The organism is Acidovorax sp. SRB_14 (genome assembly GCF_012932145.1).
GTDB lineage: Bacteria > Pseudomonadota > Gammaproteobacteria > Burkholderiales > Burkholderiaceae_C > Simplicispira.
This window is the reverse complement of sequence record NZ_MWOK01000001.1, coordinates 1-57,419: the sequence shown is the minus strand read 5'-3', so window position 1 is coordinate 57,419 and position 57,419 is coordinate 1. Positions and strand designations below refer to the sequence as shown.

At 67.2% G+C, this 57,419-nt stretch carries 50 protein-coding genes and 1 tRNA gene (1 of these 51 running past the window's edge); 33 read left to right on the top strand and 18 right to left on the bottom strand.

Going from position 1 to position 57,419, the window contains the following annotated elements; genetic code table 11:
- The 8 genes from B2J86_RS00255 to B2J86_RS00220 all read left to right on the top strand — a co-directional run.
- On the top strand, positions 1-1,570 hold the 3' portion of the coding sequence (locus B2J86_RS00255) for a bifunctional 3-(3-hydroxy-phenyl)propionate/3-hydroxycinnamic acid hydroxylase (protein ID WP_173024433.1). 200 nt of this gene lie to the left of the window's left edge; 1,570 of the gene's 1,770 nt are visible here — the last part of the coding sequence; its start codon lies beyond the left edge, outside the window; it ends in the stop codon at positions 1,568-1,570.
- Entirely contained in the window at positions 1,571-2,521 is a 951-nt protein-coding gene (locus B2J86_RS00250; protein WP_169168549.1) for a 3-carboxyethylcatechol 2,3-dioxygenase, read from the top strand.
- Positions 2,522-2,563: 42 nt separating this feature from the next.
- On the top strand, positions 2,564-3,346 hold the full coding sequence (gene mhpD / locus B2J86_RS00245) for a 2-keto-4-pentenoate hydratase (protein WP_173024432.1): 783 nt from the start codon (positions 2,564-2,566) through the stop codon (positions 3,344-3,346).
- A gap of 82 nt (positions 3,347-3,428) precedes the next feature.
- The gene (locus B2J86_RS00240) at positions 3,429-4,403 is read left to right on the top strand and encodes a tripartite tricarboxylate transporter substrate binding protein (protein ID WP_173024431.1); all 975 of its coding nucleotides are present in this window, start codon (positions 3,429-3,431) and stop codon (positions 4,401-4,403) included.
- Positions 4,404-4,419: 16 nt separating this feature from the next.
- Positions 4,420-5,370 carry an acetaldehyde dehydrogenase (acetylating) gene (locus B2J86_RS00235; protein WP_173024430.1) on the top strand — a complete coding sequence of 317 codons (951 nt, stop codon included), beginning with the start codon at positions 4,420-4,422 and terminating at the stop codon, positions 5,368-5,370.
- An 11-nt stretch (positions 5,371-5,381) separates the two neighbouring features.
- Entirely contained in the window at positions 5,382-6,449 is a 1,068-nt protein-coding gene (gene dmpG / locus B2J86_RS00230; RefSeq protein ID WP_169633057.1) for a 4-hydroxy-2-oxovalerate aldolase, read from the top strand.
- A gap of 128 nt (positions 6,450-6,577) precedes the next feature.
- Entirely contained in the window at positions 6,578-7,447 is an 870-nt protein-coding gene (locus B2J86_RS00225) for an alpha/beta fold hydrolase (protein WP_173024429.1), read from the top strand.
- 218 nt (positions 7,448-7,665) lie between these two features.
- Positions 7,666-8,169, top strand: coding sequence for a hypothetical protein (locus tag B2J86_RS00220; protein ID WP_169168543.1), 504 nt, complete (start codon positions 7,666-7,668; stop codon positions 8,167-8,169).
- A 57-nt stretch (positions 8,170-8,226) separates the two neighbouring features.
- Here B2J86_RS00220 and B2J86_RS00215 read toward each other — a convergent pair whose 3' ends face one another.
- Positions 8,227-10,593 (bottom strand): YgiQ family radical SAM protein, encoded by a 2,367-nt coding sequence (locus tag B2J86_RS00215; protein WP_169168542.1) that lies wholly within the window; start codon positions 10,591-10,593, stop codon positions 8,227-8,229.
- Positions 10,594-10,702: 109 nt separating this feature from the next.
- The gene (gene azu, locus B2J86_RS00210; RefSeq protein ID WP_169168541.1) at positions 10,703-11,158 is read right to left on the bottom strand and encodes an azurin; all 456 of its coding nucleotides are present in this window, start codon (positions 11,156-11,158) and stop codon (positions 10,703-10,705) included.
- A 193-nt stretch (positions 11,159-11,351) separates the two neighbouring features.
- On the opposite strand from azu, the gene B2J86_RS00205 reads away from it, so the two are divergent.
- From B2J86_RS00205 to B2J86_RS00190, 4 genes are all read left to right on the top strand, one after another.
- Positions 11,352-11,945 (top strand): YigZ family protein, encoded by a 594-nt coding sequence (locus B2J86_RS00205; protein WP_173024428.1) that lies wholly within the window; start codon positions 11,352-11,354, stop codon positions 11,943-11,945.
- Between the two features lie 85 nt (positions 11,946-12,030).
- Positions 12,031-14,931, top strand: coding sequence for an EAL domain-containing protein (locus tag B2J86_RS00200; RefSeq protein ID WP_173024427.1), 2,901 nt, complete (start codon positions 12,031-12,033; stop codon positions 14,929-14,931).
- Between the two features lie 179 nt (positions 14,932-15,110).
- Positions 15,111-16,538 (top strand): dihydrolipoyl dehydrogenase, encoded by a 1,428-nt coding sequence (locus B2J86_RS00195; protein WP_173024426.1) that lies wholly within the window; start codon positions 15,111-15,113, stop codon positions 16,536-16,538.
- A 95-nt stretch (positions 16,539-16,633) separates the two neighbouring features.
- The gene (locus B2J86_RS00190) at positions 16,634-16,939 is read left to right on the top strand and encodes a helix-turn-helix transcriptional regulator (RefSeq protein ID WP_173024425.1); all 306 of its coding nucleotides are present in this window, start codon (positions 16,634-16,636) and stop codon (positions 16,937-16,939) included.
- A 93-nt stretch (positions 16,940-17,032) separates the two neighbouring features.
- On the opposite strand, the gene B2J86_RS00185 is transcribed toward B2J86_RS00190, so the two are convergent.
- The 4 genes from B2J86_RS00185 to B2J86_RS00170 form a co-directional block, all read right to left on the bottom strand.
- A complete protein-coding gene (locus tag B2J86_RS00185) occupies positions 17,033-17,743 on the bottom strand; it encodes a VIT family protein (protein WP_173024424.1) in 711 nt (236 codons plus the stop codon).
- A 345-nt stretch (positions 17,744-18,088) separates the two neighbouring features.
- Positions 18,089-19,447, bottom strand: a complete 1,359-nt coding sequence (locus B2J86_RS00180) for a sodium:proton antiporter (RefSeq protein WP_173024423.1) — start codon at positions 19,445-19,447, stop codon at positions 18,089-18,091.
- A 153-nt stretch (positions 19,448-19,600) separates the two neighbouring features.
- Positions 19,601-21,001, bottom strand: coding sequence for a sorbosone dehydrogenase family protein (locus tag B2J86_RS00175; RefSeq protein ID WP_371735944.1), 1,401 nt, complete (start codon positions 20,999-21,001; stop codon positions 19,601-19,603).
- Between the two features lie 477 nt (positions 21,002-21,478).
- Entirely contained in the window at positions 21,479-22,324 is an 846-nt protein-coding gene (locus B2J86_RS00170) for a fumarylacetoacetate hydrolase family protein (RefSeq protein ID WP_169168534.1), read from the bottom strand.
- A 301-nt stretch (positions 22,325-22,625) separates the two neighbouring features.
- On the opposite strand from B2J86_RS00170, the gene B2J86_RS00165 reads away from it, so the two are divergent.
- Together B2J86_RS00165 and B2J86_RS00160 are read left to right on the top strand one after the other, a co-directional pair.
- On the top strand, positions 22,626-23,237 hold the full coding sequence (locus tag B2J86_RS00165) for a chromate transporter (protein WP_173024422.1): 612 nt from the start codon (positions 22,626-22,628) through the stop codon (positions 23,235-23,237).
- On the top strand, positions 23,234-23,824 hold the full coding sequence (locus B2J86_RS00160) for a chromate transporter (protein WP_169168532.1): 591 nt from the start codon (positions 23,234-23,236) through the stop codon (positions 23,822-23,824). Before B2J86_RS00165 ends, B2J86_RS00160 begins: the two co-directional genes overlap by 4 nt.
- Before the next feature lie 12 nt (positions 23,825-23,836).
- Here the strand turns inward: B2J86_RS00160 and B2J86_RS00155 are convergent, their stop codons facing one another.
- Complete coding sequence (locus tag B2J86_RS00155; RefSeq protein WP_173024421.1) at positions 23,837-24,220, bottom strand: glutaredoxin domain-containing protein; 384 nt, start codon at positions 24,218-24,220, stop codon at positions 23,837-23,839.
- Positions 24,221-24,369: 149 nt separating this feature from the next.
- Between B2J86_RS00155 and B2J86_RS00150 the strand changes: the two genes are divergently transcribed.
- The gene (locus B2J86_RS00150; protein ID WP_173024420.1) at positions 24,370-25,326 is read left to right on the top strand and encodes an aldo/keto reductase; all 957 of its coding nucleotides are present in this window, start codon (positions 24,370-24,372) and stop codon (positions 25,324-25,326) included.
- Positions 25,327-25,333: 7 nt separating this feature from the next.
- On the opposite strand, the gene rlmB is transcribed toward B2J86_RS00150, so the two are convergent.
- Positions 25,334-26,080 carry a 23S rRNA (guanosine(2251)-2'-O)-methyltransferase RlmB gene (gene rlmB / locus B2J86_RS00145; RefSeq protein WP_169168529.1) on the bottom strand — a complete coding sequence of 249 codons (747 nt, stop codon included), beginning with the start codon at positions 26,078-26,080 and terminating at the stop codon, positions 25,334-25,336.
- 259 nt (positions 26,081-26,339) lie between these two features.
- Here rlmB and sstT point away from each other — a divergent pair, with 259 nt between their 5' ends.
- Entirely contained in the window at positions 26,340-27,560 is a 1,221-nt protein-coding gene (gene sstT, locus B2J86_RS00140) for a serine/threonine transporter SstT (RefSeq protein WP_169168528.1), read from the top strand.
- A 39-nt stretch (positions 27,561-27,599) separates the two neighbouring features.
- Here the strand turns inward: sstT and B2J86_RS00135 are convergent, their stop codons facing one another.
- Positions 27,600-28,292, bottom strand: coding sequence for an ABC transporter ATP-binding protein (locus tag B2J86_RS00135; protein WP_169168527.1), 693 nt, complete (start codon positions 28,290-28,292; stop codon positions 27,600-27,602).
- Between the two features lie 60 nt (positions 28,293-28,352).
- Here B2J86_RS00135 and B2J86_RS00130 point away from each other — a divergent pair, with 60 nt between their 5' ends.
- Entirely contained in the window at positions 28,353-28,985 is a 633-nt protein-coding gene (locus B2J86_RS00130; protein ID WP_169168526.1) for an arylesterase, read from the top strand.
- 8 nt (positions 28,986-28,993) lie between these two features.
- Here B2J86_RS00130 and B2J86_RS00125 read toward each other — a convergent pair whose 3' ends face one another.
- The 3 genes from B2J86_RS00125 to B2J86_RS00115 form a co-directional block, all read right to left on the bottom strand.
- Positions 28,994-29,185, bottom strand: coding sequence for a hypothetical protein (locus tag B2J86_RS00125; RefSeq protein ID WP_169168525.1), 192 nt, complete (start codon positions 29,183-29,185; stop codon positions 28,994-28,996).
- 98 nt (positions 29,186-29,283) lie between these two features.
- Positions 29,284-30,519 (bottom strand): PLP-dependent transferase, encoded by a 1,236-nt coding sequence (locus tag B2J86_RS00120; protein WP_173024419.1) that lies wholly within the window; start codon positions 30,517-30,519, stop codon positions 29,284-29,286.
- Positions 30,520-30,598: 79 nt separating this feature from the next.
- Positions 30,599-31,114, bottom strand: a complete 516-nt coding sequence (locus tag B2J86_RS00115; RefSeq protein ID WP_169168523.1) for a BON domain-containing protein — start codon at positions 31,112-31,114, stop codon at positions 30,599-30,601.
- Positions 31,115-31,231: 117 nt separating this feature from the next.
- Here B2J86_RS00115 and B2J86_RS00110 point away from each other — a divergent pair, with 117 nt between their 5' ends.
- The 4 genes from B2J86_RS00110 to B2J86_RS00095 all read left to right on the top strand — a co-directional run bounded on the left by B2J86_RS00110 (position 31,232) and on the right by B2J86_RS00095 (position 35,406).
- Positions 31,232-32,941, top strand: a complete 1,710-nt coding sequence (locus B2J86_RS00110) for a SulP family inorganic anion transporter (RefSeq protein ID WP_173024418.1) — start codon at positions 31,232-31,234, stop codon at positions 32,939-32,941.
- A gap of 73 nt (positions 32,942-33,014) precedes the next feature.
- Positions 33,015-33,746, top strand: a complete 732-nt coding sequence (locus B2J86_RS00105) for a GGDEF domain-containing protein (protein WP_169168576.1) — start codon at positions 33,015-33,017, stop codon at positions 33,744-33,746.
- 10 nt (positions 33,747-33,756) lie between these two features.
- A complete protein-coding gene (locus B2J86_RS00100; protein WP_169633048.1) occupies positions 33,757-34,602 on the top strand; it encodes a MinD/ParA family protein in 846 nt (281 codons plus the stop codon).
- Positions 34,603-34,653: 51 nt separating this feature from the next.
- Positions 34,654-35,406, top strand: coding sequence for a sulfurtransferase (locus B2J86_RS00095; protein WP_169633047.1), 753 nt, complete (start codon positions 34,654-34,656; stop codon positions 35,404-35,406).
- A gap of 56 nt (positions 35,407-35,462) precedes the next feature.
- Here B2J86_RS00095 and B2J86_RS00090 read toward each other — a convergent pair whose 3' ends face one another.
- The 3 genes from B2J86_RS00090 to B2J86_RS00080 form a co-directional block, all read right to left on the bottom strand.
- Positions 35,463-36,350 carry a pirin family protein gene (locus B2J86_RS00090; RefSeq protein WP_169168520.1) on the bottom strand — a complete coding sequence of 296 codons (888 nt, stop codon included), beginning with the start codon at positions 36,348-36,350 and terminating at the stop codon, positions 35,463-35,465.
- A gap of 92 nt (positions 36,351-36,442) precedes the next feature.
- The gene (locus tag B2J86_RS00085; protein WP_169168519.1) at positions 36,443-36,868 is read right to left on the bottom strand and encodes a DoxX family protein; all 426 of its coding nucleotides are present in this window, start codon (positions 36,866-36,868) and stop codon (positions 36,443-36,445) included.
- A gap of 36 nt (positions 36,869-36,904) precedes the next feature.
- Positions 36,905-37,606, bottom strand: coding sequence for a pirin family protein (locus tag B2J86_RS00080; RefSeq protein WP_169633045.1), 702 nt, complete (start codon positions 37,604-37,606; stop codon positions 36,905-36,907).
- A gap of 105 nt (positions 37,607-37,711) precedes the next feature.
- On the opposite strand from B2J86_RS00080, the gene B2J86_RS00075 reads away from it, so the two are divergent.
- From B2J86_RS00075 to B2J86_RS00055, 5 genes are all read left to right on the top strand, one after another.
- Positions 37,712-38,650, top strand: a complete 939-nt coding sequence (locus B2J86_RS00075; protein ID WP_169168517.1) for a LysR family transcriptional regulator — start codon at positions 37,712-37,714, stop codon at positions 38,648-38,650.
- A 115-nt stretch (positions 38,651-38,765) separates the two neighbouring features.
- On the top strand, positions 38,766-39,860 hold the full coding sequence (locus B2J86_RS00070; RefSeq protein ID WP_173024417.1) for an NAD(P)/FAD-dependent oxidoreductase: 1,095 nt from the start codon (positions 38,766-38,768) through the stop codon (positions 39,858-39,860).
- A complete protein-coding gene (gluQRS, locus tag B2J86_RS00065) occupies positions 39,857-40,831 on the top strand; it encodes a tRNA glutamyl-Q(34) synthetase GluQRS (RefSeq protein ID WP_169633135.1) in 975 nt (324 codons plus the stop codon). Before B2J86_RS00070 ends, gluQRS begins: the two co-directional genes overlap by 4 nt.
- The gene (gene trmB, locus B2J86_RS00060; RefSeq protein WP_371735940.1) at positions 40,828-41,616 is read left to right on the top strand and encodes a tRNA (guanosine(46)-N7)-methyltransferase TrmB; all 789 of its coding nucleotides are present in this window, start codon (positions 40,828-40,830) and stop codon (positions 41,614-41,616) included. Before gluQRS ends, trmB begins: the two co-directional genes overlap by 4 nt.
- A gap of 26 nt (positions 41,617-41,642) precedes the next feature.
- Complete coding sequence (locus B2J86_RS00055) at positions 41,643-42,701, top strand: GGDEF domain-containing protein (protein WP_173024415.1); 1,059 nt, start codon at positions 41,643-41,645, stop codon at positions 42,699-42,701.
- An 87-nt stretch (positions 42,702-42,788) separates the two neighbouring features.
- Here the strand turns inward: B2J86_RS00055 and alaS are convergent, their stop codons facing one another.
- A complete protein-coding gene (alaS, locus tag B2J86_RS00050) occupies positions 42,789-45,416 on the bottom strand; it encodes an alanine--tRNA ligase (RefSeq protein WP_173024414.1) in 2,628 nt (875 codons plus the stop codon).
- 147 nt (positions 45,417-45,563) lie between these two features.
- On the opposite strand from alaS, the gene B2J86_RS00045 reads away from it, so the two are divergent.
- The 6 genes from B2J86_RS00045 to B2J86_RS00020 all read left to right on the top strand — a co-directional run bounded on the left by B2J86_RS00045 (position 45,564) and on the right by B2J86_RS00020 (position 53,609).
- On the top strand, positions 45,564-47,051 hold the full coding sequence (locus B2J86_RS00045) for an NAD-dependent succinate-semialdehyde dehydrogenase (RefSeq protein WP_254067937.1): 1,488 nt from the start codon (positions 45,564-45,566) through the stop codon (positions 47,049-47,051).
- A 193-nt stretch (positions 47,052-47,244) separates the two neighbouring features.
- Positions 47,245-47,318: transfer RNA gene (locus B2J86_RS00040), tRNA-Gly, on the top strand.
- A 181-nt stretch (positions 47,319-47,499) separates the two neighbouring features.
- Positions 47,500-51,006, top strand: a complete 3,507-nt coding sequence (locus B2J86_RS00035) for a response regulator (protein ID WP_216842267.1) — start codon at positions 47,500-47,502, stop codon at positions 51,004-51,006.
- A 13-nt stretch (positions 51,007-51,019) separates the two neighbouring features.
- Positions 51,020-51,856 carry a protein-glutamate O-methyltransferase CheR gene (locus B2J86_RS00030; protein ID WP_169168508.1) on the top strand — a complete coding sequence of 279 codons (837 nt, stop codon included), beginning with the start codon at positions 51,020-51,022 and terminating at the stop codon, positions 51,854-51,856.
- Complete coding sequence (locus B2J86_RS00025; protein ID WP_371736013.1) at positions 51,856-52,452, top strand: chemotaxis protein CheB; 597 nt, start codon at positions 51,856-51,858, stop codon at positions 52,450-52,452. The genes B2J86_RS00030 and B2J86_RS00025 overlap by 1 nt, the downstream gene beginning before the upstream one ends.
- Entirely contained in the window at positions 52,449-53,609 is a 1,161-nt protein-coding gene (locus tag B2J86_RS00020) for a hybrid sensor histidine kinase/response regulator (protein WP_173024412.1), read from the top strand. The genes B2J86_RS00025 and B2J86_RS00020 overlap by 4 nt, the downstream gene beginning before the upstream one ends.
- Here the strand turns inward: B2J86_RS00020 and B2J86_RS00015 are convergent.
- Both B2J86_RS00015 and B2J86_RS00010 read right to left on the bottom strand, forming a co-directional pair.
- The gene (locus tag B2J86_RS00015) at positions 53,586-53,957 is read right to left on the bottom strand and encodes a response regulator (RefSeq protein ID WP_169168505.1); all 372 of its coding nucleotides are present in this window, start codon (positions 53,955-53,957) and stop codon (positions 53,586-53,588) included. The genes B2J86_RS00020 and B2J86_RS00015 overlap by 24 nt on opposite strands.
- Before the next feature lie 151 nt (positions 53,958-54,108).
- Positions 54,109-55,023 carry a pseudouridine synthase gene (locus tag B2J86_RS00010; RefSeq protein ID WP_173024411.1) on the bottom strand — a complete coding sequence of 305 codons (915 nt, stop codon included), beginning with the start codon at positions 55,021-55,023 and terminating at the stop codon, positions 54,109-54,111.
- 230 nt (positions 55,024-55,253) lie between these two features.
- Here B2J86_RS00010 and B2J86_RS00005 point away from each other — a divergent pair.
- The coding region (locus B2J86_RS00005; RefSeq protein WP_173024410.1) for an AsmA family protein at positions 55,254-57,419 on the top strand (2,166 nt) is incomplete at its 3' end.

The window sequence follows — 57,419 nt, the reverse complement described above, 5'->3', positions numbered from 1 at the left end:
CGCAGGCCTGGTCGACAAGGTGCAGGCGCACATCACGCCCGACCACTGGATGCGTTTTTTCACGGCCAGCGGAAAGTGCTTCGCCTCCATCGAGCCACGCACCGACGAGTTCGGCTGGTCGCGCCGCAATGCCTTCATCCAGCCCCAGGTGGACGAAATCCTGTACCAGGGCCTCGCGCGCTTCAAGGACACCCAGGTCGTTTTTGGGCAGTCGGTAACCGGCGTGGTCCAAGACGCAGAAGGTGTCACGCTCACGCTGGAAGACAGCCAGGGCGGGCAGCGCACCGTGCGCGCACGCTACGTGGTGGCCTGCGATGGCGGCAACAGTTTCATCCGCCGTGCGCTCAACGTGCCGTTTGAAGGCCGCACCAAGCCCAACCAGTGGATCGTGGTCGATGTGCGCAACGACCCGCTGGGCACACCCCATATCGACATGCATTGCGATCCCGAGCGGCCCTATGTGTCGGCGGCGCTGCCGCACGGCATCCGCCGCTTCGAATTCATGGTGATGCCCGGAGAGACCGAGGAAGAACTCTCGAAGCCCGAGAACCTGGCCAAGCTCATGCGCAAGGTGGTGGCCGACCCGGACCAGGTCGATTACATCCGCAAGCGCGTCTACACCCACAACGCCCGCCTGGCCTCCACCTTCCGGGTGGACCGCGTGCTGCTGGCCGGGGACGCCGCGCACATCATGCCGGTGTGGCAGGGCCAGGGCTACAACAGCGGCATGCGCGACGCCAGCAACCTTGCCTGGAAGCTGGCCTGGGTGGTCAAGGGCCTGGCGGGCGACGCCCTGCTCGACACCTATGGCGACGAGCGGCGTGACCATGCCCGCTCGATGATCCACCTGTCCGAAGTGGCCGGTGACATCTTCGCACCCGAAAGCCACACCGCCGCCAAGCTGCGCGACACCGTGATGCTGGCGCTCAATGCGCTGCCCCCCGTGAAGCAGTACTTTGCCGAAATGCGTTTTAAACCGATGCCGCGCTACGAGCGTGGCGTGGTGGTGTTGCCCGAAAAACGCGCGAGCCAGCCCCTGCTGGGCAGCCTGCTCGACCGTGCGGGAGACCACCCGCTGGGCCGCCTGCTGGGCCTCATGGCCGAGAAGAAGGAATCGCCCCTGGGCCGCCTTCTCAATGGTTTCGAGGCACCGCTGGAGACGCCCGTGGGCCGCATGTTCATCCAGCCGCGCGTGACCACCGCAGCCGGCGACACCGTGCGCCTCGATGATGTGATCGGCCTGAATTTCGCCATCCTGGCGTGGGGCACCGATCCCACATTCAACCTGAGCCCCGAGGCCCGCGCCTTCTGGGAGAAGCTGGGCGCCAGGTTCATCACCGCCAAGCCCCAGGTGCAGATGGCCTATACGGGCGACCCCGCCGATGCCCGCGCCGGCGTCATCACGCTGGGCGACACGCAAGGCCGCCTCAAGGAATGGTTTGGCAAGCAATCCAAATCCATCGTGTTCGTGCGTCCGGACCGCTTTGTGGCGGCCCTGTGCTCGCCCCAGGAAGTCTCGGCCGTGACCGCGGCGCTGGCCCGCAAGCTCGCTGCATCTCTGGAGGCCTGAATGCCCAGCGCTGCCAACCGCGCCTTTCTCGGCATGTCGCACTCCCCCCTGCTCGGGCTCAACGCCATCGGCGCAGACGCCCAGGTCGCGCTGGACACCGCACTGGAGCAGGCACGTGCCCAGGTCCATGCTTTCAACCCCGCGTTGATCGTGCTGCTGGGCCCCGACCACTACCACGGCTTTTTCAACGAGCTGATGCCGCCTTTTTGCATAGGCAGCGCGGCCACTTCCGTGGGCGATTACCAAACGCCGTCCGGTGCCCTCAACACCGACGCGACGGTGGCCCTTGCGCTGACCTCGCACCTGATGGACGCGGGCTTTGACATCGCCCTGTCGCGCCGCATGCAGGTGGACCACGGTTTTGCGCAGGCCCTGCAGTTCCTGTGGGACGGCCTCGATACGCCCCCCGTGGTGCCGATCTTCATGAATGCCGTGGCCCAGCCCGGCATTCCGCGCCTGGCGCGCTGCCTGCAGTTGGGCGAGTCCATCGGCGGGTTTCTGGACACCCTGCCGCAGCGCACCCTGGTGATCGGCTCGGGCGGGCTGTCGCACGAGCCTCCCGTGCCGACGCTGGCCCACCCCGATGCGGCCGTGCGCGAACGCATCACCGTCAAGCGTGAGCCCACCGCGGCCGAACGCGACGCCCGGACCCAGCGCGTGATGGCGGCAGGCATGGCACTGGCGCGCGGCGAGTCCGGCATGAAGCCGCTCAACCCCGCATGGGACCGGCACTGGATGGACGCTCTGGAACGCGGCGCCTTTGGAGAGCTGACGGCCATGACGGAAGACTCGATCGAGCAACTGGCCGGGCTGTCGGCCCATGAATCCAAGACCTGGCTGATTGGCCGCGCCGCGCTGCCCGCCCGACCCCTGCCCTGCACGCTGCGCCACTACCAGGCCCTGCCCGAACTGATTGCCGGTTATGGCTTGCTGTTCCAGCACACCGTGTGACCGTTCCGCCCCCGCCTCGCTTCAACCCCACCGAAAGATGCCATGAGCACTCCTGAACAGATCAACGCCTGGGCCGAGCGCCTGCGCGTGGCCGAACAGACCGCGACACCGATGGCGCCGCTGCGCGAAGAAATCGCCGATGCCGCCGACGCGTATGCCGTGCAGTTGGCCAACGTGCGCCACGCGCAGGCAAAGGGCCGCCGCATCGTGGGCCGCAAGATCGGCCTGACCTCGACCGCCGTGCAAAAGCAACTCGGTGTGGACCAGCCCGATTTCGGTACGCTGTTTGCCGACATGGTCTATGGCGATGACGAGGAAATTCCCTGGTCACGCACGCTGCAGCCCAAGGTCGAAGCCGAAATTGCCCTGGTGCTGGAGCGCGACCTCGACCTGCCCGACGCCACGCTGGTGGACGTGATCAACGCGACGGCCTATGTGCTGCCCGCCATCGAGATCGTGGGCAGCCGCATCGCGAACTGGAACATCAAATTCATCGACACCGTGGCCGACAACGCCTCAAGCGGGCTGGTCGTGCTGGGCGCCGTGCCTACACGCCTGAATGCGCTGGACCTCAAGCTGTGCGAGATGACCACCGAGCGCGCTGGCACCGTCGTGTCTCAAGGCAATGGCAGCGCCTGCCTGGGCCACCCGCTCAACGCTGCCGTGTGGCTGGCGCGCAAGCTCGCCACGCTGGGCCAGCCGCTGCGCGCGGGCGACCTGGTGATGACCGGCGCGCTCGGCCCCATGGTGGCAGTGCAGCCCGGCGACGCCTTCGAGGCCCGCATCAGCGGCGTGGGTACGGTGCGCACCCGGTTTGGCCAGTAGCCGCCATCGCGGCTTGGCCTCACACCCCCCAATTCAGTCGTTCATTTTCCTTCCCCCACCCTAGACAGCAAAAGAGACAAACATGACACATCGCCGCACCCTCCTCGCCGCATTGGCTACCACCATCATGGCCAGTGGCGCCTGGGCCCAGGCGCCTGCGTTTCCTTCGCGCGCGGTCACCATCGTCGTGCCGTTCCCGGCCGGTGGCATTACCGACACCATCGCCCGCGCCCTGGCCCAGAAAATGGGCGACACGCTGGGCAAGCCCGTGATCGTGGACAACAAGCCCGGCGCCGGTGGCCAGATCGCCGCGGCCCAGGTCAAGCAGGCCGAGGCCGACGGACATACCGTCTATGTGGCAGCGACCGAAATGTTTGCGATCAACCAGAACCTGTTTCGCAAGTTCTCCTACGACCCGCTCAAGGACTTCGCGCCCGTCACCTCGCTGATCGCATCGCCCCTCGTGCTGGTGGTGCCCAGCAACAGCCCCGCCAACTCGGTGGCCGAGCTGGTGCAACTGGCCAAAACCCGCAAGGACGGCCTGAACTTTGCATCGCAAGGCATGGGCTCCATCGGCCATCTGCTCGGCGAGGTGTTCCGGGGCAAGACCGGCGGCACCTTCCAGCATGTGGCCTACAAAGGATCGGCGCCGGCGCTGCAGGACGTGATGAGCGGCCAGGTCGACATGATGTTCGACCCCATCATCAGCACCGGCCCGCTGATCGCCGGCAAGAAGCTCAAGCCCCTGGCCATTGCCGCAGCCAAGCGCGCCGTCCAGATGCCCGATGTGCCCACGCTGGACGAACTGGGCATCCACGGCGTGGACGCTGGCGTGTGGTTTGGTGCCGTGGTCAAGGCCGGAACGCCGGCGCCCGCCATCGCCAAGCTCAACGAAGCCTTTCTGAAGGCGCTGAATGAACCCGACATCCAAAAGCGCTTTGCCGACCAGGGCATGCAGGCCTTCCCCTCGACCTCCGCACAGTTCGGCAGTTTCATCCAGTCCGAAGTCTCGCGCTGGGCGCCACTGATCAAGGCCAGCGGCGCCACCGTTGACTGAACACGAAAGGCCCCCCATGACCCGCAAACTCCAAGCCGCCATCATCGGCAGCGGCAACATCGGCACCGACCTGATGATCAAGATCCTGCGCCACGGCCAGCACATCGGGATGGGCGCCATGGTCGGCATCGACCCCGCCTCCGACGGTCTGGCGCGCGCGGCGCGCATGGGTGTGGCAACCACGCACGAAGGCGTGGCAGGTTTGACCCGCATGCCCCAGTTCGCCGACATCGATGTGGTGTTCGACGCGACCAGCGCAGGCGCCCATGTCCAGAACGACGCCTTCCTGCGCAGCCTCAAGCCCGGCATCCGCCTGATCGACCTCACGCCTGCGGCCATCGGCCCGTACTGCATCCCGGTGGTCAACGGCGACGACCACCTCGACGCGCTGAACGTCAACATGGTCACCTGCGGCGGCCAGGCCACCATTCCGATGGTGGCCGCGGTCTCGCGCGTGGCCAAGGTGCAGTACGGCGAGATCGTCGCGTCGATCTCCAGCAAGAGCGCCGGCCCCGGCACGCGCGCCAATATCGATGAGTTCACCGAAACGACTTCCAAGGCCATCGAGGTGGTGGGGGGCGCAGCCAAGGGCAAGGCCATCATCGTGCTCAACCCGGCCGAGCCGCCGCTGATCATGCGTGACACCGTCTACACCCTGAGCGACTTTGCCGATGAGGGCGCCATCGCCGACTCCATTGAGCGCATGGCCGCCGACGTGCAGGCCTATGTGCCGGGCTATCGCTTGAAGCAAAAGGTGCAGTTCGACCGCATCGAGGGTCTGAACATTCCCGGCGTCGGCAAGGGCCTTTGTGGTCTCAAAACCTCGGTGTTCCTGGAGGTAGAGGGCGCCGCCCACTACCTGCCCGCTTACGCGGGCAACCTGGACATCATGACCAGCGCCGCGCTGCGCACCGCCGAGCACATGGCCGGGCGCATCCTGGCCTCTGCAACAGCCGTGGCCGCCTGAAGGAGAACCGCATGAGCGCCCCCATTTCCAAGAAGATTTATATCTCCGACGTGACACTGCGCGACGGCAGCCACGCGATCCGCCACCAGTACAGCGTGGCCCAGGCCATGCAGATCGCCAAGGCCCTGGACGACGCCAAGGTCGATTCGATCGAGGTCGCCCACGGCGACGGCTTGCAAGGTGGCAGTTTCAACTACGGCTTTGGCGCCCACACCGATGTGGAGTGGATAGCCGCCGTGGCCAGCGTCGTCCAGCACGCAAAGATCGCCACCTTGCTGCTGCCTGGCATCGGCACCGTGCACGATCTGAAGGCCGCCTACGACGCCGGCGCGCGCATCGTGCGCGTGGCCACGCATTGCACCGAGGCCGACATCAGCCGCCAGCACATCGAGTACGCGCGCCACCTGGGCATGGAGGCCGTGGGCTTTCTGATGATGAGCCACATGCAGACGCCGCAGGGCCTGGCCCAGCAGGCCAAGCTGATGGAGAGCTACGGTGCCACGGTGTGCTACGTGGTCGATTCGGGCGGTGCCTTGAGCATGAACGACGTGCGCGACCGCTTCCGCGCATTCAAGGATGTCCTGAAGCCCGAAACGCAAACGGGCATGCACGCCCACCACAACCTGAGCCTGGGCGTGGCCAACTCCATCGTGGCGGTGGAGGAAGGCTGCGACCGCGTGGACGCAAGCCTGGCGGGCATGGGCGCGGGTGCGGGCAACGCGCCACTCGAAGTGTTCATTGCCGCCGCCGCCCGCCTGGGCTGGAACCACGGCTGCGACCTGTACCAGCTGATGGACGCGGCCGACGACATCGTGCGCCCGTTGCAGGACCGCCCGGTGCGCGTGGACCGCGAGACACTGGCGCTCGGCTATGCGGGTGTGTACAGCAGCTTCCTGCGCCACTCGGAAGTGGCCGCGCAGAAATACGGACTCAAGGCCGTGGACATCCTGGTGGAGCTGGGCAAGCGCCGCATGGTCGGCGGCCAGGAAGACATGATCGTGGACGTGGCGCTCGATCTGCTCAAGGCGCGCGAGCATGACCGCATTCATGCGCAGCCGGTGATGAGCGAAGCGGGCTGAGGCCCTGCGCCACCGAGCCCAGTCTTTCGCGGCACCCATCTCAGTGCCAAATCAGCCTCCAGCGCTTATTCAGTAAGCGATCTAAGCTATATTTTTGATAGTAAAAGCCACCCACACAAGGAACTCCCGTGACTGTCAACACCCCCGCCATCATCGAATCCGGTACCAGCAAGTTCGTCCGCATCAAGGAAGGCGATCTGGACCTGCAACTGCACTACAACGACGTCGGCCAGGAGGCAGAGACGGTGGTCATGCTGCATGGCTCTGGCCCCGGCGCCAGCGGCTGGGCCAACTTCAACCGCAACATCGAACCGCTCGTGAACGCGGGCTACCGCGTGGTCCTGATGGACTGCCCCGGCTGGAGCAAGAGCGACGCCATCGTCAACACCGGCTCGCGCTCGGAGTTGAACGCCCGCGCATTGAAGGGCCTGATGGATGCCATCGGCCTCGACAAAGTCCATATCGTCGGCAATTCGATGGGCGCGCACAGCACCGTGGCGTTTGCGCTGGCCCACCCCACGCGCGTGGGCAAGCTGATCCTGATGGGCGGCGGCACCGGTGGCCCCAGCCAGTTCGTGCCCATGCCCACCGAAGGCATCAAGCTGATCGGTGCGCTTTACCGCGACCCGACGATTGAAAACCTCAAGCGCATGATGAATGTGTTTGTGTACGACACGAGCCACCTGACCGACGCGCTGTTCCAGGCACGCCTCGACAATATGCTGGCCCGCCGCGACCACCTGGAAAACTTCGTCAAGAGCAGCACGGCCAACCCCAAGCAGTTCCCCGATCTGGGCCACCGCCTCGGCGAAATCTCGGCCGACACGCTGGTGATCTGGGGGCGCGACGACCGCTTCGTGCCCATGGATGTGGGCTTGCGCCTGATCTGGGGCATCCCCAACGCACAGCTGCACGTGTTCAACCAGTGTGGCCACTGGGCCCAGTGGGAGCACGCCGACAAGTTCAACCGGCTGGTGCTCGACTTTCTCACGCACTGATGGGTGCGCCGCACTGACGACCCGGCACGCCGGCCGCGGCACGCGCAGCAACAGCACACCACGTCCATCGGTGGTGGGCGCTTCAGCCCTCCGCCAGCTGACGGGGCCGAGGCTGCGACCGTACCTCCCCGGTGCGCGCCGAGGTGAAGAGGCCTTTTCCTACATGCTGCCGGGTCGTTGCGCAGTCCAATGCAGAAACTGCACTCTGGGAGATTGGTATGCAACCGCTTGTCGTCACCTCGGCCATGACCACCCTGAACGGCGTCTTCTACCCGAAAGGACACGTGTTTGCGCTGTTCAAGGACGAAGACAGCGCAAAGCAGGCGGCAGATTCGCTGTACTCCTCACACCACCAGGGCAACATCGTGCACGCCGACCCCGACTGCATCCGGCGCGAGATCACGCACACTATCGAAGGGATAGAAACGACCTTGCCGTCCCCCGGCGCCGACAACGACCTGGTGCGCCGCATTGACGACCTGGCTCGCCGCGGCTTCCACGGCCTGCTGGTCGAGGTGCACGGCAAGGACAACATCGAGAACCTGCAGGCCGCCGTGGAGGCCCACGGCGCGGCGGCGGCGTTTTACTACCGCACCTTCATCATCGAAGAGCTGGTGGCCCAGCCCAAGGACATGGACGACCAGACGGTGGTGTCCGGCACCCACGCGGCCGGTCCGCACCCCGACGCAGGCACGCCGCCACGCACTTCAGGCCGCTCCTGACACCGCGGCAACGCCCGTTCCGCAAACGGTGTCCGCTATGTTCTCAAGCGGGAAATATCACCGTGGCCGGCGCGCCGCGGGCTTGGCGCTGCCGGTTTCGCGCGGCGGCAGGCCGGTGTGCTGCGTGAGCAGCCGACCCTTCTGCGGCTTGCCGGGCGCAGCAGCCTTGCCAGTGGTCGAATTGGTGCGGCGCGCGCTCTGGTAGCTGCCGTCCGTGGCCGGCTGGAATGTCGGGATCAGGTGGTGCTTGCCGTTGCCGATCAGGTCGGCGCGGCCCATGGCCTTGAGCGCCTCGCGCAGCAGCGGCCAGTTGTTCGGGTCGTGGTAGCGCAGGAAGGCCTTGTGCAGGCGCCGGCGCTTTTCGCCGCGCACGACAGACACCTCTTCGCTGTCGCGCGTGATCTTGCGCAGCGGGTTCTTGCCCGTGTGGTACATCGCCGTGGCCGTGGCCATGGGGCTGGGGTAGAAGGCCTGCACCTGGTCGGCGCGGAAGCCGTTCTTCTTGAGCCAGATGGCGAGATTCATCATGTCCTCGTCGCTCGTGCCCGGGTGGGCGGCGATGAAGTACGGAATCAGGAACTGCTTCTTGCCGGCCTCTTCGCTGAACTTCTCGAACAGCTGCTTGAACTTGTCGTAGCTGCCAATGCCCGGTTTCATCATCTTGTCCAGCGGACCGGACTCGGTGTGCTCGGGCGCGATCTTCAGGTAGCCGCCGACATGGTGCTGCACGAGTTCCTTGACGTATTCGGGCGACTTCACGGCCAGGTCGTAGCGCAGGCCCGAGCCGATCAGGATCTTCTTGACGCCGCGCAGCGCACGGCCCCTGCGGTAGATCTGGATCAGCGGGTCGTGGTTGGTCGTGAGGTTCTGGCAGATGCCGGGGAACACGCAGCTGGGCTTGCGGCAGGCGGCCTCGATCTCGGGGCTCTTGCAGCCCAGGCGGTACATGTTGGCCGTGGGACCGCCCAGGTCGGAGATGGTGCCCGTGAAGCCCTGCACCTTGTCGCGGATGTCCTCGATCTCCTGGATGATGGAATCTTCCGAGCGGCTCTGGATGATGCGGCCCTCGTGCTCGGTGATCGAGCAGAAGGTGCAGCCGCCAAAGCAGCCGCGCATGATGTTGACCGAGAAGCGGATCATCTCCCACGCCGGGATCTTGGTCGCGCCGTCGTGGCGCCCCTTCTCGTCGGCATAGCTGGGATGCGGGTTGCGCGCATACGGCAGGTCGAACACATGGTCCATCTCGGCCGTGGTGAGCGGAATCGGCGGCGGGTTGATCCACACATCGCGCGCCGTCGCGCCCTCGCCGTGCGCCTGCACCAGGGCGCGGGCATTGCCGGGGTTGGTTTCCAGGTGCAGCACACGGTTGGCGTGGGCATAGAGCACGGGGTCGCTCTTGACCTGCTCGTAGCTGGGCAGGCGGATCACGCTGCGCTCGCGCGGCGGCACCTTGAGCTTGGTGCGCAGCGCCGGGTTGGGCACGAAGCTGATGGCCTGCACCGACGGCTGGGCCGCTACGCTGGCCAGCGCCTTGGGGCCATTTTGGCCTGTAACGCAAGCTGCGCCTTCGTCATTAGCTCCTGAATCGGGAGCATCTTCCTTGCTGCAGCTGCTGCCCTGGGCCGCGGCCTGTTCGCTGGTCGTCTGGTAGGGGTTGATGTGTGACTCGACACGGCCGGGCTCGTCGACGCTGCGCGAGTCGATCTCGAACCAGCCGCCTGGCGCGCTGCGGCGCACAAAGGCGGTGCCGCGCACATCGGTGATGTGTTCCACGGGCTCGCGCGCGGCGATGCGGTGCGCGACCTCGACCAGGGCGCGCTCGGCGTTGCCGTACAGCAGCAGGTCGCACTTGGCGTCGACCACGATCGAGCGGCGCACCTTGTCGCTCCAGTAGTCGTAGTGCGCGATGCGGCGCAGGCTGCCCTCAATGCCGCCGAGCACGATCGGCACGTCCTTGTAGGCCTCGCGGCAGCGCTGGCTGTAGACGATGGCCGCGCGGTCGGGGCGCTTGCCGCCCACGTCGCCGGGCGTGTAGGCGTCGTCGCTGCGGATTTTGCGGTCCGCCGTGTAGCGGTTGATCATCGAATCCATGTTCCCGGCCGTCACGCCCCAGAACAGGTTGGGCTTGCCCAGCGCCTTGAACGGCTCGGCGCTCTGCCAGTCGGGCTGGGCAATGATGCCGACGCGAAAGCCCTGGGCCTCGAGCGTGCGGCCGATCACCGCCATGCCAAAGCTCGGGTGGTCGATATAGGCGTCGCCCGTGACCAGCACGATGTCGCAGCTGTCCCAGCCCAGTTGCTCCATCTCGGCGCGGCTCATGGGCAGGAACGGGGCCGTGCCAAAGCGTTTGGCCCAGTACGGGCGGTAGCTGGTCAGCGGTTTAGCGGCGCGCGCAAAAAAGGAAACGTCGACGGGGGCGTTCATGGGGCATGCATTCCGGGGGTAACCCGGCAGTGTACATTTTAAAGGTTTCCGGCCCTGGGTAAGGGTTTCTATGCAGGATCTGCCACCGGCCCGCCGCCGGCCACGGTGCTTATTTGGCCAGCGCCAGCGTGCCCTTCATGAGGGCGGCATGGCCCGGGAACGAGCAGAAATAGGCGTAGGACTCACCCGCCTTGAGCACACTGGTGGCAAAGGTCACCGAGTCGCTCTCGCCGCCACCCACCACCTTGGTGTGCGCGATGGCGCGCGCATCGCCCGCTTTCACGTAGTTGTTGCCCAGGCCCGCGGCCGCTCCGTCGGTCACCACGCCCTGCATGTCGGCCGCCTTGCTCAGCACCCAGTTGTGCCCCATGGATGCCTTGGGCAACTTGCCCACATGCTTGAGCGTCACCGTGAACTGCTTGCAGCTCGCGGGCACCGCAATGCTGCTTTTGTTGAACTGCATCGCGTCATTGCCGTCGATTTCGGTCGCGCAGTCCGCTGCCCATACGGGCGTTGCCGCCACCAGCGCGAGCGCGAATGCCACAGGTTTCCAATGCTTTGCCATGACAAACTCCTTCAAAAATTGAAGAACAGGCGCTGCGCAGAACCAGCCCGCCGCAGCGGCCTGAAGGGAGCAGATCATGCGCTCCGGCCCGACAAGGCGCCACCACACCGCCAAAGGCTGCTTCACTGTCGCCGTCTTTCGCAGCAGGGTGCCGGGCTGCGCGCACAGGCCCCTGCGTTAAGCTCGCCCGCCCATGCCTTTCACCGTCTCCGCCCCCACCCACAGCGACCTCACCATCAAGAAAAGCCGCTTCATCGGCTGCGTCCAACCCATGGCCGACCGGGCCGCGGCCCAGGCCCATGTCGATGCGCTCTGGAAGCAGCACCCGGGCGCGGCGCACATCTGCTGGGCGCTGATGGCGGGCGGCCAGTCAGCGGCGGTGGACGACGGCGAACCCGGCGGCACCGCCGGGCGCCCCATGCTCGATGTGCTGCGCCACCACGACCTCGACGGCGTGCAGGCCACGGTGGTGCGCTACTTTGGCGGCGTCAAGCTCGGTGCGGGCGGCCTGGTGCGCGCCTACACCGACGCCGTGGCCCAGGCCCTGCTGGCAGCAGACAAGGTGCCGCTGCAGCGCATGGCAACGCTGCAATGCCTGGTGCCCTATGCGCTCGAAGGGCTGCTGCGCCGCGAGGTGGAAGCCGCCGGCGCCACGCTGCTGGACGTGCGGCACGGCTCGCTCGTCACGCTGCAACTGCGCCTGCCCGAGGCACAGGCTCACGGCTTCGTGCAGCGCGTCAACGACCACGGCCAGAGCCGTGTCGGCTGGACCGACGCACCGGATTGAGCGCGGACAAATAACAATTTGTTTCGCGCACTACACTTTCGCGCAAACTCACTTCGTCGGTTCAGCGCAACGAACCCGCCAGTCCATGCTGACCCATCCCAGCCACCAACCTGAAGCCCGCCACACCTTCCGTGCCGTGGGCACATTCTTGGTGCTGCTGCTGGCGATCTGCTGGCTGCCGTCCCTGCCGGGCACCAAGGGCGTGGCGCACTATCTGCCGTTGCACATGGCGCTGGAGACGCTGGCGATCGTGGTGGCCGGACTCACGTTTGGCGTGGTCTGGAGCGCGCGGCACGAGCAGTTGCCACGCAACGCATTGCTGCTGGCCTGCGCGTTCCTGGGCGTGGGCCTGCTCGACTTTGCCCACATGCTGTCTTACGAGGGCATGCCGGCCTTCATCACTCCCAACTCCCCCGAAAAAGCCATTCGCTACTGGCTGGCGGCACGGCTGCTGAGCGCGCTGGCCTTGATCGCGGTGGCTTGGCTGCCTTGGACCGCGAGCGCCTCGCAGCCGCGCGCCTTGCCTGTGCTGATGGTGGCCCTGGTGCTGCTGCTGGTCACTGCACTGCACGGCCTGTTTTTCTTTGACCCGCACCTGCTGCCCAACACCTTCGTGCCCGGAGAAGGGCTCACCGCCTTCAAAATTTTTTTTGAGTATGCGCTGATGGCGCTGAACCTGGCCGCGGCCGCCCTGCTGCTGTGGCACATGCGCCAGCCGCGCAGCTTCAACGCCAGCGGCCTGTTCGCGGCGGCGTGCGTCATGGCACAAAGCGAGTTCCTCTTCACGCGCTACGCCGGCGTCACCGACATCTACAACCTGGCCGGCCACCTCTACAAGATACTAGCCTACGCCTTTCTGTACCGCGCCGCTTTTGGCGAAACGGTGCAGCACCCTTATGCCCTGCTGCGCGCTTCGCAGAGGCAGTTGCAGGCCACACTGGACGCCCTGCCAGACCCGCTGCTCGAGTTCGACGACGAGGGACGCACCCTGGATGTGCGCACCGGCCACGCCGGCCACCTGCTCGCTCCGTCCCGCCGTTTGCTCGGCAAAACCGTCCAGGACATTCTTCCTCCCGCAGACGCCCGGATCGCCCTGGCCGCTCTGAACGAGGCACGCCAGCACGGGTTCTCCCGCGGCCGCATCGTTGCGTTGCAGGTGCCCGACGGCACACGCTGGTTTGAACTGTCCGTGGCACGAAAGGCCCTGCACCCGGGGCAAGGACAGCGTTTCGTGGTCATACCGCGCGACATCACCCGGCGCAGGCACAATGAAGAGGCCATGCGCACTCTGTCTCAGGCGGTGTCGCAAAGCCCGGTCCCCATCGTCATCACCGACCTGCAGGCGCGCATCGAGTTCGTCAACGACGCCTTCACGCGCACCAGCGAATACACGGCAGCGCAGGTGCTGGGTAAGAACCCGCGCCTGCTGCAGTCGGGCAAGACCCCTGCATCCACCTATCGCAGCATGTGGGCCGAGTTGACACAAGGCAAACCCTGGCAGGGCGAACTGGTCAACCGCAGCCAAAGCGGGCGCGAATTCATTGAATCGGTGCTGATCTACCCGGTGCGCAACGCCGAAGGCGTGGTGACGAACTACCTCGCGCACAAAGAAGACGTGACCGAAATGAAGCGGGCGGCCGAACGCATCCAGCGACTCTCACACTACGACCAACTCACCGGCCTGCCCAACCGCACGCTGCTGGACACCCGGTTTCAGTACGCCATCCGCCAAAGCGCAACCCTGGCGGTGCTGTGGATCGACCTTGACCGCTTCAAGGACGTGAACGATTCGCTGGGGCACAACGGAGGCAACCTGCTGCTGCTGGAAATATCCCACCGCCTGCGCTCAAGCCTGCAAGACCACGACACCCTGTCGCGCCACTCGGGCGATGATTTTGTCGCCCTGCTGCCCCACACTGGCCAGGGCGAGGCGGCCAAGCTCTGCGTCCGCCTGCTGGACGCGCTTGCACAACCGATGCTGGTGTCGGGGCACGAGGTGTTCCTGACCGCATCGATCGGCATCGCCATCTTCCCCGACGACGGCGACCACCTTGAAGCCCTGCTCAAGAATGCCGAGACCGCCATGTACCGCGTCAAGGACGACGGGCGCAACAACTACCGCTTCTTCACGCCCGAGATGCAAGTGCATTCCGCGCGTGCGCTGGCCCTGGGCAACGCCCTCAAGCAGGCCCTGCACCGGGGCGAGTTGCACTTGGTGTACCAGCCGCAGATAGCGCTCAAGGACGGCAGCGTCGTGGGTGCCGAAGCCCTGCTGCGCTGGAACCACCCGCAATGGGGCGCCGTGTCGCCGGCGGAATTCATTCCGCTGGCCGAGGCCAGCGGGCTCATCGTTCCAATGGGTGAATGGGTATTGAACACCGCGCTGCATCAGCTGCGCGCCTGGCTGGATGGCGGCCTGCCCATGATGACCATGGCGGTCAACCTCTCGGCCGTCCAGTTCGGGCAGCCCGGCCTGCCCGAACTGGTCGGAGAACTGTTGGAGCGCACCGGCGTGCCCGCCGAAGGCCTAGAGCTGGAACTGACCGAAGCCGTGGCCATGAAAGCGCCAGAAGTCGCGGCCCAGAAAATGCGGGAATTGCGCCAGCGCGGCGTCCGTTTGTCCATCGACGACTTTGGCACCGGCTACTCGTCGCTGAACTACCTCAAGCGCTTCAAGATCAACAAGCTCAAGATCGACCAGTCCTTTGTGCGCGACATCGGCACCGACCCGGACGACCAGGCCATCGCCACCGCCATCGTCCAGATGGCCCACAGCCTGGGCATGGCCACCATCGCCGAAGGCGTGGAAACCGCCGAGCAACTGGCCTTTCTGCGCGCGCGCGGCTGCGACGAAGTGCAGGGCTACCACTACAGCCGACCGCTGCTGCCTGAGCAGTTCGAATCTTTTGTGCGCGCCAACCTGCAAGAGCGCTCCGCCAAGGCCGCGCAAACGGGCCTCCGTGTGGCGGAATATTCTGCTATCTAAAAGATAGCTTTAAGCGCTTACCCTGTAAGCGATACGGGCCAAAAACCCGTCCATCCAGCGCAGGAACTCTGAAGTGGATCTGCAGCCTGGCCGTGCCCGTGCAGACCTGCCCTTCGCCTACACCGCAGCGCCATTGCCTGCGCCACACTGGCGCCTTGCCGTGCTTTCGGAGACAACCCATGGACAACGCCCCCCTCGACGCTGTCATCGTCGGCGCCGGCTCGGCCGGCCTGGCCGCGCTGCGCGAGGTGCGCAAGCGCACCGACCGCTTCCTCATCGTCAACGACGGCCCCTACGGCACCACGTGCGCGCGCGTGGGCTGTATGCCGTCCAAGCTGCTGATCGAGGCGGCCATCGCGTTCCACCGCCGCCACAGCTTCGAAGAGTTCGGCATCACCGGCGGCGCGGCCCTGGCGGCCGATCTGCCTGCCGTGCTGCGCCGTGTGCGCACGCTGCGCGACAGCTTCGTGGCCGGCACGGTGGGCATCACCGACGCGCTGGGCGCACGCAGCGTGGCCGGCCGCGCGCGCCTGCTCGGCCCCACGCAGGTGCAGGTTAACGGCCAGACCTACAGCGCCAAAAGCGTCGTTCTGGCGCCGGGATCGCAGCCCGTGCTGCCGCCCGAGTGGCAAGCGCTGGGTGCGCGCGTGCTCACCACCGATACGCTGTTCGAGCAGACCACGCTGGGCCCGCGCATGGCCGTGGTCGGCATGGGTCCGCTGGGCCTGGAGATGGCGCAGGCACTCGCCCGCCTGGGGGTAGAGGTGCACGGCTACGCCACACGCGACCTGCTCGCCGGGCTGAGCGACGCGTCGGTCAACGCCGCGCTGCGCGAGGCGCTACAGGGCGAATTCACGCTGCACGTCGGCGCCCAAGCCACGCTGCATGCCGTCGACGGCGGCATCGAAGTGCGCAGCGGCACGCGGCGCACCGTGGTCGACCAGGTTCTGGTCGCCATCGGCCGGCGCCCCCAGCTCGCCGGCCTGGGGTTGGAAACGCTCGGCGTGGCGCTCGACAAGCACGGCATGCCCCCCGTCAACCCGCAGAGCCTGCAGGTGGCCGACCTGCCCGTGTACCTGGCCGGGGACGCGCACAATCACCGGCCCCTGCTGCATGAAGCGGCCGACGAAGGCCACATTGCCGGCATGAATGCCCTGGCGCCTGCGCCGCGCTGCTTTCAGCGCCGCACGCCGCTGGCCATCGTGTTCTCCGAGCCCAATGCCGCCGTGGTCGGCCAGGGCCTGACGGCGCTGCAACAGCAGGACGGCCTGGTGTTCGTCACCGGCAGCGTGGACTTTGCCCGCCAGGGCCGCGCGCGCGCTGGCCAGCGCAACGCAGGGCGCCTGAACGTCTATGCCGACCAGGCCAGCGGCCGCCTGCTGGGCGCCGAGCTCTGCGCCCCGGCCGGCGAGCACCTGGCCCACCTGCTGGCCCTGGCCATGGCCCAACAGCTCACCGTGGCGCAGCTGCTGGGCATGCCCTTCTACCACCCCGTGTTGGAGGAAGGCCTGCGCACCGCCCTGCGCGACGCGGCTCGCCAGCTGCCCCAAACCAGCGAATCCGACCTCGCCACCTGCAGCGCCATCGGCTCAGACGCGCTCGACTGAGGCAGGCACACGGGCTGAACCATGCCATCTCGGTACCGGGGCCATGGCTGGCAGGTGGTCTGCGCCCTGGGCACAAAAAGCGTATAAAACTGCACATGGACCCCGATCTCATTCCCAGCCTGGCCCGCGCGCGCAAGGCCCACCACCTCACCCAGGCCGAACTGGCCGAACGCGCGGGCCTCAGCCGCATGACCGTGCAGCGGCTCGAAGGCGGCAGCCTGGACCCGCGCCTGTCCACCCTGCAGGAAATGGCCCGCGTGCTCGGCCTGGAGTTGGTCGCCGTGCCGCGCCACCTGCGCGCGGCGGTGCAGGACTTCATCCAGTCCGGCGGCGCCCCCCTCGGCCAGCCCGGCGGCCTGGACGCCTCGTCTTCCGCCGAGGGCAACCCGGGCACGGTGTGAGCGCAGCAAGCGCTTCTCTATTTGCAGCTATCAACGCTTACCCAGCATGCGCTAGAGCCCATTTCGGCTCATATTCTGGCGGGCACGGCGCCCTCATCCCACCGGCGCCCCGAACAGCGCCCCGACGCCGGCCGTGATGGCCATGGCGAGCGCGCCCCAGAAGGTCACGCGCCAGGCGCCCACCCCCTGGCTGGCGCCGCCGGTGCGCGCGGCCAGGGCGCCGAGCAGGGCCAAAAAGACCAGCGCGGTGCCGGGCACCCAGACCAGCAGGCTGCCCGCCGGCGCCGCGACCGCCACCAACAGGGGCAAGGCGGCGCCCGCGGCAAAGCTGGCAGCCGACGTCAGCGCGGCCTGCACCGGGCGGGCGGCCAGGGCCGGGGAGACTTCGAGCTCGTCGCGCGCGTGCGCGCCCAGCGCGTCGTGCGCCATGAGCTGCCGGGCCACCTGCTGCGCCAGCACGGCGTCCAGGCCGCGGCGCTCGTAGATGGTGGCCAGCTCGCGCTCTTCGGCCAGCGGGTCGGCCGCCAGTTCGCGGCGTTCGCGGTCGAGGTCGGCTTTTTCGGTATCGGCCTGCGAGTGCACCGACACGTATTCGCCCGCCGCCATCGACATGGCACCGGCCACAAGGCCCGCCACCGCCGTCATGACGATGGCAGACGGGCTGACCTGCGCCGCCGCCACGCCCACCACGAGGCTCGCGGTGGAGACGATGCCGTCGTTGGCGCCCAGCACGGCGGCGCGCAGCCAGCCAATGCGGTCGCTGCGGTGGCGCTCCAGGTGCAGGCGGCGGGTGGCGGAGGTCATGCGGTCTTTCGTCGTGTGGAGCCCGGCAGGTTAGGGGCCACAGGGAGCCTCCGTCAAGCGCGGGCGGTGGCGGTGGGTAGGCGGCGTCCCCGCGGGCTCGGACACAGCGAAGACGCGGAGAGACAGGGAGTGGTGATGCCGGGCGACTTTGCGATCGAACGGGGGGACGCGGTGAAGGGCTGATCCCGGGCGCGCTGAAAGCTATTATATTCATAGCTACAAGCGCATGCCTGCATTGATCAAAAGGCCTTTTTCATTCATAAACACAAGAACAGGGGCGGCGAGTGCGCGCTGCCTTGGCTCGTCGCCGGCCGCTAGCACCGCCGTGCCATCCGCGGCTGCGCACTATTCGCCGCGCTTGCCGGAGCGCAAGCGGTGGCGAGCGTGCTTGCGCCGCTTTTCGTAGCGCTGCATCAGCGGCGTGACCGAGATGCCGTGCAGCACCACGGAGGCGACGACGACGGTGAGCGTGATGGACAGCAGCTGGCGCGCCAGCGCCGGCTCCAGCGCGTGGCCGATGGCATACACCAGGTAGTACACCGAGCCAATGCCGCGAATGCCGAACCAGGCGATCAGGCGCCGCTGCGGGCGTGCCACGGGCGCGCCCCACAGCCCGCTGACCACGGCCAGCGGCCGCACCAGCACGAACAGCAGGGGCACGAACCACAGCATGCGCCAGTCCCATTGCACCCAGGTCAACAGCGCACCTACCACCAGCACCACGGCCACCTCGGCCACGTGCTCGAGTTCGGTGTTGAAGCGGGCCACGGCACGCATGAGCTGCTCGGGCACGTCGGCGCCCTCCGCGCTCGGGGCGTGTTCTGCCGACACTGGCGCCCCCGCAGGGCTCTTGCGCACGCGCGCGGCCACCGGCGCAGCCTGCGCCACGGGTTCGAGCCGGCGCAGTGCCAGGCCGGCGGCAAACACCGCCAAAAAACCGTAGGCGTTGAGCCACAGCGCCACGCCGTACGCCAGCGCAATCAGGCCCAGTGCGAGGAATTCGTCGGCCCCGAGCGCTTCGTGGTGGCGCGTGCGCAAAACCAGAATCGCGCGCCCGACCAGGGCGCCCAGTGCATAGCCGATGGCCAGGCCGCCAGCCGCGGCCCACACCACGTCCACCGCCCACCAGCGCCAGCCTCCCGTGCCCAGGTCGTGCACATGCAGCAGGCCCAGCCCCAGCATGACGAACGGAAAGGCGGTGCCATCGTTGAGCCCGCCCTCGCCGGTCAAGCCAAAGCGCAGGCGGTCGCGGTCGCCGCCCCGGGCCACCTGCACATCGGACGCCAGCACCGGGTCGGTGGGCGACAAGATGGCCGCCAGCACCACGGCCGCCCCCAGTGACAAGCCCAGCAGCCCGTACCCCAGCGCCGTGACGACCCCCACGTTGATGCCCATCGACACCGTCGCCAAGCGCACCGGGATGCGCCAGCGCGGGTCGCGCAGCGGCAAATCCAGCTTGAGGCCGGCAGTGAACAGCGAGATCAGCACGGCAATTTCGGTCAGCCGCTCGATCAGCGCGCGGTCATCCTGGAACGGATCAAGCACCAGCAGGCCCAGACCCGCAGGCCCCAGCCCCACGCCGACCAGCAGGTAGAGCATGGACGCGCTGACCGGCAAGCGCGCGATCAGCGAGTTGCCCATGGTCATGGCAATCAGCAGCGCGCCGATCACCATGAACCCGACGGTGGCGGGCTCTACCGCCATGGGAGCCCCACCGCGCCTGCCGCCGAACGGCGGTGGCCACCGTTCGCAGAGCGCGCAAGAACCCGCCCCAGCGGCGCAAACAGAGGCTCAGGCGGGCACGGGGCAGGCCGCAGCATCGGTGCCTTACCCATTCGCGGCGGCCTGCGCTGTGGCTCAACGTTTGCCGGGCTGTGCGGCGCTGGCAGCCGATGCGTTGGCGTTGAACTGGCCGCCGGTGACGCGCCAGACCACATTGCCGACATCGTCGGCCACCAGCAGCGCGCCACGCGGGTCGATCGCCACGCCCACAGGGCGGCCAAAGGCCTTGCCGTCTTCACTCAAAAATCCCGTGAGCACGTCCAGGGGCAGGCCGCTGGGCTGGCCCTTGTCAAAGGGCACAAACACCACCTTGTAGCCGCTCAGGGGTTTGCGGTTCCACGAGCCGTGTTCGCCAATGAAGGCACCGCTGGCGAGCTGCGGCGCAAGCGCCTGGCCTTGGGCAAATGCCATGCCCAGCGGGGCCACATGGCTGCCCAGCGCGTAGTCGGGCGCAATCGCCTTGGCCACCAGGTCGGGCCGCTGGGGCTTGACGCGCTCGTCCACGTGCTGGCCGAAATAGCTGTAGGGCCAGCCGTAAAACGCGCCGTCTTTGACGGACGTGAGGTAGTCGGGCACCAAATCGTTGCCGAGCTCATCGCGCTCGTTCACCACCGTCCACAGCGCGCCGGTGTCGGAAGCCCAGTCCATGCCGTTGGGGTTGCGCAGGCCGCTGGCAAACAGGCGCTTTGCGCCGCTGGTGCGGTCGATTTCCCAGATGGCGGCACGGCCCTCTTCGGCCGCCATGCCGTTTTCGCCAATGTTGCTGTTCGATCCCACGGTGGCATAGAGCTTCGTGGCGTCGCGGCTGGCAATCAGGCTCTTGGTCCAGTGGTGGTTGATGTTGCCGCCGGGCAAATCGGTCAACAGGGTGGGCGCGGCGGTGATGCGGGTCTGGCCCTCGGTGTACGGAAAACGGAGTACGGACTCGGTGGTGGCGACATAGAAGTCGTTGCCGACCAGCGCCATGCCAAAGGGCGAGCGCAGGTTCTGCAAAAAGACGCTGCGCGTATCGGCCACACCATCGCCATTGGTGTCGCGCAGCAGTGTGATGCGGTCGGCCGATGCCACGCCGGCACCGGCGCGCTTCATGACCTTGCCCATCACCCAGCCCTTGATGCCCTTGTTGTCCTTGTCGGCATCGGTGGGCTTGTCGGGCTTGTTGCTCTCGGCCACCAGCACGTCGCCATTGGGCAAGACATAGACCCAGCGTGGATGGTCTAGCCCGCGGGCCAGCGCCGTCACCGTCAGGCCCGCCATGGCCTGGGGGCCCTGGCCCTGCGGCCAGCCCAGCGCGGGGGCAATGTTGACGGTGGGCAGGAGGCTTTTCTCGGGCGCGGGCAGCCGTGGATGCGGCCCGACACCCACGGGCGCATCGGGTGCCGCGCCGGCGTCCGGAGCGGCCATGGAGCACCCGCACGCCATGGCCGCCATGACCACGGCGGTCGTGCAGCGCACGGAAAAAAGCGAAGACAACATGACCGGTCCTTCGAGGGCGCCGCCCATCGCAAAAGCCCCATGCCGTTGCCACACGGTCAAGCGCGCGTGCTGCGATGGTGCGGCAGGAATGCGCGCCACCGTGTCGGTCAAATGCTGATATGGATGTCGGGCGCTACACGGCAATCGCCGCGCCTGTAGGCATGGGGCTACGGCGCGACACGGAGTCCGCCCACCTGCGCGCCTGCAGGCCACCTCTACAGTGAACGCATTCCCACCAACCTATCAGGAGATATCCATGCCCGTGATCCTCTGGATTCTTGGCGTTCCACTGACCGTCGTTCTGCTGCTGATGCTTTTTGGCGTTTTTTAAAACGCCCCGGCGCGCGGCAGCGATCTGCCTGTCGCCTGCGGCCTGGAACACCGCGCACCAGACCTCGCGTCCTGTGCGTTTTTTTGGCTTGCATGGCTGGCGCTACCACCGGAAAAACACGGGGCGGCAGCGCTCACCTCCTTACCTTAGCTTCCCACGCAGACCTGCGTCTGCTCGCCCAGGCCAGTGGCGCCCAGGCGCATGGTGTCGCCGGCTTTCAGGAACCAGGGTGCGGGCTTCTGGCCCAGGCCGACGCCGGCGGGCGTGCCGGTGAGCACGATGTCGCCGGGCTCCAGCGTCATGAACTGGCTGATGTAGGCCAGCACCGAGGGCACGCCGAAGATGAAGTTGCGCGTGTGGCCGTCTTGCATGCGCCGGCCGTTCACCTCCAGCCACAGCGCGATGGCGTGCGGGTCGGGCACTTCGTCGGCCGTGGCCAGCCAGGGGCCGATGGGGGCGAAGGTGTCGCAGCCCTTGCCTTTGTCCCATTGGCCGCCGCGCTCGATCTGGTAGCTGCGCTCCGACACGTCGTTGGCCAGCACATAGCCGGCGACGTGGGCGAGCGCGTCGGCCTCGGCGATGCGGCTGGCGCGGGTGCCGATGACGATGCCCAGCTCGACCTCCCAGTCGGTCTTTTGCGCGCCCGGCGGAATGCGCACCGGGTCGTTGGGGCCGCTGAGCGCGGTGATGGCCTTCATGAACAGCACGGGTTCGGCCGGTGTCGGCATGCCGGCCTCCAGCGCGTGGTCGGCATAGTTGAGGCCGACGCAGACGATCTTGCCCACGCCGGCCACGGGGCAGGCCAGGCGCGGGGTGCCGTCCACGGCCGGCAGGCGGCTGGCGTCGATGGCGGCCAGAGCCGACAGCGTGCGCGGGCCCAGTTGCGCCGGCCCCAGGTCGGGCAGCAACATCGACAGGTCGCGCAACACGCCCTGCGCATCCACCAGGCCCGCGCGCTCGGCGCCGGGCTGCCCATAACGAACCAGTTTCATTGTGTGTCTCCCTTGATGTGCTTGGCTTGAAAACCGATGGCGCGCTTTTTGGGGCGCACGCTGCATCTTAGAAGCCTGCGTGCAAATCCGAGGCGCAGCATGCCTCTCACGCCCACCCTGGCCATCAGCCCTGCCGATGACTGCATCGCGGTTCGCGATGCCTGCAGGGCCAGCGCTCGCGGCTTCCGACGTACCATTGGCCTCAAACGCGCCAGCGTGCGGGGGATCCCGGAACTTACTCTTTATTTGATAGCTATCATCGCTGGCCACCATTACATTTGAGACTGATTTCGTTCTTTTTATGCCAGTGCCATTGCCCTCCCCGGCTGCTCTCGAAGCCCCTTTTCCCTGCATTGGCGAGCGGCCCCGGCCGCGCAACCCCGCCGACCTGTTCTGGTCCTTCACCTGGCTGGCCCTGCAGGGCTTTGGCGGCGTGATGGCGGTGGTGCAGCGCGAACTGGTCGAACACAAGCGCTGGATGACGAACGAGGAATTCATCGAAGAATGGGCCGTGGCCCAGGTGATGCCCGGGCCCAACGTGGTCAACCTGTCGATCATGATCGGCGACCGCTACTTCGGCCTGCGCGGCGCCATGGCGGCATTGGCGGGCATGGTCACCTTTCCGCTGGCGCTGGTGCTGGCCATTGCCGTGCTCTATGCGCAGTGGGCCACGCACCCGGCTGTGGCGGGCGCGCTGCGCGGCATGGGCGCCGTGGCGACAGGGCTGATCGCGGGCACCGGACTCAAACTGCTGTCCGCGCTGCGCCTGCACCCGCTGGGGCCGCTGCAAAGCGCAGCCTTTGCCGCCGCCACGTTTGCCGCCATGGCCTTGCTGCGCGTGCCGCTGCCATGGGTGCTGCTGGGGCTGGGCAGCGCAGCGTGCGCGCTCAGCTGGCGAAAGCTCGCGCCATGACCGGCCTGGTGCTGCAGCCTCTCGACTGGCTCAACCTCTTTGTCTACTTTCTGTCGCTGTCGCTGCTGGCCGTGGGCGGCGCCATCGCCACCGCGCCCGAAATGCACCGCCTGCTGGTCGAACGCCAGGGCTGGCTGAGCGAGATGCAGTTCAACGCCAGCATCGCCCTGGCGCAGGCCGCGCCCGGGCCGAACGTGCTGTTCATCGCGCTGCTGGGCTGGAACGTGGGCCTGAACGCCGGCGGCACCGGCGCCATGGGGTGGCTGTACGGGCTGCTGGGCATGGCGGTGTGCATGCTGGGGATCATGGTGCCCAGCTCCACCCTGACCTGGTTGGCCACGCGCTGGGCGCACAAGCACCGCGAGCGCCGCGGCGTGCGCGCCTTCAAGCAGGGCATGGCGCCCATCGTGATCGGCCTGGTCATGGCCACCGCCTGGGTGCTGGGCCGCGCCCAAGGCCAGCTGGCCAGCGACTGGCCGCTGTGGCTGCTCACCGCAGCCACCATGCTGCTGGTGTGGCGCACGCGGCTGCACCTGCTGTGGATGCTGGGCGCGGGCGCGTTGCTGGGGGCGATGGGCTGGATCTAGGCGCGTGGAGATTTATCCGAGGCCGCGCAGGTGGGCGATGATTTTTTCCGAATCGTAGAGCCAGCGGCTGGCGCCGGCGGCGTCGGTGATCTTCAGGCAGGGCACCTTGGCCTGGCCGCCGCGCTCCAGCAACTCGGTCCGATCCGGGCCCGCGTGCTGCGCGTCAACGCGCCCAATGTTCAGCGACAGGCGGCGCATTTCCTGCCTGACCTTGATGCAAAAAGGGCAGGTCTTGTACTGGTACAACGCCAGGCTGCGGCACGCCAGGTCCACGCGGTCTTGCGCGGCCTGCGAGCGCACCAGGCCCCGGGGCCGGGTCAGCGTTTCCCTCAGCAGCATCACCGGGCCCAGGACGGTGCGCAGGGTCTTGAAAAAGAGTCGGATAAAAAATTTCATGGGCGATTCTAGGTAATTGTCCAGGTCCGCGAATTCGCGGCCTGACAGCAGCAGCAGCCCGCTGTCCTGTGTCCGGCCCACGCGCATGCGCGGCAACAATGGCGTCTGGCGGGCGCTCGGTCCCGCACAACCCACGCAAGGAGAATCCCATGCAACTTCGCTCCCTGGGCCGCTCGGGCCTGCAGGTATCGCCGCTGTGCTTTGGCGGCAACGTGTTTGGCTGGACGGTGGACGAGGCGACCGCGTTCTCGCTGCTCGACGCATGGTTGGACGCGGGGTTCAACTTCATCGACACCGCCGACGTGTATTCGCGCTGGGCGCCCGGGCACGTCGGTGGCGAGTCCGAAGCCATGATTGGCAAATGGCTTAAAAAAAGCGGCCAGCGCCACCGTGTGGTGCTTGCCACCAAGGTCGGCAAGGACATGGGCGGCGGCAAGCACGGCCTGCGCCCCGAGTACATCCGCCAGGCCGTGGAGGCGTCGCTCCAGCGCCTGCAGACCGACCACATCGACCTCTACCAGTCGCACGACGACGATGCCAGCGTGCCGCTGTCCGAGACGCTCGAAGCCTATGCCGAGCTCATCAAGGCCGGCAAAGTGCGCGCCATTGGCGCCTCCAACTACAGCGCTCCGCGCCTGCTCGAAGCGCTGCACACCAGCCAGAAGCTGGGCCTGCCGCGCTACGAAAGCCTGCAGCCGCTCTACAACCTCTGCGACCGCGCCGTGTTCGAGAACGCGCTGCAGCCGCTGTGCGTGGCGCAGCAGGTGGGCGTGATCAATTTCTATGCGCTGGCGGCAGGCTTTCTGACCGGAAAGTACCGCAGCGCAGCCGACGCAGCCAAGAGCGTGCGCGGCAAGAACACCACCAACAAGTACCTCAACGCGCGCGGCCTGCGCATCCTGGCCGCGCTGGACCAGGTGGCCGAGCGCTATGCGGCGACACCCGCCCAGGTGGCGCTGGCGTGGCAGCTGGCGCAGCCGGGCATCACGGCGCCGATCGCCAGCGCCACGTCGCTCGCGCAGTTGCAGGAACTGGTGGGCGCGGTGCAACTGCAGCTCGACGGCGACGCACTGGCCAGCCTGAGCGACGCCAGCGCGGAGGCGTGACGCGGCATCAGGAGCGCTGGCGCAACGCCTCGTAGAGGCACACGCCGCTGGCCACCGACACGTTGAGGCTCTCGACGGCCCCCTTCATCGGGATGCTGACCAGTTCATCGCAGGTCTTGCGCGTGAGCTGGCGCATGCCATCGCCCTCGGCACCCAGCACCAGGGCCACGGGGCCTTTCAGGTCGACCTGGTAGATGGTCTTGGGCGCATCGTCGCTGGTGCCGATGATCCAGACGTTGCGCTCCTTGAGCTCGCCGAGCGTGCGCGCCAGATTGGTCACCATGAAATAGGGCATGGTCTCGGCCGCGCCGCTGGCCACCTTGGCCACCGTGGCGTTGATGCCGACGGCGTGGTCCTTGGGGGCAATCACGGCGTGCGCGCCGGCGCCATCGGCCACGCGCAGGCAGGCGCCAAGGTTGTGCGGGTCGGTCACGCCGTCGAGCACCAGCAGCAGCGGCTGCGCCGTGCCGGCGGCTTCGAGGTCTTCGAGCAGTTCGTCGAGCGAGGTGACCTGCGCCACCGCCTCGACGCGCGCGGCCACGCCCTGGTGGCCGTGGCTGCCGGCCAGTTTGGCGATGCGCAGGCTGTCGGCTTCGATCAGGCGGGCGCCGGCCTCGCGGGCGCGGTCCAGGAACTGGCGCATGCGCGCGTCGCGCCGCGTGGCCTCGTAGTAGATCTCGATGATGGATTGGGGCGCGGTCTTCAGACGCACGCCCACGGCATGGAAGCCGAACAGGACTTTGGGGGAGGACATGGGGCGATTATCCGGGCAGCGGCGGGGCCGCGCCGCCGCCGGTCCGCGGGGATAAAGGCCCTCGCATAAAATCGCCGCCTCTCCCCCGCCCGCAAGCCACGCCGCCCCGGTGCGCTGCTTCGGACCTTCGAAGCCTGCGGCGGTGGTTCTTGCGGGTGGCGCGGCGCGCCACCTTTTCTTCGTTGACTGCCACCTGGCTCCGGGGTTTGCACGCACAGCGTGCAGGCCTTGCGAACCGCCCTTTCTTTTTTCCATCACCATGTTTTTCACCCCCCTGCTGCGTTGGCTACAGCGCACGAGCCTGGTCGCACAAATCGTGCTTGGCCTGTTGGCCGGCATCGTTCTGGCAACGGCTTTCCCGGCCGCCACGCCCCAGGTGGCCATCCTGGGCACCCTGTTCATCTCTGCCCTCAAGGCGGTGGCGCCCGTGCTGGTGTTCATCTTGGTGATTGCGGCCATCAGCAACCACCGGCCCGGTGAAGCCACGCACCTGCGCGGCGTGCTGGTCCTGTACCTGGTGGGCACGCTGACTGCCGCCATCGTCGGGGTGGTCGCGAGCATGTGGTTTCCGTCCACGCTGGTGTTGCAGGCGCCGGCAGACGCCGCCAACGCGCCCGCGCACATCGAGGAAGTGCTGCTGGCGCTGGTGCGCAACGCCGTGGACAACCCGGTGCATGCGCTGCTGGAGGCCAACTACATCGGCATCCTGACCTGGGCGGTGGCCTTTGGCATGGCGATGCGCCACGCCAGCGCCGGCACGCGCGCAGTGATGGCCGACCTGTCGGCCGGTATCACGCTCATCATCCAGGTGGTGATCCGCTTTGCGCCGCTGGGCATTCTGGGCCTGGTGGCCAGCACGTTTGCCGAAGCGGGGGCGGGCGCGCTGTGGGTCTATGTGCACCTGCTGGCCGTGCTGATCGGCTGCATGCTGTTCGTGGCGCTGGTGGTCAACCCGCTGATCGTGTTTACCATGCTGCGCACCAACCCCTACCCGCTGGTACTGACCTGCCTGCGCGAGAGCGGCGTGACAGCGTTCTTCACGCGCAGCTCGGCGGCGAACATCCCGATCAACCTGGCCCTGGCCAAGCGCCTGGGCCTCAACGAAGACACCTACAGCATTGCCATTCCTCTGGGTGCCACCATCAACATGGCGGGCGCCGCCATCACCATCAGCGTGCTGTCGCTGGCCGCAGCCAACACCCTGGGTATCGCGGTGGACCTGCCCACTGCCATCCTCCTGTGCGTGGTGTCGGCCGTGTGCGCCTGCGGCGCCTCGGGCGTGGCCGGTGGCTCGCTGCTGCTGATCCCCCTGGCCTGCAGCCTGTTCGGCATCTCCAACGATGTGGCCATGCAGGTGGTGGCGATCGGCTTCATCATCGGCATCCTGCAGGACTCGGCCGAGACGGCATTGAACTCGTCCACCGACGTGCTGTTCACCGCCGCCGCCTGCGGCGCCGCCGAACGCAGGCTGGCGCGCTGAGCCTGGCCGCGCCGCACCCGTGCGGACCGGCGCGCTGCGTCAGGCCCTCGCGCGGCCCGCTTCGATGGTGATGCAGCGCTCGCAACGCTGCGCAATGCCCCGGTCGTGCGTCACCAGCACCAGCGTCGTGCCCTGCTCGCGGTTGAGTTCGAACATCAGTTCCATGATGGTCTCCCCGGTGGCAAAGTCGAGGCTGCCCGTGGGCTCGTCGGCCAGCAACACCGCGGGCTGCACGACAAAGGCACGCGCCAGCGCCACGCGCTGCTGCTCGCCGCCGCTGAGCACCTTGGGGTAGTGCCCCAGACGCTGTCCCAGGCCCACGTGGTCCAGCATCTCGGCGGCCGCCTTGCGCGCGTCGCGGCGGTTGGCCAGTTCGAGCGGCAGCATGACGTTCTCCAGCGCCGTGAGGTTGCCCATGAGCTGAAAGCTCTGGAAAACGAAGCCCACCTTCTGCGCACGCAGGGCGGCACGCGCATCCTCGTCGAGCGCGAACAGGTCCTGCCCGTCCAGGCGCACCGTACCGCGCGTCGGCGTGTCGAGCCCTGCGACGATCGACAGCAGCGTGCTCTTGCCCGAGCCCGAGGCGCCGACAATGGCCACGGTTTCCCTCGGTGCCAGCTGGAAATCGATATCCCGCAGAATGTCGAGCGTGCCAGTGGAATCGGTCACCGATTTGTACACATGCTCGACCGCAATGATGGGTGTGGCGGGTGCGGCGGAGAATTCGGACATGAAAGGCCTTGTACTGTGAATCAAAACGCGTATCGGCGCGACTTTATCCGGAGCCTGGCCATGGCAGCTGCCGGGCTGTGCGTTCTGCCAGCCCTGGCGCAAGGCACGAAGGCAGGCCCGGCGACGCAGCCCGCCACGCAGACCATCTTGGTCGTGGGCGACTCGCTGAGTGCGGAATATGGCCTGGCGCGCGGCACGGGCTGGGTTGCGCTGCTCGAAAAGCGCCTGACCGCGCAAAACGTGGCCGCCAGGGTGGTCAATGCCAGCGTGAGCGGCGACACCACGTCGGGCGGGCGGGCGCGTCTGGCAGCGCTGCTGGCGCAGCACCGGCCGGCGGTAGTGGTGATCGAGCTCGGCGCCAACGACGCGCTGCGCGGCCTGGCGCTCAAGAACACGGAGGAAAACCTCGCTTGGATGGCGCAGGAAGCACAAAAATCGGGGGCCAAGGTGGTGCTGGTGGGCATGCAGGTCCCGCCCAACTATGGCAGCGACTACGCCGCAAAGTTTGCCGGCCTGTTCGAGACCGTGGCACGGAAGAACAAAACGGCGCTGGTGCCGTTCCTGCTCAAGGGTGTTGCCGATGCACCCAACCCCACTGCCCTGTTCCAGGCCGACCGCATCCATCCGCGGGCCGAAGCCCATCCGCAAATGCTGGACAACGTCTGGCCCGTGCTGCGCAAGCTGCTGCGCTGAAAACCGGCTCAGCCGGGTTGGTTGCCCGGCCCGGTCCCGGAAGCATCGGACGCGCCGGCGGGGGCGCTGTCCTGCTGTTCAGGCGCATAGCCATCCGGCCTGCGCACGGCAGCGGACTTGGCCCGCAGCTTCTCTTCCTTCTTCTTCTTTTTGGCCAGCTCGCGCTGTCGTTTCTCGTATCCGTAGTTGGGTGTTGCCAAGGTAAGTGCTCTCCAAAGTGATGGGCCACTGTAACAGCTTGGTCTGGAGAGGCGCCGGGCGGCGCCATCAACCCCACGCCCCGGTGCGCTGCTTGCCCTCAGGCGGTGCCAAAGGCGCTTTGCATGGCTTGCTGCAGGTCGCACTGCAAATCCGCCACGGCTTCAAGGCCCACCGCAAAGCGCACGACCGTACCGGAGCGCAGGTGCGCACAAGGCTGGCTGCGCATGCTGGCGAGCTCGTAGGGAACGACCAGGCTCATCGGACCGCCCCAGCTGTAGCCGAGCTTGAACAGGCGCAGACCATCGCAGAATGCATCCACTTGCGCTTGCGAGTAGCGCGCATCAAAGACCACACTGAACAAACCCGCGGCCGCGCCATCGCCTCCCTTTGCGGCACCGCACAGCGCCTGCCAGTGCGCGTGTCCCGGTGACTCGGGCAAAGCCGGGTGCAGCACCTGCGCTACGGGCGCCTGCTGCTGTATCCAGCGCGCCAGGGCGCGTGCCGCCACGTCGTGCGCGCGGTAGCGCAGACCGATGCTGGGCAGAGAGCGCAGCACCGCCTCGGCATCGTTGGCGCCCACCCCCAAACCCAGGTGCATGTGCAACAACTTGATCTTCAAATGCAGCGCCGGGCTGCGCGTGATGGCGCTGCCCATGAGCACATCGCCGCCACCGCTGGGGTATTTGGTCAGCGCATGCACCGACACATCGACGGCCAGGTTGCCGCTGCCGTCCCCCTCCAGGTCGAACGGCGCAAACGCCAGCCCCGCCCCCCACGTATTGTCCAAGGCCGTAGGGACTCCGCGGGCTCGGCACAAGCGCACCATTTCGCACAGGTCGGGGAATTCCAGGGTGACCGAGCCGGGCGCCTCCAGCCATACCAAGCGCGTGGCGGAGGTGATCTTGGCGGCCAGATCGGCCAGGTCGAGCGGGTCGTACAGCACATGGCGCACGCCAAACTGTGCCAATGTGGCTTCGGCCATGGACTTGTTCGGGCCGTAGGCATTGTCGGGAATCAGCACCACGTCGCCAGTTTTGAGCAACGCGAGCGAGACGAGCGCAATGGCCGCCAAGCCGCTGGGCACCAGCACACACTGCAGGCCGCCCTCGAGTTCGCACAGGCGCTCTTCCAGGACGAACGTGGTCGGTGTGCCGTGCAGGCCGTAGGTATAGCCGCTCTTATCCTTCCATTCGCGCGTGCGCATGGCGGCCACATTCGGAAAGATGACGGTAGAGGCCTTGTAGACGCCCGGTGCGGGGGCCACAAAACCTGCCGGCGCGGTGTAGCCGTGGTGGACGATGCGGGTGGACAGTTCGTGGACAGAGTCGTGCATGCCGCGATGTTAGCGTCCCGTGGCGGCCGCAGAAATGGCGGCCCCAAGGGCACCGCCTCAAACTGGCGCGTTGCGCCCCTCAGCCCGGCTTGATATCCAGCTGGTTGAGCACCGAACTCACGCCCTTGACGCCCTGGGCGATGGTCGCCGCTCTGTCCTTCGCCGCTTGGGAAGGGGCCGGCCCCTTGAGCGTGACCACACCGTTGTGCGTGTCCACATCAATTTTCAATGCGCTGAGATCGGGGTCCTTGGCCAAGCCCGAAGACACCTGGGCGGTGATGGCTCCGTCATCTGCCATGGCCAGGGCCGAATTGCCGGCCTGGCGCGCTGCAGCTTCCGCATCGCGCGCGGCCGCCTCTGCCTTGGTTGCGCCCTCTTCCACTTTCACCTGCGCCGCCTGCATGGCCTTCTGGGCATCTGCCTTCGCTGCTGCCGCAGCTTGCTCGGTCCGCTCCAGCGCCGAATCGATCTTCTGGCCGGTCGTGGGCTCCTTCATTTTCTCGCATGCCGCCAACCCCAGGGCCACGGCACTGACAGCCAGCAGGTTGGCAATGCGGGCGGCCGCAGGATGGCGCAAAGCCGATCGTTCTTGCATGGTATTTCTCCTATTTATGTAACTTCCGGCACTTTAGGAGATCGGTGGAGCCCGGCTGGTCGGAAAGCGCCGAAGTGCCTGTAGGACCAGGGCGACAGCCACGCGACAATACGCACCATGTTGAGCGTTGCCGTCCTTCACCGTTGGTTTCCTTTTCTTTCGTGGCCCCGGCCAGACCGCCAGCTGTTGCGGGGCGAGTTCTGGGCCGGCATGACGGTGGGCCTGATGCTCGTGCCGCAAGGCGTGGCTTATGCGGCGCTGGCCGGCATGCCGCTGGTGACCGGCATCTATGCATCGCTCGTGCCGGCCATCGTGGCCGTACTGTGGAGTTCGTCGACGCGCCTGGGCGTCGGCCCGACCGCGTTGACCAGCTTGCTGATCGGCGCTTCGCTCACGGGACTGGCCGCGCCGGGCAGCGCGCAATGGGTGGCCCTGGCGGCCTGGATCGCGCTGCTGTCGGGGCTGCTGCAGTTGGTGCTGGGCGCGGTGCGCTTTGGCTGGCTGCTGAACCTCGTCACCTCGCCCGTGCTCAGCGGCTTCACGCAAGCGGCGGCCCTGCTGATCCTCGCATCGCAACTGCCTGCGCTGACCGGCCTGCGCGTGCCGCTGGAGACGCTGGTGAGCGCGCCCCAGTGGGCCCAGTTCGACTGGAGCGCCGCTGGCTATGGTTTGGGCAGTGTGGCGGCGCTGGTGCTCGCCAAGCGCCAGTGGCCGCAGTTTCCGGCCGTGATCGTGGTCATGGGCGCAGCGGGCGCCCTGAGCTGGGCGACCGGGTTCGCCGGCCGCGGCGGCGCCGTGGTGGGTGCCCTGCCTGCGGGGCTGCCACAGCTGTACTGGCCCGGAGCCCTGACCTGGGACACGCTGGGCGCGCTGGTCATGCCGGTGCTGGTGGTGACGCTGGTGAGCTTTCTGGAGACCGCCTCCAGCGCCAAGGTCGACCACCAAAGCGGCGGCACACGCTGGGACGAGAACCAGGACCTGATCGCCCATGGCATGGCCAAGATCAGTGCCGGCCTGTGCGGCAGTTTCGCCACGAGCGCTTCGTTTTCGCGCTCGGCCATCAACCTGTATGCCGGCGCGCGCACCGGCTGGGCCACGGTGTTTGCGACCGCCCTCGTGCTGGTGGCTTTGCTGTGGCTCATGCCCGCGCTCTACCATGTGCCGCAGGCGGTGCTCGCCGCCGTGGTCGTGACGGCCATCACCGGCCTCATCAAGCCCTCCATGCTGCCCAAGCTGTGGCGCATCTCGCGCGTGGAAGCGGTCATCAGCGCCATCACCTTCGGCCTCACCCTGGTGACGGCCCCGCGCATTTACTGGGGGGTTCTGGCGGGCCTGCTGCTGAACCTCAGCCATTTTCTCTACCAGCGCCTGCATCCGCGCATCATTGAAGTGGGCTTGCACCCCGATGGCAGCCTGCGCGACCGGCACCTGTGGCAGTTGCCGCCGCTCGCAGACCATGTGCTGGCGCTGCGGATGGACGCAGAGCTCGACTTTGCCTCTGCCAATGCGCTCGAGCGCAGCGTTTCGGACCGGCTGGCCGAGCGGCCCGGCATGCAGCATGTCTGCCTGTTCGCGCTGCCCATCAACCGCATCGACGTGACCGGCGTGGAAACCTTTGCCCGGCTACAGACCTTGGTGCAAATGCACCACTGCACACTGCACCTCAGCGGCCTGAAACTGCCGGTCGAACAGGTCCTGCGCCGCGCCCAGGTGTTGCAGCCCGGCCCGCACCTGCGCATGTACCGCTCGGACACCGAGGCCCTTCAGGCGCTGCAGCAACTGCCCGTACCCGATGCCGAAGGAACAGCAACGGGCGTGGCGGCGTAAGGCTTCCGGGCCACGGTTACACTTGCGCCATTGCCCAGTCTCACCCGTGCCGCACACCGTCCCCCCTGAACCCATCGACCTGCGCGAGCTGCGCTTGGACACGGCCCGCGCGCTGGTCGAGCAGGCCGGGAAACCGCTGGACGCGCGTTCGCCCCAGGCCTATCTGCAGGACCTGATCGATGGCCTGTGCGAGCTGTCGCTGCGCGACCCGCTCACCGGGCTGGCCAACCGGCGCCATTTCTATTCGGTGCTGGAGCGCGAAATCGACCGCGTGACGCGCTCGGGCGAGGCGGCCTTGCTGCTGATGCTCGACATCGACAATTTCAAGCGCGTCAACGACACCTACGGCCACCTGGCCGGCGACACCGTGCTGCAGTCCGTGGCCCAGACCCTCAGCAGCTGCGTGCGCCCCATGGACACCCTGGCGCGCTATGGCGGCGAGGAGTTTGCCGTGGTGCTGCCGGCCTGCCAGGGCAGCTTTGGCCGCGTGATCGCCGAGCGCATCCGGCGCGCGGTGGCCGACACGTCCGTGCGCATCAACGCCCACACCGAGCTGCAAGTCACGGTGAGCGTCGGTGGCGCATTTGCACTGCAGTGGATACGCTCCACGACCACGCTGTGGACCGACCGCGCCGACCTGCAGCTCTACAAGGCAAAATCCCAGGGGCGCAACCGCGTATGCCTGGAAGACCCACCCGACAGCACGGTGAGTGCCGAGGAGAAAAGCCTGCTGTTCGGGCCGCTCTACACCCCTTCCGGCTGGGGCGACCTGCCCCCCCTGACTTCCACCGACAGCGCCTACTGAAAGCGATGAGATGAGTGACGCGCCGTCCCCCTCCCTCCCCACCCGCCCCTCTGCGGGACACGCCCCTGCGCCCGCCCCACAGGGCGCCCGCATCATTGCCATCACCAGCGGCAAAGGCGGCGTTGGAAAAACCTTCGTGTCGGCGAACCTCGCTACCGCGCTCACGCGGCGCGGCCAGCGGGTGCTGGTGCTCGACGCCGACCTGGGCCTGGCAAACCTCGACGTGGTGCTGAACCTGCACCCCAAAGTCACGCTGCACGACGTTTTCACCGGCAAGGCGCAGCTCGAAGATGCGCTGGTCGCTGCCCCTGGCGGGTTTTCTGTGCTGCTGGCGGGCTCGGGCATGGTCGAGTATTCGCGCCTCACGCCCGAAGTGCGCAACCAGCTGCTCCAGGTGATTCAGACCCTGGCGCCCCGCTTTGACGTGATCTTGCTCGACACCGGCGCCGGCATCTCCGACGTGGTGCTGTTTTCGGTGTCGCTGGCCTCCGAGGTGCTGATCGTGGCCACGCCCGAGCCCACCTCGCTGACCGATGCCTACGCGGCCATCAAGGTGCTGGCCTTGCAGCAAAAACGCCAGCATGTGCGCCTGGTCATCAACCAGGCTGCGCGCCCGGGCGATGGCCGCGCCATCACCGGACAACTGCAGCAGGTGCTCGACCGCTTCGTCTCCACCGAATCGGGCCGCTCCATGCGCCTGATCCACATGGGCGACATCCCTGCCGACCCGGCCGTGCGCGATGCCGTCATGCGCCGCCACCTGCTGCTGCTGCACACGCCAGGCTGCCCGGCAGCGCTGGCCATTGCGCAATTGGCCAACAAGATAGAAGACGCGCTGCTGGTGCGCGTGTCCTGAGTGCGCCCGAGCCTCCACGCCCGCAGTGCGGGCCTGCATGAGAACTGCACCGTGAATCCGATCCTCAACATCTCCTGCTACAAGTTCGTGTCCCTGCCCGATGCGCAGGCGCTGCGCGAGCTGCTGCTGGCCCGTGCCGTCGCGGCACAGCTCAAAGGCACCATCCTGCTGGCGGGCGAAGGCATCAACTTCTTTCTCGCCGGCGCCGCCGATGCGGTGCGCGGCTTCGTCGCTGCGCTGCGCGAAGACGCCCGCTTTGCCGACCTGGAGCCTAAGGAAAGCTGGTCCGCGCAGGTGCCGTTTCGCAAGATGCTGGTCAAGGTCAAGCGCGAGATCATCCGCATGGACCACCCGACCATCGAACCCGGCCGCGGCCGCGCGCCCTCGGTCGATGCCCCCACGCTGCGGCGCTGGCTGGCCCAGGGCCACGACGACGCCGGCCGCCCCGTGGTGACGCTGGACACGCGCAACGACTTCGAGGTGGACGCCGGCACATTCGACGGCGCCATCGACTGGCGCATCACCAAGTTCACCGAATTTCCGCCGGCGCTGCGCGAGCACAAGGTCGAGTTGGCCGGCAAGACCGTGGTGAGTTTCTGCACTGGCGGCATCCGCTGCGAGAAAGCCGCCATCCTGATGCGCGAGGAAGGCGTCGAGCATGTCTACCAGCTCGAAGGCGGCATCCTCAAGTACTTCGAACAGACCGATGGCGGCCACTACCACGGCGGCTGCTTTGTGTTCGACGAGCGCCGCGTGCTGGAAACCGACCTGTCGGCGAATGCGCAAAACGCTATGGATAAGTGAGCTTCAAGCACTTGACTGGCAAGCGCTAGAGGCCGATTTGATTCGTATTTTGGGCATCAGGGCCTGAACCGGCGCTCGGGCAACGCAATCCACTCGTGGTCGCCCGGCACCTGGCCCATGCGCTGGTGCTCCCAGTCGCCAGCGGCCTGCACGATGCGCTGCTTGCGGCTGGAGACGAAATTCCACCAGATGTGGCGCGGCGCATCGAGCGCATCGCCGCCGATCACCACCAGGCGCACGCCCTGGCGGGCGGGCGCCTGCAGCCGCACGGCGCCACCAGGCGCCAGCACCGCCAACGTGTGGGCTGCCACGGCCTCGCCCGCGATGTGCAAACCGCCATCGACCGCATAGACCGCCATTTCAGGCGCCAGCGGTGGCAGTTCGAGCGTGGCGCCTGGCGCCAGTTGAACGTCCAGGTACAGCGTCGGGGCGAACGTGGCCACGGGCGAGGTCTGGCCGAACGCAGCGCCGATGAGCACGCGCACGGTGGCGCCGCCCTCCACCACCTCGGGGATGGCGGCAGCCGGCGTGTGCGCAAACGCGGGCTCGGTTTCTTCGTGCGCCAGGGGCAGCGCGGCCCAGAGCTGAATGCCGTGGTTGACATGGCTGCTCGCTGCCAACGCTTCGGGACGGCGTTCGGAATGCACGATGCCGCGCCCCGCCGTCATCCAATTGATGGCGCCAGGCTCGATCTGCTGCACGCTGCCCAGGCTGTCGCGGTGCAGCATGGCGCCCTCGAACAGATAGGTGACCGTGGCCAAACCGATGTGCGGATGGGGGCGCACATCGAACTGGTCGCTGGGCGCCACCGTGATGGGGCCAAAGTGGTCAAAAAATACGAACGGCCCCACAGCGCGGCGCTGCAGCGCCGGCAGCAGGCGCCGCACGGTGAAGCCCCCGCCCAGGTCCTTTTCGTGCCCCGCCAGTTGCAGGGAAACGCTCACGGCAGCCGCTCCTGGAACGCGGTGGTCAATGGGGTACGCATCACACAAGCTCCTTTAAGAGGCACCGAAAACAATCCCCGGTGCGCGGGCCGCTATGCAGGCACTCTGTGCCCGGCGCGCGCGTTGTCCACGCTCCAGGCGCCCGGGCCGAACGCAGCCAGCACCAGCAGGCCGCCAACCACGGCGATGTTCTTGAAGAACAGCAGCTGCGTGATCATTTGCTGCTCGGCCGGCACAGCCCAGTAGGCATGGAAGTAAAAGCTGGCCACCAGGGTGAAGAAGGCCAGCACCAGGGCGGCAAAGCGGGTGCCCCACCCCAGCACCAGCGCCAGCCCGCCCAGCACTTCAATGGCCAGCGCGAGCGCTGCGGCGACCGTGGGAAGCGGCATGCCCACCGAGCCGATATAACCCACCGTGCCCGCAAAGCCGGTGATCTTGCCCAGGCCGGCGGGCAGGAACAGCAGGGCCAGCAACAGGCGGCCGGCGAGGGCCAAGGGGTTTTGCAAGGATGCGAACATGGTCAACTCCTTCTGTGGAAAAAAGGGGATGGGGTGTCAGGCCGCAAGATCAAACACTAGCACTTCCGCATCTTTTGCGTTGCCCAGGCGCAAAAACGATTCGTTTTCGAGCAGCGCGGCGTCGCCCCCCTTCAGCGCCTGGCCATTGGCCTCCAGCGTTCCGCGCACCAAGTGCACATAGGCCTTGCGCGCCGGGTCGAGCGCCAGGTCAACGGTCTCGGCGCCGTCGAACAAACCCGCATACATGGCCGCATCGGCGTGCAGGCGCACCGAGCCTTGGGCGCTGTCGGGCGACGCCACGAGGCGCAGGGTACCGCGCTTTTCGGCCTCGGGAAAACGTTTTTGCTCATAGCTGGGCTCGATGCCCGACACATTGGGCTCGATCCAGATCTGCAGGAAGTGCGTGGTCTGGCCCGCCGCGTGGTTGAACTCGCTGTGCACCACGCCGCTGCCGGCGCTCATGCGCTGCACGTCGCCCGGCGGGATGCCCTTGACGTTGCCCATGCTGTCCTTGTGCGCCAGCTCGCCGGAAAGCACGTAGCTGATGATTTCCATGTCGCGGTGGCCGTGCGCGCCAAAGCCGGTGCCGGGGGCGATGCGGTCTTCATTGATCACGCGCAGGTTGCCAAAGCCCATGTGCGCTGGGTCGTAATAGCCGGCGAAAGAAAAGCTGTGGTACGAGCGCAGCCAGCCATGGTCGGCGTGGCCGCGGTCCTGCGATTTGCGAATGGTCAGCATGGAAACCTCCTTGGGGAAGCCCCCACTGTAGGCCTCCCGGCCGGGCATGCGGTGCAAGGGCATTGACGGGATAATTCAAACAATTTCAACCGAATGATGCCTACCATGCAAAACGCACGCAATGTCCTGACCCCCGACAGCTTGGCCATGCTGCAGTGCATCGCCCAGGCCGGCAGCTTTGCCGCCGCCGCGCGCCAGCTTGGCTTGGTACCCAGCGCCCTGACATACCGCGTGCGCCAGATCGAGGATGCGCTCGACGTGCTGCTGTTTGACCGCAGCGCGCGCCAGGCGCGGCCCACCGAGGCCGGTGCCGAACTGCTGCGCGAAGGCGCGCGCCTGCTGCAGGAAATCGACGCCGTGGCCCACCGCGTGCAGCGCGTGGCCACAGGCTGGGAGCCGCAGCTGACCATTGCCGTGGACGGCGCCATCTCGCCCCACACCCTGCTGGAGCTGGTCGAGTCGTTTTACGCCCAGGCCCCGCCCACGCGGCTCAAGCTGCGCGACGAGATCCTGAGCGGCACGCTCGAGGCTTTGACGTCGGGCCAGGCCGACCTGGCCATCGGCGTGGCGGTGAACGCGTCCAACGTGGCGGGCCTGCAGCAGGGCCTGCTGGGCGAGACGCCCTTCATCTTCGCCGTGGCGCCGCACCACCCGCTGGCCCGCGCGCCCGAGCCGCTCAGCGACGCCACGCTGCTGCAGCACCGCGTGGTGGCCGTGGCCGACTCGGCCCGGGGCGACAACGTCAGCATGGGGATGCTCGGCGGGCAGGACGTGCTCACCGTGGGCTCCATGCAGGCCAAGGTGCAGGCGCAGCTGCGCGGCCTGGGCTGCGGCTTTCTGCCCGAGCCCATGGTGCGCCCCTACATCGAGGCCGGCCGGCTCGTGACGCGCCGGGTGGAGCGCTCGGCGCGCAGCATCCGCATGCATTACGCCTGGAACGGCACCCCGCACGGCCCCCAGGGCCGCGCGCTGCAGTGGTGGCTGGCTCAGCTGCAAAGTCCAGCCACCCAGGCCGCGCTGCTCGAGAACCACCACCATTTTTAGGCGCTGCGCTTCGCCAGGCGTGTAGAGTGGAAACATGAGACCGTGTTACGCGGCCATCGATGGCTCGCACCCCACACGTCTTTAGACTGCCGCATCCCTATCCCGAAAGGCCGCCATGCCCCCCCGCTCCCCCGCTTCCGCCACCCGCCCCCGACGTCCCCGTGCACCCAGCGCTGCGCGCCATTTCGCTGTCATCGGCGCCGGCATCGCCGGTATCGCCTGCGCCCGCACACTGGTACAGGCCGGGCACCGGGTCACGGTGTTTGAAAAATCCGACCGGGTGGGCGGACGCACGGCCACGCACGACACGCCGTTTGGCGGCTTCGACGCCGGCGCGCAGTATTTCACCGTACGCGACGACCGCTTCGCGCAGGCCCTGGCCACGGTGCCCGGCGTGTGCCGGCCCTGGAGCGCCACCACGGTGCGCGTGCTCGACGCGGCCGGGCGCGTGGCGGCGGCGAGCCAGCCGCCCAACGAAGCGCACTGGGTCGCCTGCCCCGGCATGGACGCCCTCGTCGGCGCCTGGGCACAGCCGCTGCAGCAGGCGGGCTGCCTGCTCACCGGCGCCCGGGTAGTGTGCATCGAGGCCGACCCCCTGCGCCCCCGCGGCTGGCAGGTCTGCACCGAAAGCGACGACGGCTCCCAGCAGGTGGTGGCCGGCTTCGACGCCGTGCTGATGGCGCAACCGGCCACGCCCGCACGCGCCCTGCTGGTGTCGTCCGACCTCTACACCCCGCTGGCCGATGCCCTGGCCGATGTGTCCATCGCCTCCTGCTGGACGCTGATGCTGGCCTTTCCCCAGGCCGTGCGTCCGGGCCTGACCACCCTCGGCCCGCAGTGGAACGCCGCGCGCAGCACGCACCACCGCATCGCGTGGCTGGCGCGGGAGTCGTCCAAGCCCCAGCGCAGCAGCGTGGAGCGCTGGACCGTGCAAGCCAGCCCGGCCTGGTCGGACGAGCACCTGGAAGACAACGCCACGCGCGTGCAGGACAAGCTGCTCAAGGCCTTTGCCGAGGTGACCGGCATCCGCGCCACGCCCAGCCACGCGCAGGTGCGCCGCTGGCGCTATGCGCAAACCCAGCAGCCGCTGGGTCGCAGCCACCTGTGGGATGCCGATGCGCAGCTGGGCGCCTGCGGCGACTGGTGCCTGGGCCACCGGCTCGAAGACGCGTTCATCTCCGGACTGGAACTGGCCCTCGCGGTCGCATGACGCCGGCGGGCTACGTGGGGCGCTTTGCGCCCTCGCCCACCGGGCCGCTGCACGCGGGCTCCCTGGTGGCGGCGCTGGCGAGCTGGCTCGATGCGCGCGCATGGAACGGCGGGCACGGCGGCCGCTGGCTGGTGCGCATCGAAGACGTCGACACCCCCCGCTGCGCGCCCGGTGCTGGCGAACACATCCTGGCCCAGCTGGCCGCCTGCGGTCTGCACCCTGATGCGCCGCCGCTGTGGCAGTCCACGCGCGCCGCGGCCTACCAGGGCGCGCTGGACCGACTGTGCGCCAGCGGCCTGGCCTACCCCTGCGCCTGCTCGCGCAAGGACATCGCCGCCGCCCACGCCGCGCGCGGCCGGGCCCAGCAGCGCCACGTCGAGCACCCCTATCCGGGCACCTGCCGCCATGGTCTGCACGGGCGCAGCGCGCGCGCCTGGCGCTTCAACACCACAGATTTTTGGCCAAAACAGCCTCTAAGCCTTATGGATCAAGCGCAAGCAGCTATCCATAACGAAGCGCCGCAGGTGCTGCACTGGCACGACCGGCGCCTGGGCGCGCAGCAGCAGGACGTGGTGGCCAGCGTGGGCGACTTCGTGCTGCGCCGCGCCGACGGCCTGTGGGCCTACCAGCTGGCCGTGGTGGTGGACGACGCCGCGCAGGGCATCACCCACATCGTGCGCGGCGAGGACCTGGCCGACAACACACCGCGCCAGATCCTGCTGCAGCGCGCCCTGGGCGCGCCCACGCCGCAGTACCTGCACACGCCGCTGGTGCGCGCGGCAGACGGCGAAAAACTCTCCAAGCAGCATGGTGCGCCGCCGCTGGACCTGCAGCGGCCGCTGCAGGCGCTGGCGGCCGCGGCGGCCGTGCTGCAACTGCCCGCAGTGGCGCATCCCGACAACACCACGGTGCCCCAAGCGCTGGCGCAGTGGTGCAAGGCCTGGGCCGGTCTCTACAATCTCGCACCGTGACAGAACTTCCCTCCCCCTCCGCCCCGACGGGCACGCCCCCCGACCCCGACGCCGCTGCGCGCGCTACCCCTGTGGCGCCCGCGCCCAGCGAAGGCGTGACCCCGGCCGGCGTGGCCCACCCCAAGACCATCAAGAGCTTCGTGCGCCGCGCCGGCCGCACCACGACCGGCCAGGCCAAAGCCTTCGAAGACCTGGGGCCGCGCTTCATCCTGCCCTACCGCGCCCAGCCGCTCGACGCCACCGCCGCCTTTGGCCGCTCCGCGCCACTGATCCTGGAGATCGGCTTCGGCATGGGCGAGGCCACAGCCCACATTGCCCGCGTGCGCCCCGACGACAACTTCTTGTGCTGCGAAGTGCACGAACCCGGCGTGGGCGCACTGCTCAAGCGCCTGGGCGAGCAGGGCCAGACCAACGTCCGCATCGTGCAGCACGACGCAGTCGAGGTCATCGACCACATGCTCGCGCCCGCCAGCCTGGACGGCGTGCACATCTTCTTTCCCGACCCCTGGCACAAGAAAAAGCACAACAAGCGCCGCCTGATCCAGCCGCCGCTGGTGGCCAAGCTGGCCGCGCGCCTTAAGCCCGGCGGCTACCTGCACTGCGCCACCGACTGGCAGCCCTATGCCCAGCAGATGCTGCAGGTGCTGTCGCAAGAGCCGCTGCTGGCCAACAGCGCAGAAGGCTACGCACCGCAGCCCGGCTACCGGCCGCTTACCAAGTTCGAGAACCGCGGCCTGCGCCTGGGCCACGGCGTCTGGGACCTGGTGTTCATACGCAGCCGCTGAGCGCACCCCCCCCTGCCCGCCCCGCCATGACGCACCTCCTGCAGAACCTGGTCGAGATGACGGGACACCGCGACCATCTGCGGCTCGAAGCGTCGGTGATGGCCACGCTGCACAAGCTCACCAGCGTCGTCGAGGTGCGTGCGCTGGAAGTCTTCCAACGGGAGGGTGAAACCTGCCTGCGCCCGCGCAGCTGGATGGAAAACGGCCAGTGGGTGTCTACCGAAGCCGAGGCGCAGGCCGATGCACGGCGCCAGCCGCTCACGCACTTCCCGGCACTCCAGGCCTGCTTCGAGGCGCGCACAGAGCATGCGCGCTCGGCGCCCCAGAAGGGGCGCTATGTGGTCTGGCTGCCGGTGTGGGTGCACGACCAGGTCACCAGCTGCCTGGAGGTGAGCCAGTCGCGGCCGATTTCGGCCCACCGGCTCGATGTGCTGATGGGCATCTTCAACGTCTACAAGAATTACCAGAGCCTGCTGGACTACAGCGAACGCGATGCGCTGACCGGCCTGTTCAACCGCAAGACCTTCGACGAGCAGTTTGCGCGCCACGCCTCGTGCGGGGATGAGCGCGCTCGCGCGCCCCAGTCCGCCCCCGGTGCGCCCGCAGCACTGCCCGAGGGCGGCGGAAACCGCGAGCCGCTGCGGCAGTGGCTCGCCGTGATCGACATCGACCATTTCAAGCAGGTCAACGACCGCTTCGGCCACCTCTATGGCGATGAAGTGCTGATCCTCATGGCCAACCTCCTGCGCAGCTCGTTTCGCAGCCACGACCGCATCTTCCGCTTTGGTGGCGAAGAGTTTGTGGTGCTGCTGCGCGCCACCACGTTGGAGACGGCGCACAAGGTGTTCAACCGCTTCCGCCAGACGGTCCAGGACCACCACTTCCCGCAGGTGGGCCAGGTCACGGTGAGCGTGGGCTTCACCGCGAGCGCGTCGGGCTCTCCGGTCGAAATTCTGGGCCAGGCCGACCAGGCGCTGTACTTTGCCAAGGAAAATGGCCGCAACCAGGTGCGTTTCTATGACGACCTCGTGGCCAGCGGGCACCTGCAGTCGCGCATCAGCCACGAAGACATGGAACTGTTCTGATCTTCCGCCTGTGCTGCGGGCACAAAAAAAGCACCCGGCCCACACCGGGTGCTTCAACCACAGCGGGGCGCGAGCGCCCCGCTCCTTTCAAAGGCGCTCTGCGACCCAGCTGGCCACCGACGCCAGCGCCGCCGGCACGCCCGCCGGATGCATGCCGCCCGCCATCGCCATGTCGGGCTTGCCGCCGCCCTTGCCGCCGACCTGTTGCGCGACAAAGTTGACCAACTCGCCGGCCTTGACCTTGCCCACCACATCCGGCGTCACACCCGCGGCGATCTGCACCTTGTCGCCATCGACGGCGACGAGCACGATAGCGGCGCTCTTGAGCTTGTCCTTGAGCTTGTCCATGGTGTCGCGCAGCGTCTTGGCGTCCGCGCCTTCGAGCCGCGCGGCCAGCACCTTCAGGCCCTTGACATCGACCGCCTGCAGCAGCAGCTCGTCGCCCTGCGAGGACGCCAGCTTGCCCTTGAGCGCAGCCACTTCCTTCTCCAGCGACCGGACCTGCTCCAGCACCTGGCCAACGCGGTTCTGCAACTCCAGCGGATGGGCTTTGAGGCTGCCCGCGGTCGACTGCACGGTGGCTTCGAGCGACTGCAGGTAAGCCAGCGCGTTTTCGCCCGTGACGGCTTCGATGCGGCGCACGCCCGAGGCCACGCCGCTCTCCGCCACGATCTTGAACAGACCGATGTCACCGGTGCGGCCGACGTGGGTGCCACCGCACAGCTCCTTGCTGGAGCCAATGCTGAGCACGCGCACGGTCTCGCCGTACTTTTCGCCAAACAGCATCATGGCGCCGGTCTTCTGCGCCGATTCCATGTCCATCTCGCTGGCATCGGTGGCCTGGTTGGCGAGGATTTCGGCGTTGACGCGCGCTTCGATCTCGCGGATCTGCGCGTCCGTCACAGGCGCGTTGTGCGCAAAGTCAAAGCGCGTGCGCTCGGCGTTGACCAGGCTGCCCTTTTGCTGCACATGGCCGCCGAGCACTTCGCGCAGCGCCTTGTGCATCAGGTGCGTGGCGCTGTGGTTGCGCACGGTGGCGGCGCGCAGCGCGGTGTCGACGCGCGCGCTGACGTGGTCGCCGACGTTCAGCGTGCCCTGCTCCAGCGTGCCATGGTGGCCGAACACATCGGCCTTGATCTTGAGCGTGTCGCCGACGGCAAAGCGGGCCGAGCCGCTGACCAGCTCGCCCTGGTCGCCGACTTGGCCGCCGCTCTCGGCGTAGAACGGGGTGCTGTCGAGAACCACCACGCCGTTTTGACCGGCTTTGAGTGCTGCAACGCTGATGCCATCTGCGTAGAGTGCTACGATTTTTGAAGCATCCTGCTCCAGTTGCGCATAGCCAACGAAGGCATTGCCACTGCCGGCGTACTCGAGCGCCCGGTCCATCTTGAACTTGCCGGCGGCGCGCGCCTGGGTTTTCTGCTTTTCCATGGCCACGGCAAACCCGGCCTCGTCCACGCGCAGCCCGCGCTCGCGGCAGACGTCGGCCGAGAGATCGAGCGGGAAGCCGTAGGTGTCGTGCAGCTTGAAGGCCACGTCGCCCGGCAGCACCTGCACACCGTCGGCCAGCGCCGCGTCCAGGATCTGCATGCCGACTTCGAGCGTCTCGAAAAAGCGCTCTTCCTCGGCCTTGAGCACAGCCGTGATGTGCGCCTCCTGCGCGCGCAGCTTGGGGTAGGCGTCGCCCATCAACCGGGCCAGCTCGGCCACCAGCTTGTGAAAGAAAGGCGTCTTCTTGCCCAGCAGGTAGCCGTGGCGGATCGCGCGGCGGATGATGCGACGCAGCACGTAGCCGCGGCCTTCGTTGGACGGGTTGACGCCGTCGGCCACTAGGAAGGCGGTCGCGCGGATGTGGTCGGCAATCACGCGCAGGCTCTTGTGGTCCAGATCCTGCACGCCGGTCTCTCGGGCGGCGGCCTGGATCAGGGCGGCGAAGATGTCGATCTCGTAGTTGCTGTGCACGTGCTGCAGGATGGCGGCCAGGCGCTCCAGACCCATGCCGGTGTCCACGCAAGGTGCGGGCAGCGGCGTGACCGAGCCGTCCTCGGCCATGTTGAACTGCATGAACACGTTGTTCCAGATCTCGATGAAGCGGTCGCCGTCTTCATCGGGGCTGCCTGGCGGGCCGCCGGGGATGTGGTCGCCATGGTCGTAGAAGATCTCGCTGCACGGGCCGCAGGGGCCGGTGTCGGCCATCATCCAGAAGTTGTCGGACTTGTAGCGCCCGCCCTTGTTGTCGCCGATGCGGATCACGCGCTCGGGCGGCAGGCCGATTTCTTTCGTCCAGATGTCGTAGGCCTCGTCGTCCTCTTCATAGACGGTGGCCAGCAGGCGGTCGGCCGGCAGCTTATAGACCTCGGTCAGCAGCTCCCAGGCCCATTTGAGTGACTCGCGCTTGAAGTAGTCGCCAAAGCTCCAGTTGCCCAGCATCTCGAAGAAGGTGTGGTGGCGCGCCGTGTAGCCCACATTTTCCAGATCGTTGTGCTTGCCGCCGGCGCGCAGGCAGGCTTGTACCGAAGCTGCGCGCACGTAGGGGCGCCTGTCGGTGCCCAGGAACACATCCTTGAACTGCACCATGCCCGAGTTGGTGAACATCAGCGTCGGGTCGTTGCCCGGCACCAGCGAGCTCGACGGCACCACGGTGTGGCCCTTGGAGGCAAAGAAGTGCAGAAAGGTCTTGCGGATGTCGGCAACGGTGAATGTGGGGTGGCTCATGGTGTGTAGATATGGTGTGCACGGGGCCGGCAGGCTCGGGGGCAACCGCAGATTATAGGTTTGGCCCTGTCGCCCAGGCTGCTGTACGCGGGGGCCTGAAAAGCTATCCTCATGGGCTTGTTTCCTCTTTATCGCGGAGCCCACGCAATGCCCACCACGTCCCCCCTCGCCCAGCTCAAAGACCCCAGCCTGCTCAAGACCGACGCGCTCATCAACGGCCAGTGGGTCGCGGGCGCCAGCCGCTTCGCCGTGCACGACCCGGCCACCGGCTTGAAGTTGGCCGACGTGGCCAACCTGGGCGGCGCCGAGGCCGAGGCCGCCATTGCTGCCGCCAACGCCGCCTGGCCGGCCTGGCGCGCCAAGACTGCCAAGGAGCGCAGCATCCTCCTGCGCCAGTGGTTCGACCTGCTGATGGCGAACCAGGACGACCTCGCCCGCATCATGACCGCCGAGCAGGGCAAGCCTTTCCCTGAGGCCAAGGGCGAAGTGGCCTACGGCGCGAGCTTCGTCGAGTGGTTTGCCGAAGAGGCCAAGCGCGTCAACGGCGAGACCCTGCCGCAGTTCGACAACAACCGCCGCCTGATGGTGCTGAAAGCGCCGATCGGCGTGTGCGCGGCCATCACGCCGTGGAACTTCCCGCTGGCCATGATCACGCGCAAGGTGGCGCCCGCGCTGGCCGCCGGCTGCCCCGTCGTCATCAAGCCGGCCGAACTCACGCCGCTCACGGCCCTGGCCGCCGCCGAGCTGGCCGTGCGCGCGGGCATCCCGGCCGGCGTGCTCAACATGCTCAGCGCCGACGCGGCCCACTCGATCGCCATCGGCAAGGTGCTGTGCGCCAGCGACGTGGTGCGCCACATCAGCTTCACGGGCAGCACCGAAGTCGGCCGCATCCTGATGGCCCAGTCGGCGCCCACGGTCAAGAAAATGAGCCTGGAACTTGGCGGCAACGCACCCTTCATCGTGTTCGACGATGCCGACATCGACTCCGCCGTCGAAGGCGCCTTTGCCAGCAAGTACCGCAATGCGGGCCAGACCTGCGTGTGCACCAACCGCTTCTACGTGCAGGAAGGCGTCTACGACCAATTCATCGCCAAGTTCGCGGCCAAGGTCAAGACCGCCAAAGTCGGCAACGGCTTTGACGAAGGCGTGAACCAGGGCCCGCTGATCGAGGAAGCGGCGCTCGAGAAGGTGCAGCGCCATCTGGATGACGCCGTGGCCAGGGGCGGCCGCGTGGTGGCGGGCGGCAAGCGCCTGTCCACGCTGGGCAGCGGCCAGTTCTTCGAGCCCACGGTGCTGGCGCACGCCACGCCCGACATGCTGTGCGCGCGCGAGGAAACCTTCGGCCCGTTCGCTCCCGTGTTCCAGTTCAAGACCGAGCAGGAGGCCATTGATGCGGCAAACGCCACCGAGTTCGGCCTGGCGAGCTACTTCTACAGCCGCGACGTGGGCCGCATCTTCCGCGTGGCCGAAGCGCTCGAATACGGCATGGTGGGCATCAATGTCGGCATCCTGGCGACCGAGCATGTGCCGTTCGGCGGCGTCAAGCAGTCGGGCCTCGGGCGCGAAGGCTCGCACCACGGCATGGACGACTATGTCGAGATCAAGTACCTGTGCCTGGGCGACATCCAAAAATAGACTGAACCGCTCTGCTTTTGATAGCTTTCAGCGCTTTATTCATAAACCCTGGAGTAAAAAAACACTTCGCATTTCGCGCATCCCCGCCAGCCAGTCCGCGGCGGCAGGGTGCGCAAAAGACGCACCCTTGGGCAAACCCTGGGCCGACGGGCTTCACTCCGGCGGGCGCAGGGTGCCTATAATCCGCAGCTTCGCGGGTGTCGTTCAATGGCAGGACTCTTGCTTCCCAAGCAAATAACGTGGGTTCGATTCCCATCACCCGCTCCAGTTTTTGCGCTGCGTGCCCCGATCGGGGGCCACTGGCTGCGGCCCCTCCCGCAGCCGCAGACCGCAGCCCTTTGAAGTGGCCCAGGCCCCGGTGTTCCAACGCCCGCGGCACCAGGCGCACGCACTCTGACAGAATCGACCGCTTGCCACCGCGTCCGATCCACCTGATCTTTGAATGCGCATGACTTCTTCCTCTTCGTCTCTTGTGGCAGACCCAAGCTGGCGCGACCGCAATACTTTTCCCTACCGCCTCCTGGTCTGGTTCATGCTGGCAGCGATGGCCACCGTGCTGATCGCGCTGGTGTCGTACCGTGCTTCCGAAGAGCGCACGCGCTCGGTGCACCAGATGAACCGCTCGGTCAAGGCGATCGACCTGACCCAGCTGGTGCTGCTGTCGCTGCGTGATGCGGAAACGGCCCAGCGCGGCTATTTGCTCACCAACGACATGCGCTACCTGCAGCCCTACCTGGCGACCAAGGAAGGGTTGGCGCAGACCTTCAAGGGTCTGGATGCCCTCGAATGGTCGGAAGCGCAGAAAACGCAGTTGCAGCAGTTGCATGCACTGGCGCAGCAGAAGATGGACGAGCTGGCTGAAACGATCGCCCTGCAACGCGACGGAAAGCGTGACGCGGCAATGGCCGTGCTCGCCACGGATGTGGGCCGCCTGACCATGAACAGCATCCGCACCCTGGTGCGCGAGATGCTCGTCGCCGAGCGCGAGGAATGGGAAAAGCGCCGTCTGCTCTGGGAGGATGCGTCGCGATTTTCCACCGCAGCGACGTGGCTGGGGGCCGCGGTGCTGCTGGTGCTGATCCTGATATCGGCAGTGATCAATGCGCGCGACCACCGGCTGAAAATGCAGCAAAGCTGGATCAAGTCCGGCCTGATGGGCTTGAGCGCACGTCTGCAGGGCGACCTGCGGCTGAACGATCTGGGCCAGCATGCGCTGGATTACCTGGCGCGTTTCATGGATGCCAAGGTGGGCGCGGCCTACGCGGCCGACGGTGCACTGGCGCTGCAGCGCTTTGGCCGCTACGCGATCGCCGAAGCGGACGCGCCGGCCCATATCGCCCCCGGCCAGGGCCTGGCGGGCCAGGTGGCGCAGTCGCGCACCTTGTTGCACCTGCACGATGTCCCGCCGGGCTACCTCACGGTCTCATCGAGCACCGGACGCGGCACACCGGCCGAGTTGACGGTCGTGCCCGCCGTGCAGCGCGACCAGCTGCACGCCGTGCTGGAGATGGGATTTTTTCGCAAACTCGACGCCACCGATCTGGAGTTCCTGGTGCGTGCCGCCGAACTGCTGGCCACGACCATCCGCTCGGCCACCGACCGCTCGCAGCTGGAGGAATTGCTCGAAGAGACGCAACGCCAGTCGGAAGAACTGCAGGCGCAGCAAGAAGAATTGCGCGTCAGCAATGAAGAGCTGGAGCAGCAAAGCCGCATCCTGCAAGACTCGCAGGCGCAGATGGAAACCCAGCAAAACGAACTGGAGCAAAGCAACCATTTCCTGGAAAAGCAGACGCGCCAGCTCGAGCGCCAGACCTCCGAACTGCTGCGGGCCCAGGAGGCCTTGTCCGAAAAGGCGCGCGACCTGGAAGCGGCCAGCCAATACAAGAGCGAGTTTTTGGCCAACATGAGCCACGAGCTGCGCACACCGCTCAATTCGAGCCTGATCCTGGCCAAGCTGCTGGCAGACAACAGGACCGGCAACCTGACGGACAGCCAGGTGAAGTACGCCCAAACCATTTCGGCGGCCGGCAACGACCTGCTGCGGCTGATCAACGACATTCTGGATTTGGCCAAGATCGAGGCGGGGCAGGCGACGGTCACGCCCGAACCGGTGGCGCTGGCGCGCACGGTGCAGGCACTGGTCGAGCCGATGGTGCCCCTGGCAGAAGAAAAGCACCTGGCGTTGCGCTGGACCGTGACGCCAGGCGTGCCCGAGCGCATCGACACCGATCCGCAGCGCCTGGGCCAGGTGATCAAGAACCTGCTCTCCAACGCCATCAAGTTCACCAGCCACGGCGAAATCACCGTGCGGGTCAGCGCGCCGACAGATGCCAGCGTCTCGTTTGCGGTCAGCGACACCGGCATCGGCATCCCTGCGCACCAGCAGCAGCTGATCTTCGATGCCTTCCGCCAGGCCGATGGCAGCACCCACCGCAAATACGGCGGCACCGGGCTGGGCCTGTCGATTTCCCGGAACCTCGCGCACCTGCTCGGCGGCCACCTCACGGTGCACAGCGTGCCGGGTGAAGGCAGTGTCTTCACCCTGACCCTTCCCACGACGCTGGTGGTGGCCGACCACGCGGAGGCGATGGCAGAGGCCCCTTCGCCCGCAACCGCGCCCCCCGCGTCGGGCGCGCAGCCTCCCGTGCCGGCGCAACGCGCGGCGGCCTCGCCAGCCTCGGCGCCGCCTGCGCTGGCGCCCTCCCCTGTGCCCGCGCCTGCCGCCGGCAGCGGGGCCCTCGACGACCGGGAGCACAGAGACCCGCGTGCCCGCACCATCCTGGTGGTGGAGGACGACGTGCGGTTTGCCCGCATCCTGCATGAGCTGGCGCACGAGATGGGTTTTCAGTGCCTGATGGCCGCCAGCGGCAGCGACGGCCTGGCCGCGGCCCTGCAGTACCTGCCCGACGCTGTGGTACTGGACGTGAACCTGCCGGATTTTTCGGGCCTCGGCGTACTCGACCAACTCAAGCGCAACCCGCTCACGCGCCATATCCCGGTGCACATGGTGTCCGTCGCCGACTATGCCCAAGAGGCCATGGGACGCGGCGCCGTCGGCTACGCGCTCAAGCCGGTCAAGCGCGAGGAACTGGTGCATGCATTCCAGCGCCTGGAGGCCAAGTTCACGCAGGTGCTGCGCCGCGTTTTGGTGGTGGAAGATGACGAAAACCAGCGCGAGAGCATGCGCGAGCTGCTCGGCAACGGGGAGGTGGAGATCGTGGGCGCAGAAAATGCGCAGCGTGCGCTGGAGCTGCTGCGCAGCACCACCTTCGACTGCATGGTGATGGACCTGAGCCTGCCCGACATGAGCGGCTACGAGCTGCTCGAACAGATGGCCGAGCAGGAAGACGTCGCCTTCCCTCCGGTGATCGTCTACACCGGGCGTTCGCTCTCGCACGGGCAAGAGCAGCAGCTCAGGCGCTTCTCCAAATCCATCATCATCAAGGACGCGCGCTCGCCCGAGCGCCTGCTCGACGAGGTCACGCTGTTCCTGCACCAGGTCGAGTCGACGCTGCCGGCCGACCACCGGCGCATGCTGCAGGTGGCGCGCGACCGCGACGCATCGCTCGAAGGGCGCACGGTTCTGGTGGTGGAGGACGATGTGCGCAATGTCTTCGCGCTCTCGAGCGTGCTCGAACCGACCGGCATTCGGGTGGAGATCGCACGCAATGGCCTCGAGGCGCTGGCCGCGCTGGAGCGCTCGCAGGCGCCGCAGGGCACGCCGGTCGATCTGGTGCTGATGGACATCATGATGCCCGAGATGGATGGCTTTACCGCCATGCGCGAAATCCGCAAAAATGCGCAGTGGCGCAAGCTGCCGATCATTGCGCTGACCGCCAAGGCCATGAAAGACGACCAGGAAAAATGCCTCGCGGCAGGCGCCAACGACTACATCGCCAAGCCCCTGGACGTGGAAAAGCTGCTGTCTCTGGTGCGGGTGTGGATGCCCAAATAGCAGGAAGAGCGCATTGCCGCACCGCAAAACGACCACCCTCGACATCGAGCAGCGCCTGCTGATCGATGCGATCTACTACAAGTACCATTTCGACTTTCGCGGCTACGCACAGGCCTCGCTCAAGCGGCGCCTGCAGGCCGCCTTGGTCCATTTCGGCTGCAAGACCGTCTCACAATTGCAGGACAGCGTTTTACACGACCGCGAGACCTTTCCCGCGCTGCTCGAATACCTCACGGTCCAGGTGAGCGAGATGTTCCGCGACCCCGGCTATTTCCGCGCCTTGCGCGAGCAGGTGGTGCCGCTGTTGCGCACCTACCCTTCGCTCAAGGTCTGGGTGGCCGGCTGCAGTGCGGGCGAAGAGGTCTATTCCCTGGCCATCCTGCTGCGCGAAGAAGGCCTGTTGGAGCGCTCCCTCATCTACGCGACCGACATCAACCCCGCGGCCCTCAAGAAGGCCGAAGCCGGCGTCTATGACATTGCGCGCATTCCGGCCTGCGCCGAAAACCATGTGCGCTCGGGCGCGCGCTCCTCGCTGTCCGACCATTACAGCGCCGCCTACGGCCGGGTCGTGTTCGACAAGTCCCTGCGCCGGCACATGGTCTTTTCAGACCACAGCCTGGCCACCGACAGCGTCTTTTCAGAAGTGCACCTGGTGTCGTGCCGCAATGTGTTGATCTACTTTGACCGCGACTTGCAAGACCGTGCCCTGGGGCTCTTCAAGGACGCGCTGTGCCGCAAGGGATTTCTGGGGCTGGGCTCCAAGGAGTCGCTGCTTTTTTCATCGCATGCAGCTGCGTTCGACAACTTCGTGCCGAAAGACCGCATTTACCAAAAGAAGGCTGTGCTGTGATCCCCCGATTGCCATCTGATTCTGCGTTCAAGGCCATTGTCATCGGTGGCTCCGCAGGCAGTGTCGAGGCGCTGGGCATCTTGCTGCCCGCACTGCCGGCGACATTGCGCGCATCCCTGCTGGTCGTTCTGCACCTGCCGCGCGAGCGTCCCAGCCTGCTGTGCACCATTTTTCAAGGGCGCTGCGCCTTGCCGCTGCGCGAGGCCCAGGACAAAGAGCCCATTGCGCCCGGAACGCTGTACTTTGCACCGCCGGACTACCATTTGCTGGTGGACACCGGGCCAGCCCTGGCCTTGTCGGTCGATGCGCCTGTGCACTATTCCCGCCCTTCGATCGATGTGCTGTTCGAGTCGGCTGCCGACATCTATGCGCGACAGCTCATCGGCATCGTGCTCTCGGGCGCCAACGAGGACGGCGCGCGCGGCCTTGCTGCAGTGCACGGCGGCGGCGGACTGGCCCTGGTGCAAGCCCCTGCCAGCGCGCCCATGCGCACCATGCCCGAGGCCGCGCTGCAACGCACCGCGGCGAGCCAGGCCTTGGAGCCGCAAGCCATTGCGGCGCTGTTGACGTCTTTGCATCTGGAGGGAAGCCTGTGACATACCGCAGCGCGGAACCGGCAGCACCCCCGTCTCCGCGGGTCAAATGCCTGCTGGTCGATGACACCGAAGAAAACCTCACGGCGCTCGAAGCCGTGCTGCAACGCAGCGACATCGAGATCCTCAAGGCCAGCTGCGGCTCCGAAGCCCTGGAACTGCTGCTGCAGCACAACGACGTGGCACTGGCCCTGCTCGATGTGCAAATGCCCGAGATGAATGGCTTCGAGCTGGCAGAACTGATCCGCGGCAGCGAACGCACGCGCCACGTGCCGTTGATCTTCATGACGGCCGGATCGCGCGACCAGAACTGGCAGTTCAAGGGCTATGAAACCGGCGCCGTGGACTTCCTCTACAAACCGATCGACACGCATGCGCTGGTCAACAAGGCCAACATTTTTTTCGAACTGCACCGGCAAAAACGCGCACTGGCCCACGAATTGCAGGAACGCACCGAAAGCCTGCGCCTCAACGAGATGTACATGGCCGTGCTCAGCCATGACCTGCGCAATCCGTTGACGGCCATTTTGACGGGCGCCATGGCCCTGCAACGCCCGCTGGCCGACCCGGATAAGCTGCTCGCCCTGGCCCAGCAGATACAGAGCAGTGGCCGGCGCATGGGCCAGATGATCGAAGACCTGCTGGACGTGGCACGCGTTCGCCAGGCCGGCAGCATGCCGCTCAAGCGGGGCCCGGCGTCGCTCGACACCCTCGTGGGCCGCGCAGCCCAGGAACTGCGCGAGGGCGGCACCGGCCGCCGCATCGAAGTGGCTGCGCGCGGTGACCTCGCCGGTGTATGGGACAGCGAGCGCATGCTGCAGGTGGCTTCGAACCTCATCGGCAACGCGCTGCAGCATGGTGTCACCGGCACTGCGGTGCAGGTCACGGCAGACGGCACCGCAGCACACCACGTGGTGTTGACCGTGGACAACGAAGGCGCCATTGCCGAGAGCCTGATGGCGCATTTGTTCAACCCGTTTCGCGAGCGCATCCACCAGCCCGGTCGCCACCAAGGCCTGGGCCTGGGGCTGTACATCGCCCAGCAGATCGTGCTGGCGCACGGCGGGACCATCGAGGCGTCCTCCGGTGACGCACGCACAACGTTCCGGGTGCAATTGCCCCGGATAGCGTGCGAATCAGACGGCAGGGGTGGTTTTTAGGGTAGCGCCGATCTCGGCAAGCAAGGCGTCCAGGTCTTCCAGTTCGAAGGGTTTGACCAAGGCCCGCACGCGCGGCCCCAGAGACGAAAGCGCAGCGCCGAATTGGTAACCCGAGCACAGCACCACCCAGCGGGTCGGGTCTTTGGCCAGCACCTTGCGTGCCAGGTCCGTGCCAGACATGCCCGGCAAACTCACATCGGTGACCAAGACATCGAACGTTTCTTGGGTTTCCAGCTCCAGGGCAGCCTCTGCGGTCGCGCACTTGGTGATGAAGCGCCCTTCCAGCTCCATCAGCATGCCGATGGTCTCTCTGAGTTCCTCGTTGTCTTCGACGTACAGGATGCGCAAGGGAACCTTTCTCAGATGCGTTGAACAGGCCAACCGGGAGCCGCATGGATGCGCAGCAACCCTCTGGCGGCAGAGCCGGCATCTTCGTTCAAAACCCGATGCGGCCTTGTAGGACAAATGGCCGGGCACTGCGTTGGCGGGTGGCGCGCGCTCATCCGGGCAGCGGCAGCAGTTCGCGCGCGCTCTCGAAGCAACGCGCCTGGCCCGTGAGCGGGTCGGTGAATTCCAGTGTTTTCGCCAACAGCTGCAGCGGGCGCGAAAAATCGCCTGCCGGAGGATCGTTGACCACGGGATAGAACGCATCGTGGCGCAGCGGCAAGCCCAGCGCCGCCATGTGCACCCGCAGCTGGTGGCGCTTGCCCGTCACAGGCGAGAGCCGGTAGCGGGCCCACGCGCCCGCCACCTCCAGCACCTGCATGCGTGTCAGGGTATTGGGCTCGCCGCGGACCTCCTGCATGCGAAAAAATTCGGCCCCCTCTTGCATGCAGCTGCGGTGCTCGCGCGGAAAATCGACATCGCCACGCCAAGGCGCTACCGCTTCGTAGTGCTTGGTCATCAAACGGTCGCGAAACAGGCTGTGGTAGGTGCCGCGCGTGCTGCGCTGCACCGAGAACAGCACCAGCCCGGCGGTGTCGCGGTCAATGCGATGCAGGGGCACCAGCGCGGGCAAACCCAGGCGCTGTTTGAGCCGCACCAGCAGCGTCTGGTGCAGGTAGGGGCCGGACGGGGTGACCGGCATGAAATGCGGTTTGTCGGCCACCAGCAGGTGATCGTCCTGGTAGACGATGGTTTCGTCAAACGGCAGCGGCGGCTCGGCAGGCAGGCTGCGGTAGTAGTACAGGCGCAGGCCGGGCTCGAAAGCCCGCTCGGGCGTCACCTGGGTGCCACGCTCGTCCACCACCTCGGCCGCGGCCATGCGCAGGCGCCACTGTTCGCGCCCGACGCGCGGCAAACGTTCGTCCAAAAAATCCAGCATGTTGCCGTGCCCGGTCGGCGGCAGGGCCACACAGCTGGCGGAGACGCCATCGCGCATGGGCAAAACAAAGGGGTGGCTCGGGTTGTGCATTGACCTTGATTCTAGAAGCCCGGCCTTTCCGGGCGCAGACGGCTGGAGGTTCGCTGCTGCGGTAGCACCCGTGCTGCGCCAGGCATCGATACCCGCCCCGTGCCAGCGCGTTGTGCATGTTGTAGGACAAGCGCGCCAATGCGGCCCGGCCGCCGCAGCAGGCCTTCTGCCGCCGTGCGTCACGGGCTAGCATGGCCGCCATCAGCTTTTGTGCCCTCCTCTCCCTGCCCATGCCCCACGCCACCCCGACACCTGCTCCGCCCCCGAGCGCCCCTGCTGCTTCCGCGCGGCCGCCCCACCGTGCCCTCCGCTGGGTGCTGGGCACCGTGGCTGCCGTGCTGGTGCTCCTGGCCGTGGTGCTGGTCGTGCTGTCGCAATGGGACTGGAACCGTGCGCGCCCCTGGATCAACGCCAAAGTCAGCGACACCACCGGCCGCCACTTTGCCATCGAAGGCGACCTGACGGCCCAGTGGCAATGGCCCCAGCCGCTCGAGCCCGGGTGGCAGCGCTGGATACCGGGCGTGACCGTGCATGCCAAACAGCTGGTGCTGGGCAACCGCGCCGACTTGGGCAGGCAGGGGGCGCTCGACCCCGCCGATGCGCGCGCCGCGCCGCCCACGCTGGCCGAGGCCGCCCCGGCGCGCGGCGAAGGGGTGCCACGCGGGGCGGCGGCTGCCCCGCCGGTGCCGGCCGACACGGCCGCAGACACGGCGCCACCGATGGCCACGGCGGCGGAGGCCAGCGCATCGCTGCGGCTGCTGCCGCTGCTCAAACGCACGCTCGCCTTGGGCACGGTGGAGCTGAGCGCGCCCGACGTGGCCCTGGCGCGCCTGGCGGATGGCCGCAACAACTGGACCTTCACACCGCGCCATGCGCCCCCGCAAAGCGCCAACCCCTGGAACGTCACGGTCGATCAATTGCAGGTGAGCGAAGGACAGATCGCCTATGCCGATGGCCTCAAGGACCTGGCGCTGCGCGCCCAGGTGGCCACCATCGCTGAAGCGCCCGCATCCCCAGCCGGCGCCAACGCTCAGGCAGGGGCGGGCGGCGGCCCTGCCCCCGGCGCAGAAGCCGGCGCCCCGCCTGCCCAGGGCGCCGCGCGCTACGGCGTGCAATTCAAGGTCCGCGGGCGCTTTGCCAAGGCCGATCTGGAGGGCCAAGGCAAGGCGGGCGATCTGTTGAGCTTGCGCAACAAGGTCCTCGACTTCCCGGTGCAGTTCAGCGCGCGCGCGGGCGATACGCGGGCCGAGGTGGAGGGCACGTTGACCAACCCCACGGCCCTGGCCGGGATGGACCTGCGGGTGCTGCTGGCCGGTGCGACCATGGCCGACCTGTATGCGCTCACCGGACTGGTGCTGCCCAACACCCCGCCGTACCAGACCAATGGCCGTCTGGTGGGCAACCTGACACCGGAGCGCGCCACCTGGGATTACCAGGACTTCCATGGCAGCCTGGGCAAAAGCGACTTGCACGGGCACCTGACATACACCTCGGGCAAGCCGCGCCCGCAACTGCGGGGCCAAGTGTATTCGAACACCCTGCGCCTGGCCGACCTGGGTCCGGTGCTGGGAACGCCCGCAGGCGCTCCCGCCAAGAACACGCCGCCTCCGCCGCCCGGCAAGGTATTGCCCAGCAAGAAATTTGCCACGGAGCGCTGGAATGCGATGGACCTGGACATTGTGTTTGATGGCCAGAAAATCATCGAATCGGACCACCTGCCCCTCGAGAACCTTAGCGTGCATGCCGTGCTCAACAACGCGCGGCTCACGCTCGAACCGCTGCGCTTTGGCGTGGCGCGCGGCAAGATCGATGCGCAGGTGGTGCTCGACAGCCGCCAGGACCCGCTCAAGGCGCAGGTGCGCGCCACGGTGGATGGGCTGCAGCTCTCGGCGCTGTTCCCGAAGGTGGAGCGCATGCAAAAGAGCCTGGGCCGCATGGACGGCGCCTTTGCGCTCAGCGGCCAGGGCCATTCGGTGGGCCAGATGCTGGGCAGCAGCTCGGGCGAAGCGCGGCTGTATGTGCGCGATGGGACGCTGAGCAAGCAGCTGCTGGACATGGCCGCGCTCAACGTGGGCAGCATCGTCTTCGCCAAGCTGTTTGGCGAAACGCGCGAAGTGCACCTGCGCTGCGCGGTGGCCGACCTGGCCGTCAAGCAAGGCATGGCGCAAACGCGCACCGCCAAGCTCAGCACCGAGGAAGCCATCGTCGAGGCGGTCGGCACGGTGGACCTGGCGCGCGAGCACATCGACCTGCGCGTCAAGCCCGAGTCGCTCCAGTGGAAATTCTTTTCGCTGCGCACCCCGCTGTATGTGCGCGGCTCCTTCGCCAAGCCGGACGTGGGCGTCGAGCCTGGGCCGCTGCTGTTGCGCGCCGGCGCGGCGGTGGCCGCCGCTGTG

Coding starts and splice junctions, on each gene's coding strand:
- B2J86_RS00190 (WP_173024425.1), top strand. CDS start 16,634: ATGGACCCCGATCTCATTCCCAGCCTGGCCCGCGCGCGCAAGGCCCAC.
- B2J86_RS00165 (WP_173024422.1), top strand. CDS start 22,626: ATGCCAGTGCCATTGCCCTCCCCGGCTGCTCTCGAAGCCCCTTTTCCC.
- B2J86_RS00085 (WP_169168519.1), bottom strand. CDS start 36,868: ATGTTCGCATCCTTGCAAAACCCCTTGGCCCTCGCCGGCCGCCTGTTG.
- B2J86_RS00080 (WP_169633045.1), bottom strand. CDS start 37,606: ATGCTGACCATTCGCAAATCGCAGGACCGCGGCCACGCCGACCATGGC.
- B2J86_RS00220 (WP_169168543.1), top strand. CDS start 7,666: ATGCAACCGCTTGTCGTCACCTCGGCCATGACCACCCTGAACGGCGTC.
- gluQRS (WP_169633135.1), top strand. CDS start 39,857: ATGACGCCGGCGGGCTACGTGGGGCGCTTTGCGCCCTCGCCCACCGGG.
- B2J86_RS00215 (WP_169168542.1), bottom strand. CDS start 10,593: ATGAACGCCCCCGTCGACGTTTCCTTTTTTGCGCGCGCCGCTAAACCG.
- mhpD (WP_173024432.1), top strand. CDS start 2,564: ATGAGCACTCCTGAACAGATCAACGCCTGGGCCGAGCGCCTGCGCGTG.
- B2J86_RS00200 (WP_173024427.1), top strand. CDS start 12,031: ATGCTGACCCATCCCAGCCACCAACCTGAAGCCCGCCACACCTTCCGT.
- B2J86_RS00135 (WP_169168527.1), bottom strand. CDS start 28,292: ATGTCCGAATTCTCCGCCGCACCCGCCACACCCATCATTGCGGTCGAG.
- B2J86_RS00130 (WP_169168526.1), top strand. CDS start 28,353: ATGGCAGCTGCCGGGCTGTGCGTTCTGCCAGCCCTGGCGCAAGGCACG.
- B2J86_RS00170 (WP_169168534.1), bottom strand. CDS start 22,324: ATGAAACTGGTTCGTTATGGGCAGCCCGGCGCCGAGCGCGCGGGCCTG.
- B2J86_RS00115 (WP_169168523.1), bottom strand. CDS start 31,114: ATGCAAGAACGATCGGCTTTGCGCCATCCTGCGGCCGCCCGCATTGCC.
- alaS (WP_173024414.1), bottom strand. CDS start 45,416: ATGAGCCACCCCACATTCACCGTTGCCGACATCCGCAAGACCTTTCTG.
- B2J86_RS00035 (WP_216842267.1), top strand. CDS start 47,500: ATGACTTCTTCCTCTTCGTCTCTTGTGGCAGACCCAAGCTGGCGCGAC.
- B2J86_RS00150 (WP_173024420.1), top strand. CDS start 24,370: ATGCAACTTCGCTCCCTGGGCCGCTCGGGCCTGCAGGTATCGCCGCTG.
- B2J86_RS00160 (WP_169168532.1), top strand. CDS start 23,234: ATGACCGGCCTGGTGCTGCAGCCTCTCGACTGGCTCAACCTCTTTGTC.
- sstT (WP_169168528.1), top strand. CDS start 26,340: ATGTTTTTCACCCCCCTGCTGCGTTGGCTACAGCGCACGAGCCTGGTC.
- B2J86_RS00240 (WP_173024431.1), top strand. CDS start 3,429: ATGACACATCGCCGCACCCTCCTCGCCGCATTGGCTACCACCATCATG.
- B2J86_RS00195 (WP_173024426.1), top strand. CDS start 15,111: ATGGACAACGCCCCCCTCGACGCTGTCATCGTCGGCGCCGGCTCGGCC.
- B2J86_RS00100 (WP_169633048.1), top strand. CDS start 33,757: ATGAGTGACGCGCCGTCCCCCTCCCTCCCCACCCGCCCCTCTGCGGGA.
- B2J86_RS00110 (WP_173024418.1), top strand. CDS start 31,232: ATGTTGAGCGTTGCCGTCCTTCACCGTTGGTTTCCTTTTCTTTCGTGG.
- B2J86_RS00070 (WP_173024417.1), top strand. CDS start 38,766: ATGCCCCCCCGCTCCCCCGCTTCCGCCACCCGCCCCCGACGTCCCCGT.
- B2J86_RS00235 (WP_173024430.1), top strand. CDS start 4,420: ATGACCCGCAAACTCCAAGCCGCCATCATCGGCAGCGGCAACATCGGC.
- B2J86_RS00055 (WP_173024415.1), top strand. CDS start 41,643: ATGACGCACCTCCTGCAGAACCTGGTCGAGATGACGGGACACCGCGAC.
- B2J86_RS00075 (WP_169168517.1), top strand. CDS start 37,712: ATGCAAAACGCACGCAATGTCCTGACCCCCGACAGCTTGGCCATGCTG.
- B2J86_RS00010 (WP_173024411.1), bottom strand. CDS start 55,023: ATGCACAACCCGAGCCACCCCTTTGTTTTGCCCATGCGCGATGGCGTC.
- B2J86_RS00185 (WP_173024424.1), bottom strand. CDS start 17,743: ATGACCTCCGCCACCCGCCGCCTGCACCTGGAGCGCCACCGCAGCGAC.
- rlmB (WP_169168529.1), bottom strand. CDS start 26,080: ATGTCCTCCCCCAAAGTCCTGTTCGGCTTCCATGCCGTGGGCGTGCGT.
- B2J86_RS00175 (WP_371735944.1), bottom strand. CDS start 21,001: ATGTTGTCTTCGCTTTTTTCCGTGCGCTGCACGACCGCCGTGGTCATG.
- B2J86_RS00155 (WP_173024421.1), bottom strand. CDS start 24,220: ATGAAATTTTTTATCCGACTCTTTTTCAAGACCCTGCGCACCGTCCTG.
- B2J86_RS00250 (WP_169168549.1), top strand. CDS start 1,571: ATGCCCAGCGCTGCCAACCGCGCCTTTCTCGGCATGTCGCACTCCCCC.
- B2J86_RS00205 (WP_173024428.1), top strand. CDS start 11,352: ATGCCTTTCACCGTCTCCGCCCCCACCCACAGCGACCTCACCATCAAG.
- dmpG (WP_169633057.1), top strand. CDS start 5,382: ATGAGCGCCCCCATTTCCAAGAAGATTTATATCTCCGACGTGACACTG.
- azu (WP_169168541.1), bottom strand. CDS start 11,158: ATGGCAAAGCATTGGAAACCTGTGGCATTCGCGCTCGCGCTGGTGGCG.
- B2J86_RS00045 (WP_254067937.1), top strand. CDS start 45,564: ATGCCCACCACGTCCCCCCTCGCCCAGCTCAAAGACCCCAGCCTGCTC.
- B2J86_RS00120 (WP_173024419.1), bottom strand. CDS start 30,519: ATGCACGACTCTGTCCACGAACTGTCCACCCGCATCGTCCACCACGGC.
- B2J86_RS00180 (WP_173024423.1), bottom strand. CDS start 19,447: ATGGCGGTAGAGCCCGCCACCGTCGGGTTCATGGTGATCGGCGCGCTG.